The following is a 57,295-nucleotide window of genomic DNA, read 5'->3' as shown; positions in this document are numbered from 1 at the left end:
CCCGGTGAATGGGCACTCCAGGTGCCCAACGACTACCGGGAGGTCCTGCGCAGGGCTGTGCCCGCCGCGGTGGCGGACGCCGGGATCGACCCTGCCGCCGTCGTCGGCATTGCCACGGACTTCACCGCCTGCACCATGGTGCCCGTCAAGGCCGACGGCACCCCCCTGAACGAACTGCCCGGCTTCGCCAACCGGCCGCATGCCTATGTGAAGCTCTGGCGCCACCACGCAGCGCAGGGGCAGGCTGACCGGATCAACCGCCTCGCCGCCGACCGGGGTGAGGACTGGCTTCCGCGTTATGGGGGACTGATCTCCTCCGAATGGGAGTTCGCCAAGGGCCTGCAACTGCTGGAAGAGGACCCGGAAGCCTACGCCGCCATGGACCACTGGGTGGAGGCGGCGGACTGGATCGTCTGGCAGCTGTGCGGCCGGTACGTCCGCAATGCCTGCACGGCCGGTTACAAGGGGATTTACCAGGATGGCCGCTATCCGTCGGAGGACTTCCTTGCTGCCCTGAACCCGGACTTCAAAGACTTCGTCAGCTCCAAGCTGGAGCACACCATCGGGCGGCTGGGGGATGCCGCAGGCACCCTTACCGCCGAGGCTGCTGCCTGGACCGGACTGCCGGAAGGCATCGCCGTGGCCGTGGGAAACGTCGACGCGCATGTCACTGCCCCGGCTGCCAAGGCCGTGGACTCCGGCCAGCTGGTGGCCATCATGGGCACCTCCACCTGCCATGTCATGAACGGCACGGAACTGCGCGAGGTGCCCGGGATGTGCGGAGCCGTGGACGGCGGCATCGTACCCGGCCTCTGGGGCTACGAGGCCGGCCAATCCGGCGTGGGGGACATCTTTGGCTGGTTCACCAAGTACGGCGTCCCGCCCGAATACCACCAGGCTGCGAAGGATGCGGGCCTGGGCATCCACGAGTACCTCACCGAACTCGCCTCGCGGCAGGCCATCGGGGAACACGGCCTGATCGCCCTCGACTGGCACTCGGGCAACCGCTCAGTCCTGGTGGACCACGAGCTCTCCGGGATTGTGGTGGGCCAGACCCTGGCCACCAGACCGGAAGACACGTACCGCGCGCTGCTTGAAGCCACGGCTTTCGGGACCCGCACCATCGTGGACGCCTTCCGCGACGCCGGCGTCCCCGTCAAGGAATTCATCGTGGCCGGCGGCCTGCTCAAGAACAAACTCCTCATGCAGATCTACGCGGACGCCACCGGCCTGCAGCTGTCCACCATCGGCTCGGAACAGGGCCCGGCGCTGGGCTCGGCCATCCACGCTGCCGTGGCCGCGGGCGCCTACGCGGACATCCGCGAGGCTGCGGCTGCGATGGGCGCCGAACCCGGGGAGGTGTACACACCGATACCGGAAAACGTGGCCGCCTACGACGAATTGTTCCAGGAGTACAGGACGCTGCACGACTACTTCGGCCGCGGCAGCAGTGACGTCATGCACCGGCTCAAGGTCATCCAGCGCAAAGCGGCGCAGGCTGATTTGCCGGGCACCGGCAACCTGCCGGCAACCGCTGTGGAGGTGTCCGCATGACCGCCGGTACCGGTGTAACCCCGGCGATCCTGCAGACCATTGCCCGGATCCGTAAGGAAGTGTGTGCGCTGCACGCCGAGCTGACCCGGTACGAACTGGTGGTGTGGACCGCGGGCAACGTCTCTGCCCGGGTGCCGGGCACCGACCTCATGGTCATCAAGCCCTCCGGAGTCTCCTATCAGGACCTGACTGCGGAGCAGATGATCGTGACCGACCTGCACGGCACCCCCGTCCGGGGCACCAACCTTGGTGGAGGCGGGACCGTCGACTGGGGCAATCCGCCGCTGTCGCCGTCGTCCGATACCGCCGCACACGCCTACGTCTACCGGCACATGCCCGAGGTGGGCGGGGTGGTGCACACGCATTCCACCTATGCCACGGCGTGGGCGGCCCGGGGGGAGGCGATCCCTTGCGTGCTGACCATGATGGGGGACGAGTTCGGCGGCGAGATTCCGGTGGGCCCTTTCGCGCTGATCGGCGACGACTCGATTGGGCACGGGATCGTGGAGACGCTGAAGAACTCCAATTCGCCAGCGGTCCTGATGCAGAACCACGGTCCGTTCACCATCGGCAAGGACGCCCGGTCCGCGGTGAAAGCCGCCGTGATGTGCGAGGAAGTGGCGCGCACCGTCCATATTTCCCGGCAACTGGGCGAACCCCTGCCCATCGACCCGAGCCACATTGATTCGCTCTACTCCCGCTACCAGAACGTCTACGGCCAGTAATTCAACGCCGTCCCCCTTATAACTTTTCAGGAGAACCCATGAGTACCGCAGCAAACACCTCCCTCGACGGCTACGAGGTCTGGTTCCTTACCGGCAGCCAGCACCTTTACGGCGAGGAAGTCCTGAAGCAGGTGGCCGCGCAGTCACAGGAGATCGCGAACCAGCTGAACGCCTCCTCCGCCGTGCCGGTGCGGATTGTGTGGAAGCCGGTCTTGACCGACTCGGACGCCATCCGCCGCACCGCGCTGGAGGCCAACGCGGATGACTCGGTCATCGGCGTCACCGCGTGGATGCACACGTTCAGCCCGGCCAAGATGTGGATCTCGGGCCTGGACCTGCTGCGCAAGCCGTTGCTGCACCTGCACACCCAGGCCAACCGGGACCTGCCCTGGGCGGACATCGACTTCGATTTCATGAACCTGAACCAGGCCGCGCACGGTGACCGCGAGTTCGGATACATCCAGTCCCGCCTCGGCATCGCCCGGAAGACCGTCGTCGGGCACGTCTCCAACCCCGAGGTCGCACGCCAGGTCGGGTCCTGGCAGCGGGCCGCCGCAGGGTGGGCCGCCATCCGCACCCTGAAGCTGACCCGCTTCGGCGACAACATGCGCAACGTGGCCGTCACCGAAGGCGACAAGACAGAGGCCGAGCTGCGCTTCGGCGTCGCGGTCAACACCTGGTCCGTCAACGAGCTCGCCGACGCCGTGCACGGCGCCGCGGAGTCCGACGTCGACGCCCTGGTGGCGGAGTATGAGGACCTTTATGACGTGGTGCCGGAGCTCCGCGCAGGCGCGGCCAGGCACGATTCGCTGCGGTATGGGGCCCGGATCGAACTGGGCCTGCGCAGCTTCCTGGAGGGCAATGGGTCCGCGGCGTTCACCACTTCGTTCGAGGACCTCGGCGCCCTGCGCCAGTTGCCCGGCCTGGCGGTGCAACGGCTCATGGCCGCAGGCTACGGGTTCGGCGCTGAGGGTGACTGGAAGACCGCCATCCTGGTCCGGGCCGCCAAGGTGATGGGCGCTGGCCTGCCCGGTGGCGCCTCGCTGATGGAGGACTACACCTACCACCTGGAGCCGGGGTCCGAGAAGATCCTCGGGGCCCACATGCTGGAGGTCTGCCCCTCCCTGACCGCGCAGAAGCCGCGGCTGGAGATCCACCCGCTGGGCATCGGCGGCAAGGAAGACCCCGTCCGCCTGGTGTTCGACGCCGATGCCTCGCCGGGCGTCGTCGTCGCCCTGTCCGACATGCGGGACCGCTTCCGCCTGGTGGCCAACGCCGTCGATGTCGTCCCCCTGGACCAGCCGTTGCCCAACCTGCCCGTGGCCCGCGCCCTCTGGCAGCCCAAGCCCGACTTCGCCACCTCCGCCGCCGCTTGGCTCACCGCCGGGGCCGCGCACCACACCGTGCTCTCCACCCAGGTGGGCATGGACGTGTTTGAGGACTTCGCCGAAATTGCCAAGACGGAGCTGCTCACCATCGACGAAGGCACCACCATCCGCCAGTTCAAGAAGGACCTGAACTGGAATGCCGCCTACTACAAGCTGGCCGGGGGGATCTGACCAAAGATGGTGCGGCGGCCGAGGCTTGAGGATGTGGCGGAGCTGGTTGGGGTCTCGCACCAGACCGTGTCCCGGGTGGTCAACTGCCACCCGAACGTGAGTATGGGGACGCGGGAGAAAGTGGAGGCGGCGATTGCCCAGCTGGGGTACCGCCGCAACTCCGCTGCCCGGAGCCTGGTCACCCGGCGCTCGCAGACCATCGGCGTCCTGGCCAGTGAACTCTCGCAGTACGGGCCTGCCAACACTTTGCTGGGTGTTGAACGCGCCGCCCGGGACGCGGGGTACTTCGTCAGCGTCGCTGCCCTGCGGGAGGTCAACCGCGATGCCATCCTGGCTGCCGCCCGGCACTTCCTGGACCAGTCGGTGGAAGGCATCGTGGTGATTGTTCCGCACCTTGAGATGCCGGCCGCCCTCGCGGAACTGCCTATTGGGGTGCCTGTGGTGGCCGTGGGAACCACCGGAAACGAAACCGTTGGCGGCGTCAAGGTGGACCAGCGCCGCGGGGCCGAACTGGCAGTGCGGCATCTCATCGGACAGGGCCACGTCCGCATCGGGCACGTGGCCGGCCCGCAGGACTGGATTGACGCGGTGGCCCGCGCCGACGGCTGGCGGTGTGCCCTGGACGCGGCCGGGCTCGATGCCGACCTTCTAATCGAGGGTGACTGGAGCGCCGGCAGCGGTTATGACATCGGCCGTAAAGTGGCAGCCTCCCGCCGTGCCACTGCACTGTTTGTAGGCAACGACCAGATGGCCCTGGGCGTCCTGCGGGCGCTGAACGAGGCAGGCATCAAGGTGCCGGAGGACGTATCCGTGGTGGGCTTTGACGACCAGCCCGAAGCCGGCTACTTCAGCCCGCCGCTGACCGTGGTCCGGCAGGACTTCGAAGAACTGGGCCGGCGGTGCATGGACATGATGCTCCGGGCGCTGGACGGTACGGAAGGACCGCGGACGCTGGTGGTGGAGCCCGAACTCGTCCTGCGCAGCAGCACCGCCCCGCCAGCCTGAAACTGCAGGCAGCCGAGTTAATCCGGGGGAGACCCCCGCGAAACGTGGCCACAACAATCGCTGCGTACCTTGGCAGGCATGACGGCTACCCTGCTCATCCGGCTCCGCGAATGGCTGCTGGACACGTTCACGTATGACTCCGAGTCCCAGGCCGCCGGCGCCATGGCTGACGCCACCCGCTGGGGCTGGCTCCCGGCCTTGAGCGGGGTGTCCGCAGGCGCGGAGCAGGCCCGCTCCGAGCATGCGCTGGCAGCAGCCGAAACCAGCACGATGTCTGGTTAAGCACACTATTGCGCCACTGACGTGGTAATGCCCTAAACTGCTTCACTGAGGTGCCTGAAATGGCGCTGCGCAGCAACGAAAGTGAACACGCTATGGCTACCGATTACGATGCTCCACGCAAGCAGGAAGAAGAGTCGCCCGCTGACTCTCTCGAGGCCCTCCAGGCGTCACGGAGCGGCAACGCGCAGACCGCGGTTATCGATGTCGACGAAAACGACACCGCTGAAGGTATCGACCTGCCCGGAGCCGACCTGTCCAACGAGGAACTGACTGTCATTGTGGTTCCCGAGCAGTCCGACGAGTTCACCTGCTCGTCGTGCTTCCTGGTCCGCCACCGGTCACAGGTTGCCCGTGAAAAGAACGGCCTGAAGTACTGCCGCGACTGCGAAGGCTAAAAACTCTTCCTGATTTTCCCGGCGCCGGCCACCCTTCGGGTGGGCGGCGCTTTCTTGTCCCGGGCTGTTGATCTCCGGCCGCCGTCGTTATCAAAATGACCCCTCGTCTCCGGCAAGGAACACTCCTACGCTGGAATCATCCAATGGCTTTGAATCCTGGATGGCACAGCAATGAAAAAGTTCTCCATCTGGCTCGCAGCGGTCCTGCTGGCTGTAGGGCTGGGAATCGTGGTCCAGGGACCTGCCTCGGCGGCTCCCTACTGCGGGCTCACCTGGGGCTCGCTGGCGAAGTCCGGGCAGGACACCGGTACCGCATCCGTTACCAATGTCCGCACGGGGCAGCACTACTGTTTCGACCGGCTGGTGGTGGACCTCAACGGCCCTGCGGTCGCCTATACCGTGCAGTATGTGCCGCGGATCGAGCAGGAGGGCTCGGGGCTTCCCATTCCGGTGCGGGGCGGTGCGCGCCTGCACATCAGCATCAAGGCGCCCTCCTATGACGAGAACGGCAACGCCACCTACAACCCTGCCGACAAGAATGAGCTCAGCAACGTTTCCGGCTACCAGACGTTCCGCCAGGTGGTTTCGGCCGGCAGCTTCGAGGGATACACAAGCCTTGGCCTGGGCGTCCGGGCACGCCTTCCGTTCCGGGTCTTCACCCTGGACGGTCCCGGCTCCGGCTCCCGGCTGGTGATCGATGTGGCGCACTACTGGTGACCCATCCGTCGTCGTAAACAAAAAGGTGCCGCGCCCTGGAAGGGGCACGGCACCTTTTGTGTTGGAGTCTATTCCGGAACCACCAGGGCGGGGGTGTCCCGCTTCAGGGTTTCACCGCGGAAGAAGCCGGGGTGGGTGCGGGACATGACCAGCATGACGACGGCGCCCAGGGCCAGGATGCCGACGCCCAGGATGAACACCAGGCCCACGCCGAAGACTTCCGAACCGCTGCCGAATTCCGGGGCCAGGCTGTCCATGGCGGTCTGGAAGAACACCACGAACAGGCCCACGCCACCCACCACCGGGCACACCAGCCGGAACAGGAAGTGGCGTGCGCTGTTGAAGAGGCTGTGGCGGAAGTACCAGGTGCAGGCGAGTGCGGTCAGGCCGTAGTAGAAGCAGATCATCAGGCCCAGGGCCAGGATGGTGTCGTTCAGGACGTTCTCGCTGACCACGTGCATTACGGCGTAGAACCCCGCGGAGATGATGCCGGCCGCGATAGTGGCGAAGCCCGGCGTCGCGAACTTCCTGCTGATCCGGCTGAACGGCTCCGGCAGTGCACCGTAGTGCGCCATGGCCAGCAGGCTCCGGGACGGTGACATGAACGTGGACTGCAGGGATGCAGCCGAGCTGGAGAGCACGGCGAGGGACATCAGGATGGCGAAGGGGCCCATGATGGGGGAGGCCAGCGCGGTGAAGATGTTCTCATGGTTCTCCGCGTTGTTCAGGCCGTTGCCGGTATCTCCGACGCCGGCGAACATCATGGTGGCGATGCTGACCAGAAGGTAGATGGCAAGGACGATGACGGCGGTCAGGGTGCCTGCCACGCCGGCGGTCTTCTTGCCGTTGGCAGTTTCCTCATTGACGGTGAGGCAGACGTCCCAGCCCCAGTACACGAAGATGGACAGGGAGATGCCGGCGGCAACCTGGCCGAACGTCTCGATCTTGGTGACGTCGAACCAGTCCCAGCTGAACGGGATGGCCGTCTCCGACGTGGACCAGTTGGCAAACGCCATGACCACGAACAGGCCCAGGACCAGCAGCTGGAAGCCCACCAGGCTGTACTGCACCAATTTGGTGGTGTGCAGCCCGCGGTAGCTGACCCAGACGGCCAGCGCCACGAAGACGAAGCAGGTGATGACGTTCAGGGCTTTGTTGTCGGCCAGGTCGGCCAGCTCAGGTGAGCCGGTGAGCTGGGACAGGAAAAGGTAGAAGAAGTCGACGGCGACGCCGGCGAGGTTGGACAGCACGATGATGTTGGCCGCCAGCAGGCCCCAGCCGCCCATCCAGCCGATCCACGGCCCGAAGGCCTTGGTCACCCAGGTGAAGGTGGTGCCGCTGTCCGGGGAGTCGGCGTTGAGCTCCCGGTAGGCGAGCGAGACCAGGATCATGGGGATGAACCCGATCAGGAAGATGACGGGCAGCTGGAGTCCGGCTTCGTTGACGGTGGGTCCAAGTGCGCTGGTGAGGGTGTAGGCGGGGGCAATAGTCGAAATGCCCAGGACGACGACGGCCAGGAGGCCGAGCTGCCCGCCTTTGAGTCCTTTGGCGCTAACGCCGTCTACGGAGGGGGCGTGGACGTGCGGACCGGGTTTGGCCGTACTGGTGCGGATTGTCTCTGTCATGGCACCACTTTCTGGAAGGCTGTGAGACGGGGGTCACTATATGAATGGCGTTCATTTAGTATGGGGGTGCCCGGCGTGTGATGCAAGACGCAATATGAATCACGTTCGTTTGTGACTCCTTTTCGAAATTAGTAAGCTCACTGATAAATCGCCCGAAGCCCTGCCACCGCACTCTCCGTGGCTGGTAGCGTCTGGCGTATTGGACCACTTGAGGAGGATGCATGAAAGCTTCACCCACACTGACCAACAACCTGCAGGCTGTCCTTGCGGACCTGATCGAGCTCCACGTCCAGGGCAAGCAGGCGCACTGGAACATCGTGGGCACCAACTTCCGCGACCTCCACCTGCAGTTGGACGAGATCGTGGACGCCGCCCGCCAGTTCGCCGACGATACCGCTGAGCGGATGCGCGCCCTGCATGCGCTTCCGGACGGCCGCAGCTCCACTGTCGCCGAAACCACCAGCCTGGCCCAGTTCCCGGAAGGGCTGATCAGCACCGAGGATGCCATCGAGCGGATCGTCGCCGCCATGGAAGCTGCCGTGGGCACCATGCGCAAGGTCCATGACGAAGTGGACGAGGAGGACCCAACCTCCGCGGACCTCCTGCACGAGTTCATCGCAAGGCTGGAGCAGTTCGCCTGGATGGTGCAGGCGGAGAACATGAAGCCCACTGCCAAGGTCACGGCTGCCGACTCAAAGTAGCGGGTATTTCACGGGGCGCTCGGCGCTGAGGCATTCCTCCTCAGTGCCGGGCGCTTTTGCATGCCCGGCCGTCCGTTTCTGGACTCCCGTGGGCGTCCGCTACGCCGCTTTTGGCACTTTGCGAAGCACGACGGCGGCGAGGACTGCCGCCGCCGCCATCAGTACCAGCCCAATTGCCGCGGTCACGTGCACACCCGAGTCGAACGCTGCTGCGGCGGCATCCAGGACCATTCCACCGAGCGATGCGGGCAGGAGGTTGGCCGCCTCCACGGCGCCCGCCAGTGTCTCCCCGGCGTTGTGCAGGGTGGGCCCGGGCAGTATGCCCTCCAGCCCCGCGGGCAGCCGAAGGTTCTGCTGGTAGGAGGCGGTCAGGATGGATCCCAGGACGGCTGTCCCCAGCAGCGAACCCACCTCATAGCCCGTCTCGGAAATTGCCGCGGCCGCCCCCGACTTGGCCGGCGGGGCGGCACCCAGGATGAGGTCGTTGGAGATGGTCTCCGCCGTGCCCACGCCCAGCGCCAGCACCAGGAGGGCTGCCAGCAGCAGCGAAGGGCCGCCGTCGTGGTCTCCGAACGTCACCATGCTGTAGCCAGCGGCGCTGAACGCCAGCCCGGCAGCCACCACGTACCCGGGCCGGACCTTGCGGACCAGCGGCACCACCACCAGGCCGGCCACCACCGTGGCCGCCAGTGCGGGGACCATGGCAACGCCTGCCGCGGAGGGACTCATTCCTTCGAGGAGCTGCAGGTGCTGGGCAAGGAACAGGATGAACCCGTTGAAGGAAAACAGTGCCAGGATGTTGGCGCTGATGGCCATGCTGAAGACCCTGTTGCGGAACAGGGACATGTCCAGCAGTGGATGCTCCAGGCGCAGCTGGCGCTGCACGAACATCACTCCCATGGCCAGGCCAAAGGCGATCGCGCCCAGTCCTGCTGCCTCCGGCCCCTCCGTGGCAACGGCCTTGATGCCGTACACCACGGGCACCATGACCAGCATGGAGAGCAGGATGCTGGGGATGTCCACCTTTCCCGGTGCGGGATCCTTCGACTCCGGGATCAGGGCCGGCCCCAATACCAGCAGCGGAACCATCAGGGGCACCGCTGCCAGGAAGACTGCGCCCCACCAGTAGTGCTCCACCAGCCAGCCGCCGACAATGGGCCCCAGGGCCGCACCGCCGCAGAACCCCGCAGCCCAGATGGCGACGGCGAGCCTCCGGCGGTTGGGCTCCGGAAAGATGTTGCGGATCAGCGACAGTGTGGACGGCATCAGCATGGCCCCGAAGAAGCCCAGGGCCGCGCGGCCGGCGATCAGCCACTGCGGCGTTGGGGCAAAGGCGGTCGCGGCAGAGACGGCGGCGAAGCCAATGCTGCCGACAACCAGGAGCCGCCGCCGGCCAATCCGGTCGCCCAGGCTTCCCATGGATACCAGCAGGCCGGCCAGCACCAGGGGATAGGCGTCCACAATCCACAGCAGCTGCACGCCGGACGGCTCCAGCGCGCGGGCGATGGCCGGCAGTGCAAATGTCAGCGCCGTATTGTCCACGGCCACCAGCAGTACGGGAAACATCAGCAGCCCCAGCGCCAGCCAATCGCGCCACGGCTGCCGCGGGGCGTTCTTGTCCGTGCGTGCGGGCACAGGGCTGGTGGAAGTCGTCATGAAATAACTATACCGTCCAGACGGTATAGTTTGAAACTCCTGCCGGTTCCGCCTTCCCGCCCGGGGAAGGGCATGATGGGAGGCATGCCCCGGAAGCCTGTAGCCCGCGACGCGGTCCTTGATGCCTTCGAATCCCTGCTGATCGAAGTGGGGGAGCGCGCCGCCACCCTTGACGCAGTCGCCCGGAAGGCCGGCGTGTCCAAGGGCGGCCTGCTCTACCACTTTCCCAACAAGGAAGCGCTCATTGCCGTACTGCTGGACCGGCTGGAGGGCCTGGCCCGGGAGGATGCCGATGCCATGGCCTCGGCCGGCGAAGGTGCCGCCGCGTACTTCATCCGTTCCTCGGTGTGGGCCGACACTCCACTGGACCGGGCCATCGTTGCCGCCACCAGGCTTGCCGAGGTGGCGCATGAGGAGACGCGGCGCCGGTTCGCGGCCATCCAGCAGCGCTGGCTGGACGAGATTGCCGCGGATGTTGGTCCGGGACTGGCGAAGGCGGTCCTCTATATGGGCGACGGCCTGTACTTCAACGCCATGCTGTCAGTGGCGCCTGCGCCGGCGGGGGGAGCGGCCGCTGACGTGGAGGAACTCCTTGCTGCCCTGGAGCGGCTCCGCCGGTAGGATTTGCCATTTGCCGGGAGGGGCGGGGCGTAGGACAATGGAGAGTTGTGAGGGCTGCCACCGGCCGTCATGACCCAACAAATGAATAGCCTTTGATCTGCGGCGGGAGAGTTCTGCCGAAAGTACAGGCAGGCGCCGTAGGAGCAAATCCTCCCCAGGAATCTCGCAGGCCCCTGTACCGCCGCGGCGAGGCGCCTCTGGAAAGCAGCAGGCAGTTGCCCTTCCTCCCTTGGGGAGCCGAAGAACTGTTGTGCTCACCGACGGTGCAAGCGGATCCTGCCAGGCAGGCACCGCGGAAACTCTCAGGTCCAATACAGAGCGGGGAGGAACCCGAATAGCTGTGGCGTACCCTGCGCCGCCTGAGTAAATGGAGTTCCTTCGTGCCGGTTACCCCAGCCTCCACCACCTTCGTAGACCGCCATATCGGTGCGCGCCGCCAGGCCGACGTCGACACCATGCTCAAAGCCGTGGGCTACGACACCCTCGACTCCCTGGTGGACACGGCCGTTCCCAAGGTCATCCGCCAGGAAACCGCCCTCCGGCTTCAGGACGCCCTCAGCGAGGTCGAGGTCCTCACGGAGCTGCGGAAGCTTGCCGGGAAGAACAAGACCGCCGTCCAGCTGATCGGCCAAGGGTACTACGACACGGTCACACCGCCTGTGATCCGCCGCAACATCCTTGAATCCCCGGCCTGGTACACCGCCTACACCCCGTACCAGCCGGAGATTTCCCAGGGCCGGCTCGAGGCCCTGCTGAACTTCCAGACCATGGTCCAGGACCTGGTTGGCCTGCCCATCGCCAACGCCTCGCTGCTGGATGAAGCAACCGCCGTCGCCGAAGCCGTCCTGCTGATGCGCCGCGCCAACAAAGCCAAGCCCGCTGCGGACGGCAAGACCGTCCTGGACATCGACGTCCTGCCGCAGACCATCGCCATCGTCAAGGGCCGCGCCGAGGCGCTGGGTTTCGAGGTTGAAGTGGCAGACCTGTCCCAGGGCCTGCCCGAGGGCGACATCAACGGCATCGTGCTCCAGCAGCCCGGCGCCTCCGGCCGGGTATGGGACCAGTCCGCCGTGATCGCCAACGCCAAGGAACGCGGCGCCCTGGTCACCGTCGCCGCCGACCTGCTGGCCCTGACCCTAATCACCCCTCCCGGTGAGCAGGGCGCGGACATTGCCGTCGGCTCCGCCCAGCGCTTTGGTGTCCCGCTGTTCTTCGGCGGCCCGCACGCCGCCTACATGGCTGTCCGCAAGGGGCTGGAGCGCTCGCTGCCCGGCCGCCTGGTTGGCGTCTCCAAGGACGACGCCGGTGTTCCCGCCTACCGCCTGGCGCTGCAAACGCGAGAGCAGCACATCCGCCGTGAAAAGGCCACGTCCAACATCTGCACCGCGCAGGCGCTGCTGGCCATCGTCGCTTCCATGTACGCCGTGTACCACGGCCCGGACGGGCTGAAGGCGATCGCCGCAACCGCCCACGGCCATGCCCGCACCCTCGCGGCCTCGCTTGCCGCTGCCGGCGTGGAGGTCCTGCATGCGAGCTTCTTCGACACCCTGACGGTCCGCGTCCCCGGGCGCGCCGCCGGCATCGTCGCCGACGCTGAAGCGCGCGGCATCAACCTGCGCAGCATCGACGCGGACACCATCGGCATCTCCCTGGATGAAACCACGACGCCGGCCATCGTCGCCCAGGTTGCCGACATCTTCGGGGCCACCGTTGCTGGAGATGCCGTTGCCGGCGGCGGGGGATTCGGGCTGGAGGCCGCCGTCGAGCGTTCCTCCGACTATCTGCAGCATCCGGTGTTCAACACGCACCGGTCCGAAACGCAGCTGCTGCGTTATATCCGGAAGCTCTCGGACCGGGACCTGGCGCTGGACCGGACCATGATCCCGCTGGGTTCCTGCACCATGAAGCTGAACGCCACCGCCGAGATGGAAGCCATCTCCTGGCCGGAGTTCGCCTCCATCCACCCGTTCGCCCCGGACTCCCAGACCGAAGGCTGGCGCGAACTGATCGCGGACCTGGAAGCGGACCTCACCGCCATCACCGGCTACGACCAGGTCTCGATCCAGCCCAACGCCGGGTCCCAGGGCGAATTGGCGGGGCTGCTGGCGATCCGCGGTTACCACCACTCCCGCGGCGAGCAGCAGCGCAATGTCTGCCTGATCCCGGCCTCGGCCCACGGCACGAATGCTGCTTCCGCGGTGTTGGCCGGCATGAAGGTGGTCGTCGTGGCTACTGCGTCCGACGGCACCATCGACCACGCTGACCTGGAAGCCAAGATCGAGGCCAACAAGGACGCCCTGTCCTGCATCATGATCACCTACCCCTCCACCCACGGCGTCTACGACGGCGACGTCCGCGAAGTCTGCGACGCAGTCCACGCCGCCGGCGGACAGGTCTACATCGACGGTGCCAACCTCAACGCGCTCGTTGGGCTGGCGCAGCCCGGCAAGTTCGGCGGCGACGTGTCCCACCTGAACCTGCACAAGACCTTCTGCATCCCGCACGGCGGCGGCGGCCCCGGCGTGGGCCCGGTCGCAGCCAAGGCACACCTGGCACCGTTCATGCCCGGCGACGCCACCACCTGGAATGCCGGCACCGGAGCCACCGACGTGCCGATTTCCGCCTCCCGGTTCGGTTCGGCCGGCGTGCTGCCGATCTCCTGGGCGTACGTGAAGCTGATGGGCGGCGAGGGCCTGACCGAGGCCACCAAGTCCGCACTGCTGGCTGCCAACTACGTCGCCTCGCGGCTGAACGAGTACTTCCCGGTCCTCTACACCGGTGAAGGCGGCCTCGTTGCCCACGAGTGCATCCTGGACCTGCGCGAGCTCACGGCGAAGACCGGTGTGACCGCCGAGGACGTGGCCAAGCGGCTGATCGACTTCGGCTTCCACGCCCCCACCCTGGCGTTCCCTGTGGCCGGCACCCTGATGGTGGAGCCCACCGAGTCCGAGGACCTGGCCGAGATCGATCGCTTCATCGAGGCCATGATCACCATCCGCAAGGAAATTGACCAGGTGGCCAACGGCGACTTTGCCGTTGCAGACTCACCGCTGCGCCGCGCACCCCACACGGCAGCCGCCGTCGTCAGCTCCGACTGGGACCGCGCCTACACCCGCGAGCAGGCCGCCTTCCCCGCCCACCACAAGCAGGACAAGTACTTCCCGCCGGTGGGCCGCATCGACGGCGCGGCAGGGGACCGGAACCTGATCTGCTCCTGCCCGCCGCTCTCCGAGTTCGAGAACTGAGGCCTGCCACCATGACCGAGAAATACACAGCGTTGTACGACGAGCACAAGAAGCTGGGCGCGTCCTTCACCGATTTTGGCGGCTGGCAGATGCCGCTGAAGTACAGCTCCGAACTGGCAGAACACCACGCGGTCCGCAAGGCTGCCGGCCTGTTCGACCTCTCCCACATGGGCGAGGTCTGGGTGACCGGCCCGGACGCTGCCGCGTTCCTGGACTACGCCCTGGTGGGGAAAATCTCTGCCATGGCCGTGGGCAAGGCCAAGTACTCCCTGATTTGCAATGAAGACGGCGGGATCATCGACGACCTCATCACCTACCGGCGTCCCGCCGCGCAGGATGGCACCGACGTCTTCCTGGTGGTGCCCAATGCCGGCAATGCCGCCGTGGTGGCTGCAGCACTGCAGGAGCGTGCCGCAGGATTCGATGTGGTGGTGGATGATGCCTCGGCCCGCACCTCCCTGGTAGCGGTGCAGGGGCCCAAGGCCCAGGAACTCCTGCTGCGCCTGGTTCCGGCCGCCCAGCATTCCCTGGTGAGCGAACTGAAGTACTACGCCGCCGTCGAGGTTCCCTTCCTGGTGGGCGGCACAGGCAAGGAACTCCTGCTGGCCCGTACCGGATACACCGGTGAGGACGGGTTCGAGATCTTCGTGGACAACCACGATGCCGCCGCGCTGTGGCAGGCACTGATCGCCATCGCCGACGACGGGGAACTGGTTCCGGCCGGCCTCGCCTCCCGCGACTCCCTCCGCCTCGAGGCGGGGATGCCCCTGTACGGCAACGAACTGTCGCTGCAGGGCGACCCGTTCGCCGCTGGCCTTGGTCCCGTCGTCGCACTCTCCAAGGAAGGCGACTTCGTGGGCAAAGCCGCCCTGGCAGCCAAGAAGGAGGCCGGCGCCGGCAGCACCTCCGGCCGCCGCCTCGTGGGGCTCAAAGGCCAGGGCCGCCGCGCCGGCCGCGCGCACTATCCCGTCCTCAAGGACGGCGCCACCGTCGGCGAAGTCACCTCCGGCCAGCCCTCGCCCACCCTCGGCTACCCGATCGCCATGGCCTACGTCGACGTCGAATACTCGGCACCCGGCACGGCCCTGGAAATTGATCTCCGCGGCAAGGCAGAACCGTTCGAAGTCGTCGACCTCCCGTTCTACAAGCGGGTCAAGTAGGGCGCCTCGCGGTGGTCCGTGGCTGGCTTTGGGACCACCGGACCGGACATTTTCACGCGTGCGTTGGGCCCACGCCGTCAGGGTTCCCTGGCCGAGCTTGCGAGGTTAGGGAGACGGTGGGGAGCACGCTTTCGAAAAGTCCGGCTCCGCCGGCCCCTCCTGCGGAGGTTTCAGTTGTGCGAGGAGTTGGCCAGCGGCCAGGGCTGAGGAAGTAGGCGGACAAGGTGCGTGAACTTCCCTTGGGCGGCCGAATCTATGCCCGGTGCATCGTTTCCTGCCGCCGCGTCGCTTTGGTGACGTCCGTTGGCGACTGGGCGGGTTCCGGAGCCGTGCGTCTAAGGGAGCGTCACGTCCGCTTAGCGGGCGTCTACGCGACCGAGCACGCGGAGGAATTCGGCCAGGTGCATCCAACCCGGCCACCCCAACCGAACCAGATTCTTAGTTAGGAACCAGCATGGCTGTTGGCGTTTTTGATCTTTTTTCGATCGGTATTGGCCCGTCGTCGTCTCATACTGTGGGGCCGATGCGGGCTGCTGCTGTTTTTGCGGAGGAGTTGGTGGGGGCCGGGGTGTTGGGTGCTGTGGCTTCGTTGCGGGTGGATTTGTATGGGTCCCTGGCGGCGACGGGGCATGGCCACGGGACGATGACGGCGATCCTGTTGGGGTTGGAGGGGTTTCATCCTGAGCTGATCCTGCCGGATGAGGTGGAGGAGCGGCTGGCGTCGATCGCGGAGACCGGGATGTTGAACCTGGCTGCCGTGGTGGAGGGTTCCGGTGGCGGGGTGGCGTTGCCGTACGGGGTGGGCGATATGGTGCTGCGCCCGTTGACGGTGCTGCCGCGGCACACGAACGGGATGACCTTCACCGTGGCGGATGCGGGCGGGGAGGTCCTGCATGCGGCGACGTTCTTCTCGGTCGGTGGCGGGTTCATCGTCCGTGAGGGTGAGGAGGACGCGGCGCAGCAGGAACTGGACGCGTCCAAGGAGGAGTTGCCGTTGCCGTTCCGGACCGCGGCGGAGCTGCTGGAGCACTGCCTGAACACCGGGTTGGGCATCGCGGACGTGATGCTCCTCAATGAGAAGGCCTCCCGGGATGAGGGGGAGATCCGGGCGGGCCTGCTGCATATCTGGTCCGTGATGGAAAACTGCGTGGCCACCTCGTTGAAGCGGGACGGGGTGCTGCCGGGCGGGTTGAAGGTCCGCCGCCGGGCCCCGGACTGGTACGAACGGCTGAAAAAGGAATGCGCCGACGGCCGGGAGGAGGACCAGGACGCGGCGTGGGACGCGGGCCCGCACGATGCCCGGTATTGGCAGGAGTGGGTTAACTTGGTGGCGTTGGCGGTGAACGAGGAGAACGCTTCCGGCGGCCGGGTGGTCACCGCGCCCACGAACGGGGCGGCCGGGATCATCCCTGCGGTGCTGTATTACGCGCTGCACTTCGCCCCCGGCATGGACACCGCCACGCAACAGGACCGGGACGGTGTGGTGGTGCGGTTCCTGCTGGCCGCCGGCGCCGTCGGGGTGCTCTACAAGGAACAGGCCTCGATCTCCGGGGCCGAGGTCGGCTGCCAGGGCGAGGTGGGGTCCGCGTCCTCGATGGCCGCCGCCGGCCTGGCCGAGGTCATGGGCGGCACCCCGGCCCAGGTGGAGAACGCGGCCGAGATCGCGATGGAACACAACCTGGGCCTGACCTGCGACCCGATCGGCGGGCTGGTCCAGGTCCCCTGCATCGAACGGAACGCGATCGCCGCCGCCAAAGCGATCAACGCCGCGAAAATGGCGCTCTGGGGCGACGGCACCCACCGGGTCTCCCTCGACGAAGTCATCATCACCATGCGCGAAACCGGCAAAGACATGAGCGACAAATACAAAGAAACCGCCATGGGCGGCCTCGCCGTCAACGTCGTCGAATGCTGACACCCGGCTACAGCCCGGAGTGGAAGAAGCCGGAGTGGAAGAACAGGCTGACGGATGCAGCCGGTGTTCGCCCCGCGGCTAGTTGTGCGCTGCCGCCCACCAGTTCAGGCTCGCGGCGAACACCAGCCATGAGATGTAGGGGAGCAGGAGCAGCCCGGCGGTGCGGCTAATGGGACCGAAATACAAAACCGTGAAGGCGACGGCGGCGATCAGGGCAAGGATGATCGCCAGACCCAGCCACAGGGCTGCCGTGCCGAGGGCGGGGTACAGGGCAAAAAATGCAGGGGTCCAGGCGAGGTTAAGGACCAGCTGGAGGACATAGACCGTCATGGCCGGCCGGGTCCGGTTGGTCCGTTTCCGCCAGACCAGCCAGGCAGCGACAGCCATCGCCGTGTAGAGGACAGTCCAGACCGGACCGAACACGCCGTTCGGCGGGGACCAGGGAGCCTTGTCCGCCGTGGCATACCAGCCGGTGACATTGGCCGCCGACGCCAGCCCGCCCAACGCCGCCACAACCAGGGACGCCACCAGGAACCCGATAAGCGCAGCGACCTGAACCCCGGCGCTGTACGGCTGCCTGCCGGTGCCCGCAGGAGCGGCTGTCTCTTCCCCATCCGGCCTCATACCCCCACCCTTGTTGAACGCCCCAAGCCCCGTCAAGACGGCGTCCAGCAGCGTGAGACGGGCCATTCCGACCGGGTCGGGGAAAGGCCGGGAGCGCATCAGGCTTTAGACTTGAGGCTGCATGTCCGCACGCATCCAGAAGTACCGAAACCGCGCACAAACCCGATTGGACACGGCCCCCTTGCGAGAATTCACCGCACGTTTTGCCACAGCCGAGGAAATTGAGAACTGGGACAAGCACGTCACGGCCAACCCGAACGGCGGCAACATGCTGCAGTCGGCCGCCTACGCATCAGTCAAGAACGGCAGTGGCTGGAAAGTCCGGTTCCTGGTGATGGAAGGCGGCGGAAACCCCAGCTACAACCTGGTGCTGGAAAAGCGCTTCCCTGTCCTGGGACGGCTTTGGTACCTCATCAAGGGTCCTGACCTGGCGGACGCTGCGGACCTGCGGCCCGCCCTCGAAGCGTGCGCGGCTTTCGTCCGCAGCAGCAAACTGAACGTCTTCACCATCAAGGTGGAGCCGGACATCGTCGACTCCGCGGACGCGCAGCGGGAACTGCAGGCGGCCAAGCTGGTCAAAGCCCCCAACATCCAGTCCAACGACTCCACCGCCCTGCTGGACATCTCCGGCACTGGGGAGGAAGTGTTTAAAGCCATCTCCTCCCGCGCCAGAAATGCAGTCCGGCGCGCTGAGAAGGAGGGCTGCCAGGTGGTCCGGCAGGAGCAGGGACCCGAAACTTACCGGGCGCTGTACGACCTGATGGCCAACACCGTCAACGCCAAGGGTTCCATGCCCCTGCGCAGCTACGACTACTACGCACAGTTCTGGGACGAGTTCTGCAACCGCGGCCAGGGCAACTTCTTCTTCACGTATGAGGACGGGAAGCCCAGCGTGGGCGCCTTCGTCATCAACTACGGTGCCAAGGCCACCTACAAGGACGGTGGTTCCACCCAGAACCGCAAGCAGTACGGGGATTCGCACCTGGTGCAGTGGACTGCCATTAAACGGATGCAGGAACTCGGCTGCACGGAATACGACTTCTGCGGGACGCCGCCGGCTGCACGCATCAAGGACAAAACCCACAACCTTTACGGCATGGGGATGTTCAAAACCAGCTTCACCAAGACGGTGACCGACTTTGTGGGCTGCCATGACTACGTGCTGTCCCCGCTCCGGCACCGGCTGTGGGTCAACGGCGGAGAAAAGGTGCTCCGCAGGATCGAAACCGCACGCACCGGCCAACAGTTCTACTGAGCTGCAGCCGGCAGGGCTGCAAATCCAGCGCAGCCAAGCCGGGCAAGCCGGCCCTGCCGCGAACACAGCCAGCCTAAACATCCTCCGCCTAACAACCCTCCATACAGTGCGTGCCCAAAGGCCGCGAAGAGTCGAGAAGAAGGTCACCCCTTGAATACAGTTTCCGCCGCTACCGGGCTTGAATACGCCAACCTCAGCGACGCCGACTTCGAGGCCTTCGCCCTGAAGCATCCGCAGAACAGCTTCCTGCAGTCCATCGACTTTGCCCGCTTCCAGCGTGCCCGTGGCCAGCAGGTGGAGCTCTTCGGGGTCCGCCGCGATGGCGAACTCGTCGCCGCCGGAAAGCTGAACTACACCACCACCCGCCTGGGCTACACCGTCTGCGAATGCGCCAAGGGCCCCCTCATGGACTACACGGACCGGGAGCTGGTGCGTGCCGTCGTCGAACTTCTCCGCAAGCATGCGGCAGGGCGCAAAGCTGCCGAGCTGCGGATCTCGCCCAACATCCGGTACATCGCCCGGGACGCCGACGGCGCCGAGCACCCGGAAATCGAGGACAACCGCCCGCTGGTGGCCCACCTGGAGCGGCTGGGGTTCCAGCACCAGGGGCTGGACATGAACTTCGTCAACGTCAACTGGATGTTCATCAAGAACCTCGTGGGCATCCAGGACGCCGAGGAATTGATCATGGGCACCAGCTACCGCACCCGGAAAGCCATCCGGAAAGCCGAAAAGAACGGCGTCTTCCTGGAGCAGGCCACCCTGGAAACCCTGGACGATTTTTACGGCGCCCTGAGCCGCGCCGGTGACGAAAAGGGCTTTGTCTACCGCGAACGCGCCTACTACGAGCACCTGCTCCGCACCACGTCGCCGGAGTTCACCAAGCTGATGATGGCCAAGATCGACATCCCGGCCTACCGCAAATCCATCACGGAGCGCCTGGCCGAGGAATCAGCCACCGCAGCGGACCTCCGCCGGGAGGTGGAGGAAACCGGCAGCAAGAAGAAAGCCAACCGGCTCAAAGTGGTCCAGGACCTGGTGGACAGCTACGAGCGGAGCCTGAAGGACATCGAACGGTTCCCCGATTCCGTGGGGACCGCCACCGTGGCCGCCATCCACTTTGTCTGCTACGGCGACGAGGTGGTGTGCGTCATCGGCGGCACCGTCCAGGACTACATCTACTTCAACGGCGCAACCTCCCTTTACTGGGGCATGATGCTGCACGCGCTGGAGAAGGGGTACCCGCGTTACAACTTCTACGGCACCTTCGGCATTTCCGGGCAGGACGAGGAAGGCCACGGCGGCTACGAATTCAAGAAGGGATTCGGTGGGGAAGTGGTCCAGCTGGTGGGCGACTTCGTCCTGCCGGTGCGGCCCGCCGTCTTCCACGCCAACCGGCTGGCCCGCTCCGCCGTGGCAGCAGCCCGTACCGTGTTGGGCAAGCTGCCGCTGAAGCGCGCAGCCTGACCATAGCCAACCGCGCACTATCGACCAGCGCGTCATCAAGCGACCAGCGCACCACTATCCAATGCGCACAGGGAGGAAGCGGGCATGAACGACCGGCCCGAACAGCCAGGGTACCGGCCCAAAACTGACGGCCTGCCCAAAACCCAACCGCTGACTCCTGCGCAGCTCCGCCAGGATGCCGCGGCCCGGCGGATGATCCGCCGCCTGGTGCAGGGCGAGAATCCGCCCACGGCCCCCCTGAGTATCGTTGACCGCCTGGCCGGCAGCCCGTACGCCAACCCCACCATCCAGGTGGGCGGCGTGGATCAGTCCGCGCGCAAAACCCTCGACTTTGCGCTGCACCTGGCCGAGACCATGTTCCGCTACGGGGCTGGTGCCCTGGAAGTGGAAACCAGCATCATTGCCGTCACTGCCGCCCTGGGGCTGAAGAACATCGAGGTGGACATCACCAACCAGTCCGTCGGCATCAACTACGCGCCCAAGGACCAGACCCCCATCGCGTTGCTGCGCGTGGTGCGCTCCTGGACCAACAACTATGCGGGCCTGGCCAAGGTGCACCAGCTGGTCACAGACATCGTCGCCGGCGGCGTGGGCCGCGACGAGGCAATCCGCAGGCTCAATGAGGCCATCACCAGCCCCAAGCCATACCCCCGCTGGATGGTCACGGCTGCGTTCGGTGTTTTCGCTGCCGTGTTCGTAGGGGTGCTGGGCGGCGGCCCGGTGTCCTCGATTATCGCGTTCGTGGCCAACATCGGCATCAGCCTCCTTGCCAGGCAGCTGGGCCGGTGGCGGGTCCCGGACTTCTTCATCACCGCCAGTTGCTCGTTCGTGGTCACCATCCTTGCCCTCCTGCTGTGGCAGTTCGGGCTGACCGCATCGCCGTCCATCGTGGTGGTGGGCGGCATCCTGCTGCTCCTCCCCACCGGGCGCCTGGTGTCCTCCGTGCAGGACGCCATCAACGGCTTCCCCGTGACGGCGGCGGGACGGTTCCTGTCCACGCTGCTGACCTTCGGCGCCATCGTGGCGGGAATTGCCGTTGCCTTCGTGGTGGGGGAGTTGACCGGGCTGCAACGCATCGACGTCACGCAGACGTTCCCGCCCGCCTACGATCTCTGGGTCCTGGTCGTCTTCGTGGCCGCGGCGGTAATGGCCATCGGCATCACCGAACAGACCACGTGGAACCTGCTGCTGCCCACGGCGGCCGTTGGCGTTGCCGGCTACCTGGTGCTGCTCGGGTGCGGTTTGCTGGGGATCGGCGACAGGTTCTCACCGGCCATTGCCGCCGTCGTCATTGGCCTCCTGGCCAGGGTGGTGGCCCTGCGGATGGGTGCGCCGCAGCTTGTGGTTGCCGTACCCGCGGCACTGATCCTGCTGCCGGGCCTCACGATCTTCCGCTCCATGTACGTGCTCACTGTTGAAGAAGCCGAGATCCTGGCCGGCGCCGGAGGGATGCTCAGTGCCGGGGCCATTGTGCTGGGAACAGCAGGCGGCATCGTCCTGGGCGACGTCCTGGCCCGTCCACTCACCCGGAGCCTGGCCAGTAACGAGCGGCGCCGGGCCCGCCGCCGCTAGCCCGGGCAGGACGCCGCCAGCCCGGGCGCGACGCCGCCAAGCCGGCCGCGCCGTAGCAGGCGGAGCCTAGATCTGGCCGACCGGCAGTTTCTTCTCGGCCTGGAACACGTCCTCCACCCGGCCCTGCGCCCAGTACCCGGAAAGGGACACCTGCCGGCGCTCCAGGCCGCGCTGTTTGAAGAACACCTCGCGCAGGGCCTTCATGTACCCGCGTTCGCCGTGGGCAAAGACATCCACAGTACCTGCGGGCCACTCGGCCCCGGCCACAGCGTTCACCAGCAGGTCGCTGGAACCTGCCGGTGCCCCGTTGCGCGGCAGCCAGGAGATGTTCAGCCCGGCAGGGGCGGAGATGGGCTGAATATCGGCCTCGGAGCCGACCTCCAGGAAGGCCAGCCCCGTTGCCTCGGCCGGCAGCGACTCGATGCAGGCAGCGATGGCGGGCAGGGCTGCTTCGTCACCGGCAAACAGGTACCAGTCCGCGTCCGGGTTTGGGTTGTAGGCGCCACCGGGACCGGTGAAGGTGAGCAGGTCGCCCGCCTGGGCATTGGCCGCCCACGGTCCAGCCAGGCCCTCGTCGCCGTGGACCACGAAGTCGATGGCGAGCTCCCGGGCCTCCGGATCCACCCAGCGCAGGGTGTAGGTGCGGGTGAAGGGCCACTGCTCGCGCGGCATGGTCTCTCGGATGGCCCAGAGGTCAAGGGGGGAGGGGTACTGGACGCCGGGCTGTGGAAAGACGATTTTCACGTAGCGGTCCACAAACCCGTTGTTCGTGAAGTCGCTGAAGCCCTCGCCGCCGGCCACGATCCGGACCATGTGCGGCGACAACTGCTCCTTGCGCAGCACCCTCAGGTTTACCTGGGGGCGGCTCTTCTTGGTGGCGCTGGTGGCGGCAGGGACAGTGCTCATAAGGCAAGCCTAAGCTAGGGCGACGGCGGCAGTTCCCAGGTTACGTCCAGCGCACCTTGTTCCCGCAGCAGTTGGTTGACGCGGCTGAACGGCCGGGAGCCAAAGAACCCGCGCGAGGCGGACAACGGACTGGGATGGGCGCTGCTGACAGCGGGGGCTCCGGCCAGGAGCGGCCGGACGCCCTCGGCTTCCTTGCCCCACAGCACCGCCACCAGCGGCATCCTGGACCCGTCCGCAGCCTTGCGGTTCGCCAGCGCGGTGACTGCCGCCGTCGTAATTTCCTCCCAACCCTTGCCACGGTGCGAACCGGCCGCCCCCGCCCGGACAGTGAGCACCCGGTTTAGGAGCAGCACGCCCTGGTCCGCCCAAGCAGACAGGTCGCCATGGACGCGCGGCGGAACGCCCAGGTCCGATTCCAGCTCCCGGTAGATGTTCACCAGGCTGCGGGGAAGGGGCCGGACGTGCGGCTCGACGGAAAACGACAGCCCTACGGCGTGTCCCGGCGTGGGGTAGGGGTCCTGCCCCACGATGAGCACCTTCACGTCCGCCAAGGGCTGGCGGAAGGCGCGCAGGACGTTCGACGGCGGCGGGAGGATTTGGTGCCCGGCGGCCTCCTCTGCAGCAACGAAAGTAAGCACCTTCCGGAGTTGCCCTTCCACGCCGTGGAGGGCCGCGGCCCAATCGGCTGCCATGAGCTCCGCCAGCGGTAGCTCCGCCAGGTCCGCGAAGCTGATGGCGTCCGCCGGTTCCTGCTGCAGCTCGAACAGCGCATCCGATTCAAACATCGTTCCATTGTTGCAGGCACCGCAAATGACACCCCTGTTATTCGGCCGCTAGCATAGGGGTGATACATTGACCGTAACCAGCGAAGGAGTGCGCCGTGGCGGAACCGGCCCGGGAACACCTGCCGGAGCAGGATCCAGGGAAGTCCCTCCTGGCGGATTTCACCCTCCGTGAGTCCTCGCTCTCCGAGCGCGAACAGCAGATGCTGGCCCTGGAACGGCAGTGGTGGAAGTATGCGGGGGCCAAGGAGCAGGCCATCCGTGACCTGTTCGATCTTTCCGCGACGCATTACTACCAGCTCCTCAACGCACTGATCGACCGCGAGGACGCCCTGGCCCACGATCCCATGCTGGTGAAGAGATTGCGTAGACTACGTACGTCGCGCCACCGTGCACGCACCGCCCGGCGCCTGGGATCCGACGCTTAGACGCCCCAAGGCCGGGACAACAGCCGCAATCTACAAGGATGTCCTTCCACCATGACCAGATACGCCCGCGATGAATTCGACAAGGTCCCGGAGGCCGCGTCGCGACAAGGTGTCCACCGGACGGCATCGGCCCCGTCCCGTGTGCGGCTGTGGCCCATCCTTGCGGTGGGCGTTGCGGCCCTTGCCATTGGACTGGTCTCCTTCCTGATCCTTCCCAAGCTCGGCTTCAACTCCACCGCCAGCCAGGCGTCGGCAACCGTTGAATCAGCCCCGCTGGCCGGAACCGGATCCACCCCTTCGCCCACCCAGTCCTCGTCTGCACCGGCGTCCGTCCCGGCGCCGTCCGCGTCGGCCGCACCAACCCAAAGCAGCGAGCCCGAGCCCAGCGCTTCCGCCAACCAGCAGGCCGTCGTCGACAAGACCCAGCCAGTGGCCGTCTACAACGCCGCCGGCACGGCGGGGCTGGCCAGCCGCGTGGGGGGAACAGTCCAGGCTGACGGCTGGCGGCCCGGCCAGGTAGGCAACTGGTCCGGCGCCCCGCAGAAGTCGTCCGTGATCTTCTATGCCGGCCCGCAGCAACTGGCCAGTGCCCAGGAACTTGCCGGACTGTTGAACATCCCCACAGTGGTGAGCAGTACCGAATTCCAGGTACCGCTCGTGGTGGTGCTCGGCCCGGGCTACCGGTAGCCGCACATGGCACTGGGAACCGTGAAATGGTTCAACGCTGAGAAGGGCTATGGCTTCATCACCGTTGACGGCTCCGGTGACGACGTCTTTGTGCACTGGTCCGCGGTCCAGGGGGAGGGCTACCGCGCCCTGACCGAGGGGCAGCGGGTGCAGTTGGACCTCGGCGAGGGCGAAAAGGGCCCGCAGGCAGAAAACGTCCGGCCCGCGCAATGATGCCGGCTCACCGCTCCCCGGTCCGCGTCCGCACGGTGCTTGCCGCGTCCCTGGCGGGCCTCCTTTCCATGACGGCTTGCGCGGGCACCGGCGGCAACGCCAGGACGGAGCCCGCGGAGGCTTCGGGCGACGGCGTCCTCCGGGTGGGTTTGATCCTTGACAACACCGGCGACAATGCCTTCCTCAACGCACCCCAGCTGGCTGCCGCCAAGGCAGCCATCCAGGACATCAACGCCGCCGGTGGACACAAGGGCCGGCCCGTGGAACTGCTTCCGGTGCACCAGGACCAGGACACCGCAGCCCAGGCCAAGGATTTGGTGGCTGCCAAGGTGGACGTAGCGATCGGACCCACCGACTCCAGCCACGCAACCGCCGCCGTGGACATCCTGTCCCGGACCCACGTGCCGCTCATCTCCCCGGCCAACACCGCTGCCGCCCTCTCCACAAGCGCCAGCGGAGGCTACTATTTCCGGACGGCCGCAGCCGACGTCGCACAAGGTCCCGTGCTTGCCAAACTCGCCAAGGACGCCGGTGCCGCCAGCATCAGTGTGCTGTACCAGGAGGGTTCCTACGGCAAGGACCTGTCCGCCGCCGTCACCGAAGCTGCCCAACAGTCCGGAATCAAGGTCCTGCCCGGGGTGGGCTTCAAACCCGGGAATGCCGCCGAAGCCGCACGTTCTGCCGCCAAAGCCGCGCCGGACGCCGTCGTCCTGGTGGCCCGCGACGGCGCCCAGGGCGCATTGGCCGAACTCCACAATGCCGGCGTCAGCGGTTCGAAGGTCATCCTCAGCGACGGTGCCTTCGCCCGCTACGGATCCGTGCTGCCGTCCCGGGCCCTCGAAGGCGCCCGTGCTGTCGTCCCCGGCCAGCTCCCCACCGCGGGCTTCCAGGCCAAGCTGCTGGCGGTGGATCCCTCCTTGAAGGACGTCTCCTACGCTGCCGAAACGTATGACGCCGTGACGCTGGCGGCCCTCGCAGCTGCCCGGGCGCAGGATGACGCGGGCCGGTCCATTGCCGCGAACCTCATTCCCGTCTCCGGCGGAACGGCGGCCTCCGGAACGGGCGCGCCGCAGGCTCCCTGCCTGAGTTACAAGGAGTGCCTTGGCGGCCTCGCCGCGGGCCCGGACATAAATTACGACGGCGAATCCGGCCCGGTGGCCTTCGACGCCAAGGGGGACATCACCACAGCCGCCTTCTCCGTCTTCACCTACGGAGCGGACAACAACCCAAGCCCCACCGGGCACGAAACAGCTGGACACTCCGGCTGATCGCCCTGGGCGAAGGGGCTGCGGCCAGCGCCTTGTCCGGCGTCTTATCGCTTGCACTCTCACCTGGGGAGTGCTAATTATTGAGTTAGCACTCTGACGTACCGACTGCTAAAGCAACGCCTGGTTCCGGCCGGCGGCGCCCTGCACCGGTCGAGGAGCGAAAGAAACACCTCACTTCAGTGAGATCCCCAGGCGGAGGCATACAGAGGCCGCCGTCAAAGGATCGTCCGTCGCGGGCACTGCAGCGAAGGTTCATTCTTAACGACTGTCCCGAAAGGACTACTGCCGTTATGGCCAAGATCATTGCATTTGATGAAGAGGCACGCCGCGGCCTTGAGCGTGGCCTGAACACCCTCGCCGACGCCGTTAAGGTCACCCTCGGCCCGCGTGGACGCAACGTCGTCCTCGAAAAGAAGTGGGGCGCCCCCACGATCACCAACGATGGTGTTTCCATCGCCAAGGAGATCGAGCTGGACGATCCCTACGAGAAGATCGGCGCCGAGCTGGTCAAGGAAGTTGCCAAGAAGACCGACGATGTTGCCGGTGACGGCACCACCACCGCCACGGTCCTGGCGCAGGCACTGGTCAAGGAAGGCCTGCGCAACGTTGCCGCCGGCGCCGACCCGCTGTCCCTCAAGCGTGGCATCGAGAAGGCCGTTGACGCTGTCACCGCCGAACTGCTGAACTCCGCCAAGGAAATCGAAACCAAGGAAGAGATCGCGGCCACCGCCTCCATCTCCGCCGGTGACGACGAGATCGGTGCCCTCATCGCCGAAGCCCTGGACAAGGTGGGCAAGGAAGGCGTCATCACGGTCGAGGAGTCCAACACCTTCGGCCTGGAGCTCGAGCTCACCGAAGGCATGCGCTTCGACAAGGGCTACATCTCCGCCTACTTCGTCACCGACGCCGAGCGCCAGGAAACGGTCCTCGAGGACCCGTACATCCTGATCGTCAACTCCAAGATCTCCAACGTCAAGGAACTGGTTGCTGTCCTGGAAAAGGTCATGCAGTCCAACAAGCCGCTGCTGATCATTGCCGAAGACATCGAGGGCGAGGCCCTGGCCACCCTGATCGTCAACAAGATCCGTGGCACCTTCAAGTCCGTTGCCGTCAAGGCTCCGGGCTTCGGTGACCGCCGCAAGGCCCAGCTGGCCGACATCGCCGTCCTCACCGGCGGCCAGGTCATCTCCGAGGAGGTTGGCCTCAAGCTGGAGAACGCCGGCCTGGAGCTCCTGGGCCAGGCCCGCAAGGTTGTTGTCACCAAGGACGAGACCACCATCGTCGAAGGTGCCGGCGACGCCGACCAGATCGCCGGCCGCGTTTCCCAGATCCGCGCCGAGATCGAGAACTCCGACTCCGACTACGACCGCGAGAAGCTGCAGGAGCGCCTGGCCAAGCTGGCCGGCGGCGTTGCAGTCATCAAGGCCGGTGCCGCAACCGAGGTTGAGCTCAAGGAGCGCAAGCACCGCATCGAAGACGCAGTGCGCAACGCCAAGGCTGCAGTTGAAGAAGGCATCGTCGCCGGTGGCGGCGTGGCCCTGATCCAGGCCGGTGCCAAGGCGTTCGCCAACCTTCAGCTGTCCGGCGACGAAGCAACGGGCGCCAACATCGTCCGCGTTGCCATCGATGCCCCGCTGAAGCAGATCGCCTTCAACGCCGGCATGGAGCCCGGCGTAGTTGTCGACAAGGTCCGCGGCCTGCCCGCCGGCCACGGCCTGAACGCAGCAACCGGTGAGTACACCGACCTGCTGGCAGCGGGCGTCAACGACCCCGTCAAGGTGACCCGCTCTGCCCTGCAGAACGCGGCTTCCATCGCCGGCCTGTTCCTCACCACCGAAGCAGTGGTTGCTGACAAGCCGGAGAAGGCTGCTGCTCCTGCCGGCGGCGACGACATGGGTGGCATGGGCGGTATGGGCGGCTTCTAAGCCTCCCGGCCGGGATCGCCTCCCGCCAACAGAAAAATGCGGCTCCCTCCTGGTGAGGGGGCCGCATTTTTGCTGCGGATTACTTTCTGGCTGAATCCAGCATTCCCTGGACTTCCTTCGTGAAGGCTTCAGCGGCAGCCTGCGGGGTCAGCCGGTCATACAACACTTCATCCGTATAGCGCTTGATCACGTTCTGGACGCTGCCGGCACCCACCGGCGGCACCGGCGGCGCATCCTTGATATCCGGGGCGATGTCCTTGAGGAAGTTGACCACAGTGGTGTCAGCAGGCTTCAGCGAGGGCGTGATGGCGGCGACGATTTCGCTGTTGGTGGGCACGCCCCTGTCCGTCATGAGGATAGCGCCGGCCTCCGGGCTGTTGGTGAGGTAGTTGATGAACTCTGCTGCCTCCTTGGGATGCTTGGAACGGGAGGAAGCGGACCAGAACATGGTGGGCTTGTAGTACATGCCGTTTTTGGCCGAGGCGCCGTCCACGCTCGGGGCGCGCAGCATCTTGATGCTGCTTCCGGTGGTGGCTTCCAGCGAGCCCAGCTGGTTGGTCCACCACCATGCCATGCCCACCCGGTTGGTGCCAAAGAGGCTTTGCTCAAGGCTCGCTCCTGCGTCTTCCGTCGCGACGTTGGCCGGTGGACTGGCCTTTGAATCGCGCTGCTCCTTGAGCCGCTCCCAGAAGGAGGCAGCCGTGGCGGCCTGGAAGTCGAGCTTCCCGTCCCCTGAGTACAGGTTCTCGCCATGCTGGCGGAGCCAAATGATCAGGTCGGCCTCGTTGCTGCCGTACGCCGCTCCATAGTTTTTACCGTCGCCGGCGGCGCTGATCTTCGCCGCCGTGTCCGTGAAGTCCTTCCATGTCCAGGTCTTGTCGTTGGGAAGGGGAACGCCTGCTGCTTCAAACACCTTGGTGTTGGCCATGATGACATACGCGTTCTGGCCGGTGCTCAGTCCGTACTGCGCGCCACTGTACTGGCCTGATGCGAGTGCCTCCTTGTCCAGCTTCGACGTGTCGATGCCGTTCTGCTTGGACAGGTCCAGCAGCGCGCCGCGGCCGCCGTATTCGGCAATGTACTTCTGGTCCATCTGGATGACGTCGGGCGCATCGTTGGCGGCGGTCTTGGTTGCCAGTTTGTCCCAGTAGCTGGACCATTCGCCCGGCTCGGCCTTGATCTTGATGTTTGGATGGGATGCTTCGAACGCGGCGATGACTTTGTTTGTCTGTCCGTTCAGGTATTCGTTGCCCCACCAGGTGAACCGCAGGGTTACCTGACCGTTGTCGCCGGACCCGCCGGCGGCACCGCAGCCCGTGGCCAGGATGGATAGAGCCACGGCCGCAGCGCCAAGCTGAAACCTCCGGCGGCTTACTACTGGAATCGTCATTGATGTTCCTTCCGGTTGGTTTCGTCGCGCTGTGGCAGCCTTGGGGCCAAGGATGACAATTCGAGAAACCGCTTTCTGAGTTGGTGTGCTGCGATTCTTTCGCGGGACGGTAACCTCGTCAAGGCTTTCGGTAAGCGTTTTCCGAAAATCTCACCATGAAGGCCGGAGAAGCGGGACGCGCCTCGACGCTGCGGCAGGCGCAGAAGGACGGGGTGCAGCACGCCCGCGGCAGCTTATTGTCAGCTGCTTCTGGCAGGATGGATTGGTGACGATTACTGCAGCGGCTGATGGTTCGGCCTTGGGAAACCCCGGCCCGGCCGGCTGGGCCTGGTATGTGAATGACAATTGCTGGCGGGCAGGCGGCTGGCCGCACGGGACCAATAACCAGGGGGAGCTCATGGCTGTCCTTGACCTTCTGCGGGCGACGGCACACCTCCCCGGGGAGGACCTGCGCATTTTGTGTGACAGCCAGTACGTCATCAACTCCATTACCAAGTGGATGCCGGGATGGAAGCGGAAGGGCTGGCGCAAGGCTGACGGGAAACCTGTCCTGAATGTAGAGCTGCTGAAGGAACTCGACCGCGAACTGGCAGGGCGTACCTACACGTTCGAATGGGTCAAGGGCCACGCCGGGCATGACCTCAATGAGGCCGCCGACGAGCGGGCCAGGGCCGCGGCCACGGCCTACCAGCAGGGCGTGGCAGCACGGTCCGGCCCTGGGTTCCCCGGCGGACACCACCCGGGCGCGCACCAGGACCGTTCACACGGCCAGGATGGCCGCGGACGTGCCCCGGAAGCACCGGCGCCTTCCGGTATGGGACTCCCGCCGGCCACCCTGGACATTCCGGCTGCTGTCCCTGCACAAACGCAGGCAGAACGCAGGGAACCAGCGCGCCCGGGTACGGCAGGCGGGGGAGCGGGACGCCCGGCAGCATCCGGCGGTGGTGTTCCTGCATCCTCGGGCAACCAGCGCAGGCCAGCCCCCCAGCCTGTATCGGCTTTCGACGAACTGGACCTGTTCAGCGAGCTGGACGATGAAGCCCTTGAAGTGGCCGAGGCAACGCAGCAGGCGGGCTCCATCCCGCCCGAGGCACTGGTCGAGGAGCTCGAACGCGAACTCCTGGGACCGCTGGTGCGCGGGGACATTGGCCGGACCGCCATCCTTCTTCACCCGGACTTCGTGGAGATCGGCAGCTCGGGCCGGGTCTGGACCAGGGACGCCATGATGATGGCCCTTGAGGAGGACCCCGGCGAGCGGACCGACATTGAAATCCTGGGTGCGGACCGCATCGGCACCAGCGCGGTCCTGCTGACGTACCGAAGCTTTGCCCGCTCAGGCCCGACGCTCCGCAGTTCGCTGTGGGTCCTCGACGGCGGACGGTGGCGGCTGCGGTTCCACCAGGGAACCCCGGAGGCCTAGCGGGAAACCGGGCCACAGGCTGCTGAAGGGCCGCCTCAGCTGAACCGTTGAGTGTTTCCCTGCTCCGCCTGGGCGTACGTGGCGGCCGCCGACGCCAGGGCGGCATTGATGGACGCCAGCGATGCTTCCACGCGGCCCTGGGTGATGGTCCATTCGGTGATGAGTGCCTGGAAGTTGGTGGCTGCGGAACCCCGCCATGAGCCCTGCAGCTCATCCAGGCCCCGTTTCATGGTCTGCACGTCGGCGCTGATCCGGTCCACGGTGGCCTGGACGTTGGCCGACTTCAACTGCAGTAATTCGGTGTCGACGGAAATGATGCTCATGGCTGTGCCTTTCGCTAGGGCGGGTCCCCAAGGGTCCAGCGCCCGGGGATCCGGGCTGCTGGGACGAGCCTATGGAGCAGCACCAGGCGGAAGCCACGGCGGTGCGGCTATATGTGGATAATCGATCCGTCACTGGCCGCCGCACGGGCGGTACTGTCGTCAGCGGCGTCCTCCCCGCCGTCGCTGTTACTGCCCGGTGTGTCGTCCCGCCGCGGAAGGCTGACCACCAGGGTGGCGCCGCCGCCGTCGGTCTTCTGCACCCGCACCGTGCCGCCGTGGGAGCCGACGATTGCTGCCACGATGGCCAGCCCCAGGCCGCTGCCGCCTGTCTCCCTGGTCCGGGAGGTGTCCGCCCGGTAGAAGCGCTCAAAGACCTTGGCGGCGTCGTCTTCGGAGATGCCCGGCCCATGGTCCCGTACTTCGATGACGGAGCGTTCGCCGCCGTCGGTCCGGCGGACCCCGACGGCCAGTTCGATGGGGCTGCCCTCCGGGGTGTAGCGCAAGGCATTTCCCACCAGGTTGCCCACTACCTGGCGCAGCTTGGCCTCGTCGCCAAGGACGGGGGCCGGGGCCGCTGCTCCGCCGTCGAGTCCCGTGAGCGTAATCGCCCTGGAACGGTCGCTGGCCTGGGTGTCCACAACCGCGTCATGGGCAACCAGCTGCAGGTCCACCGGCTTTTGCTGCAGCGGCCGCTGCTCATCCAGGCGGGCCAGCAGCAGCAGGTCCTCCACCATGGAACCCATGCGCTTGGCTTCGCTTTCAATGCGGCCCATTGCGGTTGCCACGTCCTCGTCCGTGGCCAGCGCGCCGTGGCGGTAGAGCTCGGAGAACCCGCGGATGGTCACCAGGGGAGTGCGCAGCTCGTGGGACGCATCAGCGGCAAAGCGGCGCATCCTTGCTTCAGATGCCGTCCGCGCCGCGAAGGCGGTCTCGATGTGTGCCAGCATGGCGTTCAGGGAACTGCTCAGCCGGCCCAGCTCGGTGGCAGGGTTTTCGACTTCCACACGCCGGGAAAGGTCGCCGGCGGCAATGGCGGCGGCTGTCTTTTCCACCCTGGCCAGCGGCCGGAAGGCGCGCGACACGGTCCAGCTGGCTATGAGCGAGGCGAGCAGCAGGGTCAGCAGGCCGACGCCGGTGACCACCAGGGTGGCATGCTTGAGGACGTCGTCGACGCTCTCCAGGGGCAGCCCGATCACCACGACGGATGTGGTGGGGCCGTTCTGGACCGTCACCGCCACCACCCGCCAGTTTTCGCCGTCCGTCCCGCGGACCTGGAAGGGAGCCAGCTGGAGTGCCTGGGCTTGTTCCACGGAGATGCTGCTGATGTCCGGGTGGTCGTCCGGGTCCCCGCCAAAGGTGTACGGCTGCTCACCCGGGGTGAAGAGCATCAGGGAATAGTCGGTGGGGATGGGGTTGGGTGCCTGCAGCTGGGTGAATGAGCGCTGTTTCCGGGCAGAGTCGACGGCGGCGTTCAGTTTGTCGTCCACCTGGCCCTGGAGGTAGCTGTGGAGCAGGGTCAGGGTCACCGCTCCGGTCACCGTCAGGGCCACGATCAGCAGGGCCATGATCATGGCCACCAGCTGCGACCTGAGCGAGGCCGACTTCCACCGCTTCAGCAAGGTCAGCGCTTTTCAGCCGTCCGCAGCACGTAGCCCACGCCGCGCTTGGTCTGGATCAGTGCCGGTGCGTCGGGGTCGATGTCGACCTTCCGCCGCAAGTAGGAGATGTAGGACTCCACGATCGAGGCGTCCCCGTTGAAGTTGTACTCCCAGACGTGGTCCAGGATCTGCGACTTGGAAAGCACCCGGTTGGGATTGAGCATGAGGTAGCGCAGCAGCTTGAACTCGGTGGGGGAGAGCTCGATGACAGTGCCGCCGCGCCGCACCTCGTGGGCGTCGTCGTCGAGTTCCAGGTCGTCAACGCGGATCACCGCGTCGTCGTCCAACAGGGGCTGCGTCCGGCGAAGCACCGCCCGGATACGGGCCACCACCTCGTCGAGGCTGAAGGGCTTGGTGACGTAGTCGTCCCCGCCCACGGTCAGGCCGGTCACCTTGTCCTCGGTATCGTCCTTTGCCGTGAGGAAGAGGACGGGGAAGTGTTTCCCGGAGGCCCGGAGCCGGCGGGTCACGGTGAACCCGTCCATGTCCGGGAGCATGACGTCCAGGACGGCCAGATCAGGGGCGTGGGTGTCGGCCGCTGCCAGGGCATCACGCCCGTTGGCTGCGGAGACCACTTCAAAGCCGGCGAACCGCAGTGACGTGGAGAGGAGCTCGCGGATGTTGGGTTCATCATCAACGACGAGCAGCCTGGCTTCTGGACCGTTCTTGTTCATGCTCCCATCATGCTCCCAGTCTCTGGGAGTTGTCTGGATATTCGTTGTGAGGATGATGGTGCTCCGCTCGGGCCTACCAGTCCATCGTCCCGGGCTCGCCCTTGAAGGGGCCCACTACCCGGCTGGTTATCCAGCCTCCGTAGAAGCGGCCAGGTTGGGCAGTGACCCGCTCACCATCAACCTCGCAGTAATCCATGCGGCCTGGGTATACCGCCACCCGGCCGGCAAGCGCCTCAAAACCCGACGCCGGATCCGGGTAGGACCACGCGGCGCTGTCCGCTTCCTTCCCGCCGCCGCGGACTGTCAGGTACTTCGCCGCGCCCTTGAACTCGCAAAAGCTGCTGCCCGAGGATGGCTCCAGCGCACCGGCGGCAAATGCTGACTCGAGGACGTAGTACACCGGCGGATGGCTGGTCTCGAGGACCCGCAGCGAGTCCGTGGTGTCAAGGATGACCTCGCCGCCCAGGACGATGCGGATGCGCTCGCTGCTGGCTTCGATCCGGGGCGGACGGGGATATTCCCACACCGATTCCTGCCCGGGTCCGGGCGCCACCGGGACGATTCGTGTTCTCATGCCTCCAGTGTGCGCGCCGAAGCCGCAACTTGGCACGCTGGATTCCTAGTCCGCTGCGGCCACGTCCTTGGCGTCCATGATCCGGTAGGCATACCCCTGCTCTGCCAGGAACCTCTGGCGTTTGGCCGCGAAGTCCTGGTCCAGGGTGTCCCGCGCCACGAGGGAGTAGAAGCGGGCTGCCCGACCGTCCTTCTTGGGCCGCAGCAGCCGGCCCAGCCTCTGGGCTTCCTCCTGCCGGGACCCAAAAGAGCCCGAGACCTGGATGGCCACCGAGGCCTCCGGCAGGTCGATGGAGAAGTTGGCCACCTTGGACACCACCAGGGTCTGCAGCTCCCCGGCGCGGAATGCATCAAAGAGCTTCTGCCGTACCTTGACGGACGTGTCGCCCTTGATGACGGGTGCCTGCAGGCGCTCGCCGAGCTCATCCAGCTGGTCGATGTACTGGCCGATCACCAGCAGCTGTTCACCCGCATGCCGGGCCACCAGTTCCTCCACCACCTGGGTCTTCGACTCGGAGGTGGCGCACAGCCGGTATTTGTCCGCGTCGTCAGCCATGGCGTAGGCAACGCGTTCGTCCTTGGGCAGATCCACGCGGACCTCGACGCAGTCCGCCGGCGCGATGTAGCCCTGGGACTCAATGTCCTTCCAGGGTGCGTCGTACCGTTTTGGCCCGATCAGGCTGAAGACCTCGCCCTCGCGGCCGTCCTCCCGGACCAGGGTGGCAGTCAGCCCGAGGCGCCGCCGGGCCTGCAGGTCCGCGGTCATCCTGAAGATCGGTGCCGGAAGGAGGTGGACCTCGTCATAGATGATCAGCCCCCAGTCGTGGCCGTCCACCAGTTCCAGGTGCGGGTAGATGCCGCCCCGCTTGGTGGTGAGCACCTGGTAGGTGGCAATGGTCACCGGCCTCACCTCCTTAAGGGCACCCGAGTATTCCCCCACCTCGTCCTCGGTAAGGGACGTGCGCTTGAGCAGTTCGTCCTTCCACTGCCGGGCGGCGACGGTGTTGGTGACCAGGATCAACGTGGTGGTGGAACCGGTGGCCATGGCCGCGGCCCCCACCAGGGTTTTGCCGGCGCCGCAGGGCAGGACCACCACTCCGCTGCCGCCCGCCCAGAAGTTTTCGCTGGCCAGGCGCTGGTACGGCCGCAGCTGCCAGCCGTCCTCATTGAGCGAAATCAGGTGCGGGGTGCCGTCCACGTAACCTGCCAGGTCCTCCGCCGGCCAGCCGAGCTTCAGCAGCAGCTGCTTGAGCTGGCCGCGCTGCGAGGCGTGCACCACGACAGTCTCGCCGTCGATCCGTGGCCCGAGCAGTGGGGCGATCTTCTTGGCCCGGATCACTTCCTCCAGGACGGGGTAGTCGTCGGTCCGCATGACCAATCCGTGGCGAGGGTCCTTTTCGAGGCGCAGCCGGCCGTACCGGGACATCGTTTCCTCGATGTCGATCAGCAGCGAATGCGGAACCGGGAAACGGGAGTACTTCAGCAGCGCGTCCAGCACCTTTTCGGCGTCCAGCCCGGCGGCCCGGGCGTTCCACAGCCCCAGCGGGGTGAGCCGGTAGCTGTGCATGTGCTCGGGCGCACGTTCCAGCTCGGCGAAGGGTGCAATGGCGTGCCGGGCCTCGGTGGCCAGCTCGTGGTCCACCTCGAGGAGGATGGTCTTGTCGCTTTGGACGATCAGGGGTCCGTCGGTCACGCGGGAAATCCTTTACTGGCGCAGTTCCTCTGCGGCCTCGATGTCGATGATGCGGTGGACGGAGAGGACCCGTTCGGTGTCCTTGGCGGGATCGAACACACGGACCCTGCCCCCGCTCACAGATAGCGGAACAACAACTTCCAGGCTGGCATTCCCCAGGTTGTCCACCACGTTCATGTTGATCCGCTGCTTCAGTCGGATGGCCTTTTGCAGCGCCTCCAGCCCCAGTTGCGTGGCAACCTCGCTGCCGGGCGTGGCACCGGAGTGGTGCCCGACGACGGCGCCGGCCTGCCGCAGGACGTCCAGTTGGGCTTCCACCTCCTCCGCCGCGGGAGCCATTCCCGGGGCGGTGTACACCGGGCGCAGGTTCTCCTGCGGGGCGGCAGGCCGGCGGAGGTGCGCGGCGGCTTCGGCGCCGTCCACGGACGGCGAAAGGCCCAGGCTGCGGAGGACGGCGGCAAGCTCACGGGGTGGCGCCGACGACGCCACAACCGTGGGGGCCAGCCTGACCAGGCCCAGCTGGGCAGCCTTCGGTCCCGACATCAGGTCGGTGAGCGCCGTTTCATCCTCGCTTTGGATGAAGCTCGCAGCCTGGCCCACGTGCAGCCTGCCGTGCCGGGAAGCGGTGTCCTCCACCAGATACTCCAGCGGCTGGGGAACCGTCGTGGCCGAATGCTCCCGGAGGAACGCCAGCAGGCCCGCGGCGTCATAGCCGCGGTCCAGTGCGCGCTTAACCGACTCCGCGGAGAACCTGTAGATGGTGGCAGGACCCTGCCCCTCGGCGTCGGCCATCAGCAGGAGCTGTTCCGTCAGCGCAGGGGAAAGGTAGCCGGGAGCAACAGCGGTCAGGTCAGCCTGCAGCAGCACGTGGTTGAGGGCCGCGGGCAGGTGTTCGCCCAGGATGGCAAGCGCGGCGTCGGGGCGGTCCTCCGCAAAGGCGCTCCCCAATTGGCTCAGGGCCCCAGAGCCCACCAGGCCCAGCATCTCAGCCTCGGCGAGGACGCCCCGGATGAGGGAACTGAACCGCCGGGCCATCCGCGGCTGGGACCATTCGGCGCGCTGCAGCACCGCAGCGGCATCAAGGACCGGCGCGCCTCCGTCGCCATCGTCGGCTTCCCGCGTCAGCTCAAGCAGGATTTCCAGGATGCGCTTGCGGACCACCGGGGCATCGGGGCGCTGCGCCCCGCCAGACAAGGCAGCAATGGTGGTGCCGGAGGCAGACTGGGCGGACGCTGCTCCCGGCGCTGAATTGACGGGCTGGCCCACCATGGATGGCACGCGCTCGCTGGCCAGCCAGGCGTTCACCAGCCACAGCCATTGTTCCTGCCGCGGAAGGACCAGCCACTCCAGCTCCGGGGGCTGGACCCATGATGAGGAATCGACGTCCAGGCGGATCAGGCCGGCCAGGCCGCACAGCTCCAGCAGCCGGCCCACCGCGCCCTGGTCGACGCGCAGCTGTTCGGAGAGCCGTCGCAGCTCGCGGACCCCCACGCCCCCGCTCCGCAATGTGGCCAGCGGCTGCGCCCCAACCGCATGCAACAGTTCGGAGACCAGCCGGAGGGTTTCGGAAATTGCGCTCAGGGCTGCGTTCCTCCGCAGCGCAGCGGTGGTGCGGCCGAGCTCGGCAACCGGCGGGGCAAGGGTGAAGTCGTTGATGATCGCCCCTCCCCGCAGGGCCACCCCTACGCTGTGCGGCAGCTCCACGTGCGCCGCGTCCAGCGGTACCAGCAGCCCGCGTGCAAGAAGCCAGTCAACAGGCCCGACGTCGGCCCCCTCCGTAGCGACCGAGGCTTTCCGTTGCGCCTGGGGGACGGCACCCATGGCCCAGTTCCGGAACTTGGCGAGCAGCGCCGTCGTCCGTTCCGGCGCCTTGGCCAGGATGTCCCGCAGGGCATCCGGGGACGTTGTCCAGTGCTGAAGCGCCAGGGCCGCCTCCATGGGAGTGGTGGCGGCGTGGATCGGGAACCCGCTGCGGTGCAGTTCGGAGACCAGCTGCACCGCCCGCTGTGCGAAGGCCGGCTGGAGCCGGACCAGCTCCGTGTAGCTCCGGCCCAGCCCCGCCGGGTAGATGCCCACCACGTCCTTGAGCGAGCCCACCGGCAGGAAGAAGTGCTGGCCGGCGGCCGGGGCAGGGGTGCCGTGCGGGGGAGCGGCCGGGTGGACCAAGGCAAGCTCCTGCAGGGTGCCGATGATCTGCTCAACAACTGCCAGCGAGGAACCGCTGATCAGCTGGTGCAGGCCTTCTGCCGAGGCGCTGTGCCCTGTGTCGGTGTTGGTGCAGAGATGCAGGGTCTCCAGGACCTGCATCTGGGGCCGGTTCAGCCGCTCGAGGGCGCGCTGAACGCTGACACGGGAACTGGCGCGCGCCGCCAACGCCGCGAAGTCCGGAACAGAGGGGGAAATGAGGTCCGGCCGCGCGGCGAACAACGCCCGCAGCGAATCATTGCTGCGTGCCTCCAGTTCCATGCCGAGCGCGCGAATGAGGGACATCAGTCCAACGTTACCGCCGCCCGGCCTTTCCCGCGCGCCGGCGGGCGACAACGCCGTCGAGGACCACCAGGAGCATCAGGATGAAGGCCGCCGGGAGGCCGTACAACGCAGAGTAGGTGACCCAGGTGGGCGCCACCGACCCGGCGAAGGCAAGCGCCATGACCGTCCCCACAGCGATGAGGGACAGCACGGCAATAACAGCGGCGAGGACCATCAACGGCCGCCGGTAACGCGAGGGAGTCATGGACGCAACGCTACAGCGGCTCCCTTGGTGCGGTTAAACGCTCCCGCCGCCCTTGCGCCCGGGGCGGAACAGTGCTGCAGGAAGCGTAATCAGGCATTCGGCAGGATAACCTTGAAGGATACAGACCAACGCGGTTTGCGCATGCCATACCTTGAACCCGCACAACAATGCGGACGCGGTGGCAGGCGGCCGCGTCTCATGACAGCAGAACGAAGAAGGTTGATTACGTGCCTACCGGCAAGGTCAAGTGGTATGACAAGGACAAGGGCTTTGGGTTCCTCGCGGGCGAAGACGGCCAGGAGGTCTTCCTGCCCAAGTCGTCGCTGCCCGAAGGGGTAACGGAGCTGAAAGCGGGCACGCGGGTGGAGTTCGGCGTGGCGGACGGCCGCAAGGGTGCACAGGCCCTGGGCCTGCGGGTGCTGGACAAGACCCCGTCCATTGCCAAGGCCAAGCGTCCCAGTGCCAAGGACCTCGCCCCGCTGGTGCAGGACCTGGTGACCGTCCTGGACAACCTGTCCGGGACCCTGTCCAAGGGCAAGTACCCGGAGGGCAACAAAGGCAAGGCCATTGCCGCCGCCCTGCGCAAGGTTGCCGACGAGCTGGACGTTTAGGCGCCCATGGATCCCCAACCTGAACAGCCGGGCGCGCCAGTGCAGGAGCAGGCTGCCAAGACTCCGCCAAAGCGCAAGGCAGGCTTGCCCGTATGGCGTACGGGCAAGCCTGACGCTTTCCTGGCCGCGGCTGTTGATGCGGCCCGCACAGCGGTGGAGAGCATCACGCCGGCCGCCACCATCGGGGCGCACCTTGCGGCCAAGAGCGAGGGCGACCGGTTGGTGACGCACCTGTTCGAGTCCCGCCTGGCGGGTTATGCAGGCTGGCAGTGGTACGCGGTGCTGACCCGCAACTCGCGTTCCAAGGTGGTCACCGTAAACGAGCTGGGCCTGCTGCCGTCCGAGGATTCCATCCTCGCGCCGGAGTGGGTGCCGTGGGCCGAACGAGTCCGCCCCGAGGACGAACGGCCCCAGGAGCCCGAGGTTAATGGGCACGAAGCAGAGGCCCGCGAGCCGGAAGCGCAGGAGCCGGAACCCCAGGAGACAGCGGCAAGGGATGCAGGAACGCAGGAACCAGGGCAGCCAGGGGAACCGACGGACGACGACGGAGCGCAGGCAGGAGCCTAGCCGCACCTTCGCCGGGAAACCGGCCCCTCCCTCTGCCGGGCACAACGAAAACGGCGCCGTTCGGGACAAACCCGGGCGGCGCCGTCGTACGTTAAGCGTGCCTGCCGATGGGCAGGCACGAGCTGCCGTTAGGACCTACTTGCGAAGCTCGCCCACCACGTAGTCGATGCTGGAGAGCAGGGCCGAGACATCGCTCGGCTCGATGGCCACGAAGGTGGCGATGCGCAACTGGTTGCGGCCCAGCTTCCGGTAGGGCTCGGTGTCCACGATGCCATTGGCGCGCAGGATCTTGGCTACTGCGGCGGCGTCCACAGACTCGTCGAAGTCGATGGTGGCGATGACGTTGGAACGCTCCTCCGGCTTGGCCACGAACGGGGTGGCGAAATCGGATGCCTCGGCCCAGCTGTAAATGCGTCCGGCGGAGTCGGCAGTGCGTCCGGCAGCGAAGTCCAGGCCGCCATTGGAGTTCAGCCACTGGACCTGCGCGTTCAGGGTCACCAGCGTGGACAGCGACGGCGTGTTGTAGGTCTGGTTCAGGCGGGAGTTGTCGATGGCGGTCTGAAGATCCAGGAAGTCCGGGATCCAACGTCCACTTTCCTTGACGCGGGCGGCCCGCTCCAGCGCGGCGGGGGAGAACAGGCCAAGCCAGAGCCCGCCGTCGGAGGCAAAGTTCTTTTGGGGCGCGAAGTAGTAGACGTCGCTCTGGGCAACGTCCACGTCCAGGCCACCGGCGGCCGAGGTAGCGTCCACCAAAACCAGGGATCCCTCGTCGGCTCCGGAGACCCGCTGGACCGGGGCTGCCACGCCGGTGGACGTTTCATTCTGCGGCCACGCGTAAACGTCCACCCCGGCCTCGGCCTGTGCCGCGGGACGCGTGCCGGGCTCGGACTTGATGATCGAGGAAGCTTCCAGGAACGGGGCCTTGTTGGTGGCCGCAGCGAACTTGGATCCAAACTCGCCGAAGGAGAGGTGCTGGGCCTTCTTCTCCACCAGGCCGAAGCTGGCGACATCCCAGAAAGCAGTGGAGCCGCCAACGCCAAGGACAACCTCATAGCCCTCAGGGGCACGGAAGAACTGGCTCAGTCCTTCACGGACAGACCCCACCAGGTTCTTGACGGGAGCCTGGCGGTGCGAGGTGCCCAGAATGGTTTTGGATGCTGCGGCGAGGGCATCGATCTGTTCCTGCCGGACCTTTGACGGGCCGGCCCCGAACCGTCCGTCCTTGGGCAGGAGGTCGGCGGGAATCGTGATGCTGGTGTCGCTCACAGGTGCTCCAATTCGGCGGGGACGAACGCTTTGGTCCGGACGGGCGGGTTGTGGTGGCCGGCAGCCGGGCAGCGGCTGTGCCATAGGCCTTTTCCATTCTGCCTGAACAGCAGCGGCGGGCGGGAACCGGCAGCGGCAAAGTCCAGACACTGAGACGATGTGCCGCGGGTGCAAGTGTTCCGCGCATGCGGCTTGTTGTGTGCCCCTTGGGCCGGCGGCTATTCGGACAAAGTCAAAATAGGCTAAGCTTTCCCCCGGACTACCTCGCGGGAAGAGGCGATACGGTGGGACAACGCAAGGTAATGCGCCCGAGGAGCTGAGCTGGATGACGGATCTGATCGACACTACGGAGATGTACCTCAGGACCATCCTGGAGCTTGAGGAAGAAAACATCGTTGCCCTCCGGGCCCGTATTGCCGAGCGCCTGCGCCACTCCGGCCCCACCGTCTCCCAGACCATCGGAAGGATGGAGCGCGACGGGCTCGTTGTGGTCTCCGGCGACAGGCATCTGGAACTCACGGACACCGGCCGCAAGCGGGCCACCGAAGTGATGCGCAAGCATCGGCTGGCCGAACGCCTGCTGGCGGACGTCATCGGGCTGGATTGGGCCTACGTCCACGACGAAGCCTGCCGCTGGGAACATGTGATGAGTGAGCGGGTGGAGCGGCGCATCTACGAGATGCTGGACCACCCCACCGAGTCCCCGTACGGCAACCCCATTCCCGGCCTTGCCGCGCTGGGCGGCCAGCCGGCCCCCGGCTTCGGTGACGGCGCCATCAGCCTGGTGGAGGCGATGAAGAGCTATGCGCCGGCGTCGGGCGTGACCATCAGCCGCCTCGCGGAACCGATCCAGGTGGAGCCGGAGCTGCTGGCGCAGCTGGACGAAGGCGGAATCCGGCCCGGGGCTGCCGTGGCGCTGGAACGCGTGGGCGATTACATCTCGGTGCGGGTGGCCGGGATTGAAGGAGCGCTGGAGCTTCCGCCCGAGGTGGCCGCACATGTCTTTGTGGCCATCGAACAGGGCTAAAGCCGGGCTGCCATACCCCGCGCCTGCCCTTCAACGCAAAGATAACGGAATTGTTACCAAGGGTCTTAAGCCCCTATAGTAGAACCAGTCGTTGAAACTTAAGCGTTACCTGATCCGGAGCCGAGCTCTGCCAGCGGGTCAGGTGCACGAGTCGTTACTGGCAGAGGCGGGGGAACCACAATCGGCAGCGGGGGACTGCCTTGGGGTGAAGTCCGTCAGCAGCAAGCCTCTCCAGTGAAGGATTCTTCCGGGAATACCCCTGCGCAGAAGCTTGCCCCTGGCGGGCCGGGTCTTTGATCTCTCTGACCCGAATCCGACAGCTAACTCCGCAGGCTTCTCCAGAGAGGAACCCTTCTTGACCATGCAGACCCCCCGGGGACGCCGCCGTGCTGCCGGCCCCCCTTCGGCGCCGCGGGTTGTCGAAGCTGCCGCAGCGGAGCGTCCCCGCGACCTCCATCGCGACGCCCGCCGCCGCCGGGGTCCGTTCCGCCAGATGACGGAGTTTGCCGCTGCCAGCGGCATAGGTCAGAAGGCCGGCATTGCCCTTGCGGCCACCGGCCTGGTGCTGACCGTAACCGTGCCTGCCACGAGTCCCGTCATGGCCACTGACACCGCCGGTAGCTCCCCGGTGGCAGCCTCTTCCGTAACGCCCCAGCCCCAAATCTCCGCCGATATCGGTGCCCAGATCGACTTCAGCCGCTCGGCAGTGGTGACCCAGGCGGACCCGGACGGAAAGCTGAAGCAACTCCTGAGTGCCCAGTCGGCCGGCTCCGTAACGCGCGCCGCGTCAGCCGGCACCCTGGCCGCACCGCTGGCCTCGCTTGTCACCGCTTCCCCCTTCGGCTACCGGGTCAGTCCCATCACCGGTGGTTCGGGCGACTTCCACCGGGGCCAGGACTTCGTGGCGCAGTGCGGGACCTCCGTCCTGGCCGCTGCCACCGGGACCGTGACCTTCGCGGGCTGGCATCAGTTCGGCGGCGGAAACCGGGTTGTCATTGACCACGGAAACGGGCTGGAAACCACGTACAACCACCTGTCATCCTTCAACGTCAAGGTGGGGCAGACCGTGTCCCGTGGGGACGTTGTGGCGCTGAGCGGCACAACCGGCGCGTCCACCGGCTGCCACCTGCACTTCGAGGTCCAGGTCAACGGCGAAGTGGTCGATCCCATGGGCTGGTTGTAACCGAATGATTGTCCACTCTCAGATCGCTGTGACCCGCCGTGACCTGAATGTGACATTGAAACAAAACTGCTGTACCGTCTAACTCGCGTCAACTTTTCCGAAGTTGACGCTCTTGAGTGGATTGCCTAACTCTGCCACCGCTCAAGGTCCGTTCGCATTTCATCGTCTGGCAGGGGCGGGGGAACCAATTTTGGCCTTCATCCAGAAGGCCTTGGGGTTAAGTCACAAGCTTCCCAGGAAGCAGCGTGGCCGGGTGACTCCCATCCGAATCCGACAGCTCACCTCGCAGGCATTGGGAGAGGCTACCTTCGTGTCTTCACGCCATAATTCTGCGCGCCACCGTGCGCAAACGGTTCGCACCAACCCCTTGGATGCCGTGTCCAAGGCCGTGAGTGCAAATGCCGGGACCGTAGGCCGCCAGGCTGCCGTTGTGGCAGCCGCATCGGGCCTCATCCTGAGCATGGGCCTGCCGGCCACCGCTGCAGACACCACTGCCGGTGTCTCAGCTTCCACCGAATCCGGTTCGGCCCAGACGGCCCTCGCCGTCACCGCTGCCCCCACGGCCACAGTTTCCTTCGAGCGTCCCGTGGTCAAGACCACTGCTGCTCCAAAGGTGGAAGCTGTGCGTACGCAGTCCACCGACACGGCAAACCGCACCGCTACTGCTGCCGCCGCCGCCGGCCAGGACGCCTCCCCGGTCACCAAGACCGCCGAGACCGTGTCCTCCGCAGCCACCTCAGGCATCGCAGCCATCGCCTACACCGGCATCGGCCACTCGTACGTGTGGGGCGGCACCAGCCCCGTCACCGGCTGGGACTGCTCCGGTTTCGTGCAGTGGGTTTACGCCCAGGCCGGCATCAGCATTCCCCGCACCAACGCGTGGAGCATCATGACCCCCACCTCCGCACCGCAGCCCGGTGACCTGGTTGTCCAGAACGGCGGCGCGCACGTTGGCATCTACGTCGGCAACGGCATGATGATCAGCGCACTCAACCCCTCGCAGGGCACGCTGCTCCACTCGCCTGCAGCCACCGGTACCTCGTCGTACTACCACCTCAACAAGTAGTTCTTGGGCTCCATGCTCCAAGGGCTATTTCTTTGCCCAAAGCTTTTTCGCTAGAAACCACATCCCCGTTCGGGACGCGCCGGCGTACCCCCAAGATGCCGGCGCGTCTATGACCCTTTGCCTGCCTACACGCGGTCGCAAGGAAAACGAAAGAGAGAACTGATGACGACTCGTGCTACCGCACGGCACCGCGCCGAGGTCACCAAGACCAACTCGATCGCTGTCATTGCCAAGGCTGTCAGCGACAACGCCGGCGGCATGGGCCGCCAGGCCGCGGTCATTGCCGCTGCTTCCGGTTTGGTCCTGACCAGCGGCATTGCGGCGAACGCCGCCGACGCAAACGTCAAGCGCGACTCCGCTCCCGCCTCCGCGCTGGAAGTTGAATCCGCGGTCGACGCCCCGATTTCCGCCGCTTCCACCATTGCCATCAGCTTTGAGAAGCCCGCTGTGACCACCACGCCGGCCCCGGTCGTCGAGCCGGAGCCCCAGGTTGAAGTGCAGGAAGCTGCCCCTGCTCCCGCCGCGGAGCCTGCTGCCCAGCCCGTTGCCGCTCCCAAGGTCACGGCCAAGGTTGCCACCGCCACTGCCCCGGCCGCTCCTGCAGCCCAGGCTTCCGCCAGCGGCAAGGGTGCCGCAATCCTCTCGGCCGCCTACGCCCAGCTCGGCGTCCACCAGGACTGCACCATGCTGGTGACCAACGCCTTGGCCGCCGTCGGCATCCACTTCCACGACTGGCCCGCCGGGTACCTGTCCCTCGGTGACACTGTGCCCGCCTCCCAGGCCCAGCCCGGTGACCTGATCTACTACGCCGATGGTGGCGGAGGAATGGCACACATCGCTGTCTACGCCGGAAACGGCATGGCCGTACATGGTGGCTTCAACGGCAACGACACCGTAGTCTTCAGTGCAAACGTGGGCTCCGGACCGGTGTTCATCCACGTCAGGTAAGCACCCCACGTCCGGCACAGGCGACAGCCCGTGCCTAATGTCCAAGGACCCCCGCCCTCGTGGCGGGGGTCCTGTGCTTTTTAAGGCAGTTCCCGCAGGCGGGGACGGCCTCCCGGCGTCGCCGTTTTCCGGGACGGTACCAGGGCGGCGATTACCTGATTTTGCACTTCTCTGTTTACTCTTGTGATGTCGATCCATAGCCCGGACATGCCGAGGGCAGCCGGCCCTCGTGCCCCTGACGGGTGCGGCCGTGAAGAGGTAAGTGCATGCGCACTCTCGTTCTGAATGCTGGATATGAACCGCTGGCGGTTATTACTTTCCGCCGGGCGCTGGTGCTTGTGCTCACGGGCAAGGCGAGCGTCGTGGCCGAGGGGGACGACCCCGTGGTGGGGCCCACCGACGTCCTGGGCCGTCCGTCCGTGATCCTCCTCAACCGGTACATCCGGCCCCGATACAACCATTCCACGGCTGTCAGCCGCAGGGGTGTGCTCAGACGCGACGGCCATAAGTGCGCGTACTGCGGCAAAGCGGCGCACACCATCGATCATGTCCACCCTAAATCCCGGGGCGGGGCTGACTCGTGGGAGAACCTGGTGGCCGCCTGCCTCCGCTGCAACAACGTCAAGGGCGACCACACGCCGGCCGAGATGGGCTGGACGCTTCGGTTCGTGCCCGAGCCTCCGCGCGGCACCATCTGGCAGATCAAGGAACTGGAGAAGCCTACCCCCGCGTGGGATCCGTTCCTTCTTCCCGAACGCGCTGCCTGACCCCGGTCCTGGGGAAACGGCGTGATTCCTGCGCCGGCCGGTGGTTAGGCTGGGGGAGTGCAAGAGAAGAGCCTGGCTTTTGATGCCTTGATTCTGGCCGGTGGAAGGTCATCGCGGCTGGGCGGCGTACCCAAGCAGTCCCTTGTCTTCCGCGGCCAGACGCTTCTGGAACGGGCGCTGGATGCTGCAGCCGGTGCCCGTCGGACTGTCGTCGTCGGCGACAGCGGCTTCCTGCCATCCCAGGGCACTGCATCACACCCGGTATCCCCATCACTCCCGGTATCCCCGGCCAACTGGCCGCCCGGCGTGCTCAGGTGCCGGGAGGAGCCGCCCTTGGCAGGGCCCGCGGCTGCCATCGCGGCCGGCCTGGACGCCCTGGCGAGAAATGGCGGAGATGCACCCTTTACCTTGGTGCTGGCCTGCGACATGCCGCTGGCGTCCGAAGCTGTGGCTGTGTTGTGGGAGGCGCTTTCTGCGTCTGCCGCCCGCCCCCAGGGAGGCGGTGGAGGCGGCATGATGGCCCGGTCCGGCGACGGGAGGGCACAGCCCCTGGCGGCTTTTTACAGCACGCCTGGGTTAAAACAAGCGTGTGCGGAGTTGGCCGCCCGCAACGGGTTGGTGAACGGCTCTGTGCGGGCTCTCCTTGCTAGTCTGGACGTGCAGCTTGTCACAGTCCCCGCCGGGTCCACCTCCGATGTGGATACCTGGGACGATGCTGCCGCGCTGGGGATTGCCGCCGGGACCCAGCGTGAAAGCACGGATCCAAGCGCGGGCGGAACTAACGTGGGAGGCAAGTCGTGAAAAGCCAGGACGAAACGCTGGAAGAATGGTGCAGGTCCCTTCTCCAGGCGTACAAGCTTGAGGACGTCCAGGTAGACATCAACGCAGTGCTGGCACTCGCCGGCGTTGCCGCCCATGCCGTTGTCCGGCCGGCCGCTCCGCTTACCACCTTCATTGCCGGCTTTGCCGCAGGCCTGGCTGCCGCTCCCGGCAGGGAGCTGGACGCGGCCTCCATGGACGCGGCGTTGGCCGTTGCCCGTTCCCTGGCAGCTGACTACGACGCTGAAGCCGCCGGGACTCCCGGCGAATGACTGCAGAAACCCGGAGCGATCCGGCGGAGCCGCCCGGTCCTGGCCCGGAGGACGCCGGCCCGGGAGAAACCGCCCCGGAGGAAAGCGGTACGGCTGACGCCGGATCCGGCAACAGGGAGCCGGGCGAAGCCGAACCCGGGCGCCCCCACCACCACCACCTGGCACACACGTGGGAAGAGGCCAGGCAGGCTGCCTACGATGCGGCCACCCCGATTCCTCCCGGCCCCGTGGCCCTGAACATTGCCCTGGGCCGGAAACTTGACCAGGACATCGTGGCACTCCAGGACATGCCGCACTATGCGTCCTCGGCCATGGACGGATGGGCAGTCAATGGAAGCGGCCCATGGATCCCGGTGGAGCCGGGCACCCGGCTGGCGCCGCACCAGGCCAGTCCCATTGCCACCGGTGGCCTCATCCCCGCAGGCGGCAAAGCGGTCCTCCGTACCGAGAGCGCAGTCCTCGGCCAGGACGATGAAGGCCCGGTGGTGATGTTGGGAGGCAAGGCCCGGCCGGGCGAACCCCGCGCGGGTGAACACGTCAGAAAGGCAGGGGAGGAAGCCCTTGAAGGAGACATCCTGGTCAAGGCCGGGGTGGAACTGAACCCGGCACACCTGGCCCTTGCGGCGCTGGCAGGCTACGACGAAGTGCAAGTTGAGGGCAAGCCGGTGGTGCGTCTGGTGCTGACCGGATCCGAGGTTGTGGAACGCGGTACCCCGGTTCCCGGCCAGGTGCGCGATACGTTCGGCCCGCAACTGCCGGCGGTGGTTGCCATGCTCGGAGGTATCCATGCCGGGCAGCAGCGGATCGGCGACTCGTATGCGGAATGGCTTGCTGCGCTCGAAGACGTGCTGCCGGAGGTGCCGGACGCGCCCGACCTGCCGGCCGACGTCGTTATTACCACCGGGGGCACCGGGCGCTCAGGCACAGACCACCTCCGGCGGGCCGTTGCAGAACTCGGCGGGCGGCTCATCATCGACGGCGTGGCAATGCGGCCCGGCCACCCCGCCGTCCTGGCCGAACTGCCGGACGGCCGCTTTGTCCTTGGGCTCCCCGGCAACCCGCTCGCAGCCATGATGGCCCTTTCCACCGTCGGTGCCCCCTTGTTCGCCGCCTTGGGGCACCGGGCCATGCCCACCGTGCAGGAAGTACCGTGCGGAACCATGATCGAAGCTGATCCTGGACGCACCCGCCTGATGCCCTTCCGGCTGCTATACGGAATGGCTTCCCCTGCGCAGCACACAGGCCCCGGCATGATGCGCGGCCTGGCCGCTGCCGACGGTGTGCTGGTGGTGCCGCCGCACGGCGTGCAGCTGGGCGAGTTGGTGCCGGCATTCGCGCTGCCTTGGGGGCCGCCCATCGCGCCGCCAAAAGAAGGGGCGGCCAAAGCCAAACCGAGAAACAACGCCCGGGCCGGGCAGGCCAAGGGTAAACCGGCATCCAACGGGCCCGTGGACTGGAGCGCGCTGCTGGGTTGAAGCTGAAACTCCCGTTCCGGCCTGTTGCGTTGGGCCTCTGCGCTGTGCGCCTCGGGACTGAGGGAGGTCCCGTTGGTGCCATGATGGAGTAATGAACAGGCAGGGTGGAATATGGGACGCCTAACCCAGCGCCGCAAGGTGCACAAGTATGTCCTGGACGGTTCGCCGGCCGCCCTGGAGTACCCGGTCCGGCACCGCGAAGACGTCCTGGCTGTGGAGGAACCGCTCGAGATCCGGTTGGGCAGTCTTTCCTACTCAGTCACCATGCGCACCCCGGGGGACGACTTTGACCTGGTGGCAGGGTTCCTGGTGTCCGAGGGCGTCATCTGGGCGCCTGAACAGCTGGTATCGCTGCGGTTCTGCGCCGGCGAGGACGAGAACGGGGTCCAGACGTTCAACGTGGTGGAGGCGCAGCTGCGGCCGGATGTCCCACTTCCCGATACCGGCCGCAAGGTCTACACGTCCAGTTCCTGCGGAATCTGCGGCACGGATTCCATCGAGGCGGTCCAGAAATCGTCCCACTTCAGCCCGCAGGCGGATCCGTTGACGGTGGACGCAAAAGTCCTGGCATCCCTGCCGGCGCTGCTGCGGAAGTCCCAGCGCGTCTTTGACGATACCGGGGGCGTTCACGCGGCAGGCCTTTTCACAATTGAGGACGACGGCGGGCCGCGGCTCCTGTGCCTGCGCGAGGACGTCGGGCGGCACAACGCCGTGGACAAAGTGGTGGGTTGGGCACTGCGCGAAGGCCTCCTGCCGCTGGCCGGAACGGTCCTCCAAGTGTCTGGACGGGCCTCCTTCGAACTGGTACAGAAAGCCGCCCTCGCAGGAATTCCAGTCCTGTCCGCCGTCAGCGCCCCCTCAAGCCTGGCTGTGGAACTGGCCGAGGCCAACGGGCTGACGGTGGCCGGATTCAGCCGGGGCACCAGTTTCAACGTCTACACCGGTGACGTGCGGATCCTGCGGCCCGAACCGGCCCTGCCCGCAGCGCAGGGGCCCGCTGCATAGGGCCGCCTGCACTGCCGGGACAGCCGGCGGATAACTGCAAAAGGGGTTGGTTGCAGTGCCGCCAGCGGGTAGATTTGTCCATCGAATGGACACGATGATCCAGTCACAAGCCTAAAGAGGACATATATTGCATGACGACCGCAGGATCACGGAAGTCCGCCTGGCAAGGTTTGTGCGTGAGCGCATCGGCCCCGCTGTCTACGGCAGGTCGGTCCCGCTTGCCCTAAGCAGCTGGGAAGTTCCGGACGAACCTGTCCCCGCACTCGAGGCGATGCGGCAGGAGTTCCAGCCCCAGGAGCAGGGCGCCTCGTGGGGCAGGCCCTGGGGCACCACGTGGCTGCGGCTGCAGGGGGAGGTCCCCGAATCCTGGGGCGGCGGCCCGGACACCGCTGTGGAGGTGGTGGTGGACCTGGGGTTCACTACCGAAGCGCCCGGCTTCCAGTGCGAGGGCATTGCCTGGCGGTCCGACGGCAGTATCATCAAGGCCATCTCCCCCCGCAACCAGTACATCCCCCTGAAGCTGCTGGGCAGTGGCATGGCGGTGGACTTCTACGTGGAGGCGGCCGCGAACCCGGACATGGCACAGGGCTGGACCTTCGCCGCCACTCCTCTGGGCGACAAGGCCACTGCAGGGGGAGCGCCCCAGTACCGGCTGGGCAACATCGCCATCGCTGAACTCAACCAGTGCGTGTGGGAACTCCAGCAGGACGTCTGGACGCTGTCCGGTCTCATGGAACAACTCCCCCTTGAGCTTCCACGGCGCCATGAGATCCTCCGGGCCCTCGAACGCATGATGGACGTGATGGACCCCGACGACGTTGCCGGGACCGCTGCGGCGGGGCGGCAGGCCCTCGCCGACGTCCTGACCAGGCCCGCTTACGCATCGGCACACGAGCTGGTTGTCACGGGTCATGCGCATATTGACTCTGCATGGCTGTGGCCGGTCCGGGAAACCATCCGCAAATGCGCCAGGACCTTTTCCAATGTGGTGGCCCTGATGGACGAAGACCCCAACTTTGTCTTCTCCTGTTCATCCGCGCAGCAGTTGGCCTGGATCAAGGAACTGTACCCGGAGCTGTTCAGCCGCATCCGGGAAAAGGTGCAGGCTGGACAGTTCGTCCCCGTGGGCGGCATGTGGGTGGAGTCGGACACCAACATGCCTGGTGGCGAAGCCATGGCCAGGCAGTTCGTGGAGGGCAAAAGCTTCTTCCTGGCGGAGTTTGGCGTCGAGTGCCGGGAGGCCTGGCTGCCGGACTCGTTCGGATACAGTGCCGCCCTGCCCCAAATCGTCAAAGCTGCCGGCAGCAGCTGGTTCCTTACCCAGAAGATCTCCTGGAACCAGACCAACAGGATGCCGCACCACACCTTCAACTGGGAGGGGATCGACGGCACCCGGCTGTTCACGCACTTCCCGCCGGTGGACACCTACAACTCGGACCTCAGCGGCCGGGACCTGGCGCACGCCGAGCGCAACTACCGGGACCACGGCCGCGGCTCCGTCTCTTTGGTGCCGTTCGGTTACGGCGACGGGGGTGGCGGCCCCACCCGGGAGATGCTCGCCGCTGCCGCCCGCACCGCGGACCTGGAAGGATCACCGAAGGTCAGGATCGGTTCGGCCGAGAGCTTCTTCCGTCAGGCCGAGGCAGAGTACCAGGCCCTGCCCGTCTGGGTGGGGGAGATGTACCTGGAGCTGCACCGCGGCACGTACACCAGCCAGGCCCGCACCAAGAAGGGCAACAGGCGCAGCGAGCACCTGCTGCGGGAAGCGGAACTGTGGTGCGCCACCGCCGCGGTCCGGAGCGGGGGTACTTTCGAGTATCCGGCCGCCGAACTCAAGCGCCTCTGGCAGCTGGTGCTGCTGCAGCAGTTCCATGACATCCTTCCCGGGAGCTCCATCGCCTGGGTCCACCAGGACGCCGAGCGGAACTACCAGGCGATCGAAACTGCCCTTGAGGCACTGATCGGCCAGGCCGCTGCCGCGATGCTGGGTTCCGGTGACCGGCAGTTCCTGCTGAACGCAGCTCCGCACACCCGCAACGGGGTCCCCGCGCTGGCCGCGGCTGAAACCGTGGCGTTCCAGGAACCGGCACAGGCCACGCCGAAGGACGGCGGCTACATCCTGGACAACGGGATCATCCGGGCGGTGGTGGATTCCGACGGGCTCCTGTCCTCCCTGCAGGACCATGCCAGTGGCCGCGAAGCGATCGCTCCCGGCCAGCGCGGCAACCTGCTGGAGCTGCACCGGGACACTCCCAATGAGTGGGATGCCTGGGATATCGACGAGTTCTATCGGCGCAACGTCACGCCGCTGGTCAAGGCAGAGTCGGTCCGTCTTGCGAGTGAAGGCGGCAGTGCGGTGGTGGTCGTGGAGCGGGCGGCAGGCATGTCGAAGCTGACGCAGCGCATCACATTGGCGCCTGGCAGTCCGTCACTGGAAATCATCACGACGGTGGACTGGCAGGAGCGCGAAAAGCTGCTGAAACTTGGCTTCGCCCTGGACGTGCGGGCAGACCGGTCGGCTGCCGAAACGCAGTTCGGCCACGTTTTCCGGCCCACCCATACCAACACGTCCTGGGAGGCGGCGAAGTTCGAAATCTGCGCCCACCGGTGGATCCATGTGGGCGAACCCGGCTACGGCGTGGCGGTCTCCAACTCAAGCACATACGGCCACGATGTTGGCAGGAGCGTCAGGGAATCCGACGGCGGCACCACCACCACGGTGCGGCTCTCCCTGCTGCGGGCGCCGAAGTTTCCCGACCCGGAGGCCGACCGCGGCCGCCACGAGCTGACCGTGGCCATCCGGCCTGGTGCCGGTATTGCGGACGCTGTCCAGGAGGGGTACCGCGTCAACCTGCAGCCGAGGCTGGTCCGGGGTGCCTTTCCGGTGGAGCCGCTCTTCAGCGTCAGCAATCCGGCCTTGGTGATCGAAGCCGCGAAGCTGGCCCAGGACGGTTCGGGAGACGTGGTGGTGCGGCTTTACGAGTCTTTGGGGCAGCGCTCTGCGGGAAGCATTACGGCCAATTTCCCAGTGCGGAACGTTCTTGCCACGGACCTCCTGGAACGCGTCACTGAAGCCCCCGGCGTCGCAACAGCCGACGGCGGGGCCGAGCTGAGGCTGCGGCCGTTCCAGTTGGTGACATTGAGGTTCGCCCGGAAGTAGGGGCCCTGGAAGGTTCTTGGGCAGGTACGAGGATATTTCGAGCGTGGAAGTCCTTGTATCTGCCCGGGACCTCATAGAGCCGGTGGGGGTATGCTTTCGCGAAAGAGCCGTTAAACAGGCTGAGTGGGGGCGGTCCCCAACGATCCGCCACCACTCATCCCCCCAATGTGCGCAAAGGCCCCCGGGGCGGCCGGCATTTCAGAATTTATCCCCGTTCGAAAATGCCAGGCGGCCCCGCCTTCACACATTCATGATTGTTTCACATTCTAATGATTTTGTGAAAGCCGCAGAAGGTTACGTTTCGGTAGATGTCTTTTGACGGGCCGCGCCCCGCCCGTTGACCACGCGTGCAGCCCAGATGAGGGCCAGTCCGATGACAAAACACAGGATGGCGGTGTAGTTGATGATGAACTCAATCTGGCCGAGTTCGGGCGGAATCACCGGGAACAGCAGCGTCAGGGCGACCGCTACGCCGCCCAGGGCCAGCAACGCTGCGCCGATGCGCACCAGTACCGGAAGGCGGTCCTGCGCAGCCCGGACCAAGGCCGGAACCAATGCCAGGGCCACGTAGGCGGGGTAGGCCCGGCCGGCTGCACCGTAGTACTCAACCAGCGCAAAGTGGCGGGCATCCTTGGCGGAGACGGCTTTCAGGCCTGCCGAGGAGCCGGCAGTGTCCATGGAGAAAAACAGTGCCACCATCACAACTGAGATAACGAGGAGGACCAGCATGCCGGTCCTTCCGGTGATGTACCGGTGGGCGCTCTCCGCGCTGAACCCCCGGGAAATGCGGATGCCCATGAAGAAGATGACGCCGAAAATCACGAACCGCAGCAGCAGGTTGGCCAGGTTGATGCCGCCCAGTGCCTGGTCGATCACAAGGTAGGGTCCATTGATGCTCAGCAGGATGGCCAGCGTCATCGAGGCGAAGATGCCGAACAGAGAGCGGTTCTCGCCGCGGAGGGTGCTGGGGATGCGGGCCACCGAGACGAGGGCGCAAACCGCCAGCGTGGTCCATTGAAGTGTTTCGATCATCCCAGGTTCTCCCATATCTTTTCTGTCTGCGCTTGGTCCTGCTCCTGCCGGCGCAGCACTTTCCCCAATGCCTGAAGCCGTTCCCCGGCCAGTACGGTGAGCTCCCCGTCCGAGAGGCTCTCCAGGGCCGCCTGCCGCGCCCCGGGTGGCCAGCCCGCCTCTTCCTCGGTGATGATGCCCGTGGCCACCAGGCCGCCGGCCGGTCCAACCCCGGCGGCCAGTGCCGTGGCCACGGCGAGCTCGGGGGACAGCCGGTTTGCCGTCAACTGGGCGGAGTAGTTTTGCGGGGCCACCCCGGTGGCAGCCGAAACGCGGTGCCTGACCTCGCCGTCGTCAATTGCATCAACCCAGTTCTTCACTGAGGTGGCGTGCGGAGTGGGACCCAGTGCGGGGGTGGATGCTCCCCTTGCAGGCTCCATGGCCGGCCGCGCCAGGAGCGCGCGCAGAAGGTCCGCCGTGGAGATCTGGCTTACCAGCTCGCTGCGCATAGGCGGGCGCTGCGGGCCCGAAAGGACGCTGTATGCGTCGAAACCGGCCAACCCTGCAACAGGATTGATGTTGTAGGCGCGGCTGACGCTGACCACGGTGCTCACGGAGACCTTGCCCCGGACCAGTTGCTGGGCGAGGGTGGTCCGCTTGATCCCCGAGACCCGGCAGACGTCAGCGGTGCTGGCATCGGGTGCGATGCTTTGCAGCCAGCGCTGGAACGCCTTGGCGGAAAGGGTCATGGAGGACTCTCTGCAGAATGGGTGGTCCGGACGATTTTACCGTGCCGCCACGGACAAACGCCCTGCCGGCGTCGCGCGGGCGCCGTACGGCCGATTTTGCCCTTGGCCCAGATTCGTCTATAGTTGATGGTCGAGCCCGCTGGTCCGTACACCCCCCAAGTCCGGACCAGCGGGTTCTTCTATGTCCAGCAGCCCCAGCGGCGCCGCGGCCCTGTTTTTGCCGCCTCTGCCGGCCGTCAATGGCTGCCCGGGCAGCGGCGAAAGGACGAATCGATGACTGCAACCCTTGTTGCCAAGGATGTCTCGGGAGGCCATGGGCACCGCGTGCTCTTTTCAGGGCTCTCGCTGACGGTGGCCCCCGGCGACGTGGTGGGTGTCGTGGGCGCCAACGGTGCTGGAAAATCGACGCTGCTGCGACTCCTTGCCGGAGTCGACCAGCCGCAGGAAGGCTCAGTGAGCCTTGCGCCCTCTGATGCCTTTGTCGGCTGGCTGCCCCAGGAACATGAGCGGATCCCCGGTGAAACGGTGGCCGCCTACATCGCCCGGCGGACAGGCTGCGCCGACGCGACCCGTGAGATGGAATCCACGGCGGAAGCCCTGGGCTCAGGCGCTCCCGGAACCGATGATGCCTACTCCCGTGCCTTCGACCGGTGGATGGCCTCCGGGGCCGCGGATTTGGACGACCGCATCCCGGCGGTGCTCGCGGACCTGGGCCTGGATGCGGGTCCCGGTGCCCTGATGACGGGGCTTTCCGGCGGCCAAGCGGCACGCGTGGCCCTGGCCGCCCTCCTGCTGAGCCGCTTCGATGTGGTGCTGCTCGACGAGCCCACCAACGACCTTGACCTCGCCGGCCTGGCCACCCTTGAAAACTTCGTGACCGGTTTGCGCGGGGGAGTGGTGCTGGTCAGCCATGACCGCGAGTTCCTGGCCCGATGCGTCACCCGGGTGGTGGAGCTGGACCTGGCACAGAACAGCGTGGCCGTCTACGACGGCGGCTACGACGCCTTCCTTGAGGAACGGGCCGTCGCACGCCGGCATGCCCGCGAAAAGTATGAGGAGTTTGCCTCCACCAAGGCGGACCTGGTGTCCCGTGCGCGGACACAGCGCGAGTGGAGCTCGCAGGGCGTCCGGAACGCGATGAAGAAGAACCCGGACAACGACAAGATCCGGCGCGCTGCCAGTACCGAGTCTGCGGAGAAGCAGGCGCAGAAGGTCCGGCAGATGGAGTCGCGCATCGCCCGCCTGGACGTGGTGGAGGAGCCCCGGAAGGAATGGCAGCTCCAGTTCAGCATCGGCCAGGCACCCCGCTCCAGCGCCGTCGTCGCCACCCTCCGCAACGCAGTGGCACGGCAAGGCGACTTCACCCTGGGGCCGGTCAACCTCCAGCTCAACGGCGGGGAGCGCGTGGGCATCACCGGCCCCAACGGGGCGGGCAAGTCCACCCTCCTGCGCCTCCTGCTGGGAACCCAGGCACCGGACGACGGCGACGCCTCCATGGGTGCCTCCGTCGCCGTCGGCGAAATTGACCAGGCCCGCGGGCTGCTGGACGGCCGGCTGCCGCTGGGCGACGCCGTCGAAGCGGTGTTGAACGACTGGACGGGCGCCGACGTCCGCACGCTCCTGGCCAAGTTCGGCCTCAAGGCGGACCACACCGCACGGACCGTGGATTCCCTGTCGCCGGGGGAACGGACGCGGGCAGCGCTGGCGCTGCTCCAGGCGCGCGGCGTAAACCTGCTGGTGCTGGACGAACCCACCAACCACCTTGACCTGCCGGCCATCGAGCAGCTGGAAGAGGCCCTTGAAAGCTACGACGGGGCACTGCTGCTGGTCACCCACGACCGCCGCCTGCTGGAAAACGTTCGACTCGACTACCGGTGGCACCTGGACAACGGAAAAGTCCAGGAACTCCACCACACTGCAAGCCAGGAGAAGTAACCATGAGCATGGACCGCGTGGCCTGGAGCTCGCTCTACAACATCAGCACCGCAAAGAGCGCTTCCAAGCCGTTCTCGAAGGAAACCCTGAAGCGGGTGCTGGGCTTCGCTGCCCCGCACAAGGGCAAGCTCATCGCTTTCGTGCTCTCCTCCATCGCGGCGGCCGTTTTGGCCGTCGCCACCCCGGTGCTCGCCGGCCAGGTGGTTGACGCCATCATCGCCAAGACCGATGCCGGTACCGTGATCTGGCTGGCCGTGCTGATCGCCATCGTGGCCGTGGGCGAAGCGGGAGTGGGACTGCTGACCCGCTGGCTGTCCTCGACCATCGGCGAAGGCGTCATCGTGGACCTGCGCACCAGGGTGTTCGACCACGTGCAGCGCATGCCCATCGCCTTCTTCACCCGCACCCGGACAGGAGCACTGGTCAGCCGCCTCAACAACGACGTCATTGGGGCACAGTCCGCTTTTGCCGGTACCCTGTCCGGCGTCGTGAGCAACTCCGTGGCGTTGATTCTGACCCTGGTCGTGATGCTCAACAAGTCCTGGCTCGTGACTGTCCTCGCCATGGTGCTGCTGCCGATCTTCCTGATCCCGGCCCGGCGGATGGGCTCCAAGCTGGCGGACCTGCGCCGGGAAGCAGCAGCGCACAACGCCGCCATGGGCACCCAGATGACGGAACGGTT

Annotated in this window: 51 protein-coding genes and 3 riboswitches (2 of these 54 only partly in view); of the genes, 35 read left to right on the top strand and 16 right to left on the bottom strand. The window is 66.4% G+C overall.

Annotated features, from left to right (window positions below):
- The 7 genes from araB to FBY30_RS02500 all read left to right on the top strand — a co-directional run.
- Window positions 1–1,554: the 3' portion of a ribulokinase gene (araB, locus tag FBY30_RS02530; RefSeq protein ID WP_200830621.1), read on the top strand. 219 nt of this gene lie to the left of the window's left edge; only the last 1,554 of its 1,773 coding nucleotides appear in the window; its start codon lies off the left edge, out of view; its stop codon occupies window positions 1,552–1,554.
- Window positions 1,551–2,279 carry an L-ribulose-5-phosphate 4-epimerase gene (locus tag FBY30_RS02525; protein WP_142131101.1) on the top strand — a complete coding sequence of 243 codons (729 nt, stop codon included), beginning with the start codon at window positions 1,551–1,553 and terminating at the stop codon, window positions 2,277–2,279. Before araB ends, FBY30_RS02525 begins: the two co-directional genes overlap by 4 nt.
- Window positions 2,280–2,317: 38 nt before the next feature.
- On the top strand, window positions 2,318–3,838 hold the full coding sequence (araA, locus tag FBY30_RS02520; protein WP_142131100.1) for an L-arabinose isomerase: 1,521 nt from the start codon (window positions 2,318–2,320) through the stop codon (window positions 3,836–3,838).
- Between the two features lie 6 nt (window positions 3,839–3,844).
- A complete protein-coding gene (locus FBY30_RS02515) occupies window positions 3,845–4,843 on the top strand; it encodes a LacI family DNA-binding transcriptional regulator (protein WP_142131099.1) in 999 nt (332 codons plus the stop codon).
- Between the two features lie 78 nt (window positions 4,844–4,921).
- Entirely contained in the window at window positions 4,922–5,125 is a 204-nt protein-coding gene (locus FBY30_RS02510) for a hypothetical protein (protein WP_142131098.1), read from the top strand.
- 92 nt (window positions 5,126–5,217) lie between these two features.
- A complete protein-coding gene (locus tag FBY30_RS02505) occupies window positions 5,218–5,520 on the top strand; it encodes a DUF4193 domain-containing protein (RefSeq protein ID WP_142131097.1) in 303 nt (100 codons plus the stop codon).
- Window positions 5,521–5,691: 171 nt separating this feature from the next.
- Window positions 5,692–6,237 carry an AMIN-like domain-containing (lipo)protein gene (locus FBY30_RS02500; RefSeq protein ID WP_142131096.1) on the top strand — a complete coding sequence of 182 codons (546 nt, stop codon included), beginning with the start codon at window positions 5,692–5,694 and terminating at the stop codon, window positions 6,235–6,237.
- A 68-nt stretch (window positions 6,238–6,305) separates the two neighbouring features.
- On the opposite strand, the gene FBY30_RS02495 is transcribed toward FBY30_RS02500, so the two are convergent.
- Complete coding sequence (locus tag FBY30_RS02495) at window positions 6,306–7,862, bottom strand: APC family permease (RefSeq protein ID WP_142131095.1); 1,557 nt, start codon at window positions 7,860–7,862, stop codon at window positions 6,306–6,308.
- Between the two features lie 221 nt (window positions 7,863–8,083).
- Here FBY30_RS02495 and FBY30_RS02490 point away from each other — a divergent pair, with 221 nt between their 5' ends.
- A complete protein-coding gene (locus tag FBY30_RS02490; RefSeq protein ID WP_142131093.1) occupies window positions 8,084–8,563 on the top strand; it encodes a Dps family protein in 480 nt (159 codons plus the stop codon).
- 99 nt (window positions 8,564–8,662) lie between these two features.
- Here FBY30_RS02490 and FBY30_RS02485 read toward each other — a convergent pair whose 3' ends face one another.
- A complete protein-coding gene (locus FBY30_RS02485; protein WP_142131091.1) occupies window positions 8,663–10,219 on the bottom strand; it encodes an MFS transporter in 1,557 nt (518 codons plus the stop codon).
- An 84-nt stretch (window positions 10,220–10,303) separates the two neighbouring features.
- Here FBY30_RS02485 and FBY30_RS02480 point away from each other — a divergent pair, with 84 nt between their 5' ends.
- From FBY30_RS02480 to FBY30_RS02465, 4 genes are all read left to right on the top strand, one after another.
- A complete protein-coding gene (locus tag FBY30_RS02480) occupies window positions 10,304–10,840 on the top strand; it encodes a TetR/AcrR family transcriptional regulator (protein WP_142131089.1) in 537 nt (178 codons plus the stop codon).
- Between the two features lie 93 nt (window positions 10,841–10,933).
- Window positions 10,934–11,031, top strand: a riboswitch (glycine riboswitch).
- Window positions 11,032–11,220: 189 nt separating this feature from the next.
- Window positions 11,221–14,085 (top strand): aminomethyl-transferring glycine dehydrogenase, encoded by a 2,865-nt coding sequence (gcvP, locus tag FBY30_RS02475; protein ID WP_142131088.1) that lies wholly within the window; start codon window positions 11,221–11,223, stop codon window positions 14,083–14,085.
- Window positions 14,086–14,096: 11 nt separating this feature from the next.
- Entirely contained in the window at window positions 14,097–15,245 is a 1,149-nt protein-coding gene (gene gcvT / locus FBY30_RS02470) for a glycine cleavage system aminomethyltransferase GcvT (RefSeq protein WP_142131086.1), read from the top strand.
- 454 nt (window positions 15,246–15,699) lie between these two features.
- Window positions 15,700–17,160, top strand: coding sequence for an L-serine ammonia-lyase (locus FBY30_RS02465; protein ID WP_142131084.1), 1,461 nt, complete (start codon window positions 15,700–15,702; stop codon window positions 17,158–17,160).
- A 78-nt stretch (window positions 17,161–17,238) separates the two neighbouring features.
- Here the strand turns inward: FBY30_RS02465 and FBY30_RS02460 are convergent, their stop codons facing one another.
- Window positions 17,239–17,784 carry a TspO/MBR family protein gene (locus tag FBY30_RS02460; protein WP_142131082.1) on the bottom strand — a complete coding sequence of 182 codons (546 nt, stop codon included), beginning with the start codon at window positions 17,782–17,784 and terminating at the stop codon, window positions 17,239–17,241.
- 121 nt (window positions 17,785–17,905) lie between these two features.
- Between FBY30_RS02460 and FBY30_RS02455 the strand changes: the two genes are divergently transcribed.
- From FBY30_RS02455 to FBY30_RS02445, 3 genes are all read left to right on the top strand, one after another.
- Window positions 17,906–19,039, top strand: a complete 1,134-nt coding sequence (locus tag FBY30_RS02455) for a lipid II:glycine glycyltransferase FemX (RefSeq protein WP_142131080.1) — start codon at window positions 17,906–17,908, stop codon at window positions 19,037–19,039.
- A gap of 150 nt (window positions 19,040–19,189) precedes the next feature.
- Window positions 19,190–20,506, top strand: a complete 1,317-nt coding sequence (locus FBY30_RS02450) for a peptidoglycan bridge formation glycyltransferase FemA/FemB family protein (protein WP_142131078.1) — start codon at window positions 19,190–19,192, stop codon at window positions 20,504–20,506.
- A gap of 84 nt (window positions 20,507–20,590) precedes the next feature.
- Window positions 20,591–22,078, top strand: coding sequence for a threonine/serine ThrE exporter family protein (locus FBY30_RS02445; RefSeq protein WP_142131076.1), 1,488 nt, complete (start codon window positions 20,591–20,593; stop codon window positions 22,076–22,078).
- Window positions 22,079–22,144: 66 nt separating this feature from the next.
- Here FBY30_RS02445 and FBY30_RS02440 read toward each other — a convergent pair whose 3' ends face one another.
- Together FBY30_RS02440 and FBY30_RS02435 are read right to left on the bottom strand one after the other, a co-directional pair.
- On the bottom strand, window positions 22,145–22,984 hold the full coding sequence (locus FBY30_RS02440) for a siderophore-interacting protein (RefSeq protein ID WP_142131075.1): 840 nt from the start codon (window positions 22,982–22,984) through the stop codon (window positions 22,145–22,147).
- 14 nt (window positions 22,985–22,998) lie between these two features.
- Window positions 22,999–23,769 carry a uracil-DNA glycosylase gene (locus tag FBY30_RS02435; protein ID WP_142131073.1) on the bottom strand — a complete coding sequence of 257 codons (771 nt, stop codon included), beginning with the start codon at window positions 23,767–23,769 and terminating at the stop codon, window positions 22,999–23,001.
- Window positions 23,770–23,864: 95 nt separating this feature from the next.
- Between FBY30_RS02435 and FBY30_RS02430 the strand changes: the two genes are divergently transcribed.
- From FBY30_RS02430 to groL, 5 genes are all read left to right on the top strand, one after another.
- Entirely contained in the window at window positions 23,865–24,194 is a 330-nt protein-coding gene (locus tag FBY30_RS02430) for a DUF3263 domain-containing protein (protein WP_142131071.1), read from the top strand.
- Window positions 24,195–24,245: 51 nt separating this feature from the next.
- On the top strand, window positions 24,246–24,881 hold the full coding sequence (locus FBY30_RS02425; protein ID WP_142131069.1) for a LytR C-terminal domain-containing protein: 636 nt from the start codon (window positions 24,246–24,248) through the stop codon (window positions 24,879–24,881).
- 6 nt (window positions 24,882–24,887) lie between these two features.
- On the top strand, window positions 24,888–25,094 hold the full coding sequence (locus FBY30_RS02420) for a cold-shock protein (RefSeq protein ID WP_142131067.1): 207 nt from the start codon (window positions 24,888–24,890) through the stop codon (window positions 25,092–25,094).
- Window positions 25,094–26,362 carry an ABC transporter substrate-binding protein gene (locus tag FBY30_RS02415; RefSeq protein ID WP_142134834.1) on the top strand — a complete coding sequence of 423 codons (1,269 nt, stop codon included), beginning with the start codon at window positions 25,094–25,096 and terminating at the stop codon, window positions 26,360–26,362. Before FBY30_RS02420 ends, FBY30_RS02415 begins: the two co-directional genes overlap by 1 nt.
- A gap of 290 nt (window positions 26,363–26,652) precedes the next feature.
- Complete coding sequence (gene groL / locus FBY30_RS02410; protein ID WP_142131065.1) at window positions 26,653–28,287, top strand: chaperonin GroEL; 1,635 nt, start codon at window positions 26,653–26,655, stop codon at window positions 28,285–28,287.
- A gap of 79 nt (window positions 28,288–28,366) precedes the next feature.
- Here the strand turns inward: groL and FBY30_RS02405 are convergent, their stop codons facing one another.
- Complete coding sequence (locus FBY30_RS02405; RefSeq protein WP_142131063.1) at window positions 28,367–29,677, bottom strand: ABC transporter substrate-binding protein; 1,311 nt, start codon at window positions 29,675–29,677, stop codon at window positions 28,367–28,369.
- Between the two features lie 265 nt (window positions 29,678–29,942).
- Between FBY30_RS02405 and FBY30_RS02400 the strand changes: the two genes are divergently transcribed.
- Window positions 29,943–31,097 carry a ribonuclease HI family protein gene (locus tag FBY30_RS02400; RefSeq protein ID WP_142131061.1) on the top strand — a complete coding sequence of 385 codons (1,155 nt, stop codon included), beginning with the start codon at window positions 29,943–29,945 and terminating at the stop codon, window positions 31,095–31,097.
- A 35-nt stretch (window positions 31,098–31,132) separates the two neighbouring features.
- On the opposite strand, the gene FBY30_RS02395 is transcribed toward FBY30_RS02400, so the two are convergent.
- The 7 genes from FBY30_RS02395 to FBY30_RS02365 form a co-directional block, all read right to left on the bottom strand.
- The gene (locus FBY30_RS02395) at window positions 31,133–31,420 is read right to left on the bottom strand and encodes a WXG100 family type VII secretion target (protein WP_142131059.1); all 288 of its coding nucleotides are present in this window, start codon (window positions 31,418–31,420) and stop codon (window positions 31,133–31,135) included.
- Window positions 31,421–31,527: 107 nt separating this feature from the next.
- A complete protein-coding gene (locus FBY30_RS02390; RefSeq protein WP_142131057.1) occupies window positions 31,528–33,039 on the bottom strand; it encodes a sensor histidine kinase in 1,512 nt (503 codons plus the stop codon).
- A 2-nt stretch (window positions 33,040–33,041) separates the two neighbouring features.
- A complete protein-coding gene (locus FBY30_RS02385; RefSeq protein WP_142131055.1) occupies window positions 33,042–33,752 on the bottom strand; it encodes a response regulator transcription factor in 711 nt (236 codons plus the stop codon).
- 73 nt (window positions 33,753–33,825) lie between these two features.
- Entirely contained in the window at window positions 33,826–34,326 is a 501-nt protein-coding gene (locus tag FBY30_RS02380) for a DUF427 domain-containing protein (protein WP_142131053.1), read from the bottom strand.
- A gap of 45 nt (window positions 34,327–34,371) precedes the next feature.
- Entirely contained in the window at window positions 34,372–36,018 is a 1,647-nt protein-coding gene (locus tag FBY30_RS02375) for a DNA repair helicase XPB (protein WP_142131051.1), read from the bottom strand.
- Between the two features lie 12 nt (window positions 36,019–36,030).
- Window positions 36,031–38,508 (bottom strand): helicase-associated domain-containing protein, encoded by a 2,478-nt coding sequence (locus tag FBY30_RS02370; RefSeq protein WP_142131049.1) that lies wholly within the window; start codon window positions 38,506–38,508, stop codon window positions 36,031–36,033.
- Window positions 38,509–38,518: 10 nt separating this feature from the next.
- Window positions 38,519–38,752: a hypothetical protein gene (locus FBY30_RS02365; RefSeq protein WP_142131047.1), complete on the bottom strand. Its 234-nt coding sequence runs from the start codon at window positions 38,750–38,752 to the stop codon at window positions 38,519–38,521.
- 227 nt (window positions 38,753–38,979) lie between these two features.
- Here FBY30_RS02365 and FBY30_RS02360 point away from each other — a divergent pair, with 227 nt between their 5' ends.
- Entirely contained in the window at window positions 38,980–39,363 is a 384-nt protein-coding gene (locus tag FBY30_RS02360; protein WP_142131045.1) for a cold-shock protein, read from the top strand.
- A gap of 6 nt (window positions 39,364–39,369) precedes the next feature.
- The gene (locus FBY30_RS02355; protein ID WP_142131044.1) at window positions 39,370–39,930 is read left to right on the top strand and encodes a DUF3027 domain-containing protein; all 561 of its coding nucleotides are present in this window, start codon (window positions 39,370–39,372) and stop codon (window positions 39,928–39,930) included.
- Between the two features lie 135 nt (window positions 39,931–40,065).
- Here FBY30_RS02355 and serC read toward each other — a convergent pair whose 3' ends face one another.
- Window positions 40,066–41,196, bottom strand: coding sequence for a phosphoserine transaminase (gene serC, locus FBY30_RS02350; protein ID WP_142131042.1), 1,131 nt, complete (start codon window positions 41,194–41,196; stop codon window positions 40,066–40,068).
- Window positions 41,197–41,521: 325 nt separating this feature from the next.
- Between serC and FBY30_RS02345 the strand changes: the two genes are divergently transcribed.
- The 10 genes from FBY30_RS02345 (at window position 41,522) to FBY30_RS02305 (ending at window position 52,918) form a co-directional block, all read left to right on the top strand.
- Window positions 41,522–42,223 carry a metal-dependent transcriptional regulator gene (locus FBY30_RS02345; RefSeq protein ID WP_142131040.1) on the top strand — a complete coding sequence of 234 codons (702 nt, stop codon included), beginning with the start codon at window positions 41,522–41,524 and terminating at the stop codon, window positions 42,221–42,223.
- Between the two features lie 139 nt (window positions 42,224–42,362).
- A riboswitch (cyclic di-AMP (ydaO/yuaA leader) is annotated at window positions 42,363–42,574 on the top strand.
- 10 nt (window positions 42,575–42,584) lie between these two features.
- Window positions 42,585–43,406 carry a M23 family metallopeptidase gene (locus tag FBY30_RS02340; protein ID WP_142134831.1) on the top strand — a complete coding sequence of 274 codons (822 nt, stop codon included), beginning with the start codon at window positions 42,585–42,587 and terminating at the stop codon, window positions 43,404–43,406.
- Between the two features lie 128 nt (window positions 43,407–43,534).
- Window positions 43,535–43,712, top strand: a riboswitch (cyclic di-AMP (ydaO/yuaA leader).
- A 70-nt stretch (window positions 43,713–43,782) separates the two neighbouring features.
- Window positions 43,783–44,472: a C40 family peptidase gene (locus tag FBY30_RS02335; protein ID WP_142134829.1), complete on the top strand. Its 690-nt coding sequence runs from the start codon at window positions 43,783–43,785 to the stop codon at window positions 44,470–44,472.
- Window positions 44,473–44,634: 162 nt separating this feature from the next.
- Window positions 44,635–45,420, top strand: a complete 786-nt coding sequence (locus FBY30_RS02330; protein WP_142131038.1) for an NlpC/P60 family protein — start codon at window positions 44,635–44,637, stop codon at window positions 45,418–45,420.
- 266 nt (window positions 45,421–45,686) lie between these two features.
- Entirely contained in the window at window positions 45,687–46,187 is a 501-nt protein-coding gene (locus FBY30_RS02325; protein WP_141943486.1) for an HNH endonuclease, read from the top strand.
- Window positions 46,188–46,244: 57 nt separating this feature from the next.
- The gene (gene mobA, locus FBY30_RS02320) at window positions 46,245–46,988 is read left to right on the top strand and encodes a molybdenum cofactor guanylyltransferase (RefSeq protein WP_235009308.1); all 744 of its coding nucleotides are present in this window, start codon (window positions 46,245–46,247) and stop codon (window positions 46,986–46,988) included.
- Complete coding sequence (locus FBY30_RS20915; protein WP_235009307.1) at window positions 46,985–47,278, top strand: DUF6457 domain-containing protein; 294 nt, start codon at window positions 46,985–46,987, stop codon at window positions 47,276–47,278. The genes mobA and FBY30_RS20915 overlap by 4 nt, the downstream gene beginning before the upstream one ends.
- Window positions 47,275–48,753: a molybdopterin molybdotransferase MoeA gene (locus FBY30_RS02315; RefSeq protein ID WP_142131036.1), complete on the top strand. Its 1,479-nt coding sequence runs from the start codon at window positions 47,275–47,277 to the stop codon at window positions 48,751–48,753. Before FBY30_RS20915 ends, FBY30_RS02315 begins: the two co-directional genes overlap by 4 nt.
- 111 nt (window positions 48,754–48,864) lie before the next feature.
- Window positions 48,865–49,758 carry a formate dehydrogenase accessory sulfurtransferase FdhD gene (fdhD, locus tag FBY30_RS02310; RefSeq protein WP_142131035.1) on the top strand — a complete coding sequence of 298 codons (894 nt, stop codon included), beginning with the start codon at window positions 48,865–48,867 and terminating at the stop codon, window positions 49,756–49,758.
- A 127-nt stretch (window positions 49,759–49,885) separates the two neighbouring features.
- Window positions 49,886–52,918, top strand: coding sequence for an alpha-mannosidase (locus tag FBY30_RS02305; protein ID WP_142131033.1), 3,033 nt, complete (start codon window positions 49,886–49,888; stop codon window positions 52,916–52,918).
- A gap of 294 nt (window positions 52,919–53,212) precedes the next feature.
- On the opposite strand, the gene FBY30_RS02300 is transcribed toward FBY30_RS02305, so the two are convergent.
- Entirely contained in the window at window positions 53,213–53,950 is a 738-nt protein-coding gene (locus tag FBY30_RS02300; protein ID WP_142131031.1) for a hypothetical protein, read from the bottom strand.
- Window positions 53,947–54,678 (bottom strand): hypothetical protein, encoded by a 732-nt coding sequence (locus tag FBY30_RS02295; protein ID WP_142131030.1) that lies wholly within the window; start codon window positions 54,676–54,678, stop codon window positions 53,947–53,949. Before FBY30_RS02295 ends, FBY30_RS02300 begins: the two co-directional genes overlap by 4 nt.
- Window positions 54,679–54,951: 273 nt before the next feature.
- Between FBY30_RS02295 and FBY30_RS02290 the strand changes: the two genes are divergently transcribed.
- Both FBY30_RS02290 and FBY30_RS02285 read left to right on the top strand, forming a co-directional pair.
- Window positions 54,952–56,613, top strand: a complete 1,662-nt coding sequence (locus FBY30_RS02290) for an ABC-F family ATP-binding cassette domain-containing protein (RefSeq protein WP_142131028.1) — start codon at window positions 54,952–54,954, stop codon at window positions 56,611–56,613.
- A gap of 2 nt (window positions 56,614–56,615) precedes the next feature.
- A protein-coding gene (locus tag FBY30_RS02285) for an ABC transporter ATP-binding protein (protein ID WP_142131027.1) crosses the window boundary here: on the top strand, window positions 56,616–57,295 show its 5' end (the start). It continues 1,234 nt past the right edge of the window; 680 of the gene's 1,914 nt are visible here — the first part of the coding sequence; it begins with the start codon at window positions 56,616–56,618; the stop codon falls past the right edge of the window.

It is taken from the genome of Arthrobacter sp. SLBN-83, assembly GCF_006715285.1.
GTDB lineage: Bacteria > Actinomycetota > Actinomycetes > Actinomycetales > Micrococcaceae > Arthrobacter.
The sequence above is the reverse complement of the archived record's forward strand: the minus strand, read 5'-3'. Positions and strand labels throughout refer to the sequence as shown.

Excerpts from the sequence above, each read along its gene's own strand:
- FBY30_RS02295 (WP_142131030.1), bottom strand. The coding sequence starts at position 54,678 with ATGACCCTTTCCGCCAAGGCGTTCCAGCGCTGGCTGCAAAGCATCGCA.
- fdhD (WP_142131035.1), top strand. The coding sequence starts at position 48,865 with ATGGGACGCCTAACCCAGCGCCGCAAGGTGCACAAGTATGTCCTGGAC.
- FBY30_RS02385 (WP_142131055.1), bottom strand. The coding sequence starts at position 33,752 with ATGAACAAGAACGGTCCAGAAGCCAGGCTGCTCGTCGTTGATGATGAA.
- araA (WP_142131100.1), top strand. The coding sequence starts at position 2,318 with ATGAGTACCGCAGCAAACACCTCCCTCGACGGCTACGAGGTCTGGTTC.
- FBY30_RS02365 (WP_142131047.1), bottom strand. The coding sequence starts at position 38,752 with ATGACTCCCTCGCGTTACCGGCGGCCGTTGATGGTCCTCGCCGCTGTT.
- FBY30_RS02455 (WP_142131080.1), top strand. The coding sequence starts at position 17,906 with ATGTCCGCACGCATCCAGAAGTACCGAAACCGCGCACAAACCCGATTG.
- FBY30_RS02370 (WP_142131049.1), bottom strand. The coding sequence starts at position 38,508 with ATGTCCCTCATTCGCGCGCTCGGCATGGAACTGGAGGCACGCAGCAAT.
- FBY30_RS02315 (WP_142131036.1), top strand. The coding sequence starts at position 47,275 with ATGACTGCAGAAACCCGGAGCGATCCGGCGGAGCCGCCCGGTCCTGGC.
- FBY30_RS02500 (WP_142131096.1), top strand. The coding sequence starts at position 5,692 with ATGAAAAAGTTCTCCATCTGGCTCGCAGCGGTCCTGCTGGCTGTAGGG.
- groL (WP_142131065.1), top strand. The coding sequence starts at position 26,653 with ATGGCCAAGATCATTGCATTTGATGAAGAGGCACGCCGCGGCCTTGAG.
- FBY30_RS02515 (WP_142131099.1), top strand. The coding sequence starts at position 3,845 with ATGGTGCGGCGGCCGAGGCTTGAGGATGTGGCGGAGCTGGTTGGGGTC.
- FBY30_RS02525 (WP_142131101.1), top strand. The coding sequence starts at position 1,551 with ATGACCGCCGGTACCGGTGTAACCCCGGCGATCCTGCAGACCATTGCC.
- gcvT (WP_142131086.1), top strand. The coding sequence starts at position 14,097 with ATGACCGAGAAATACACAGCGTTGTACGACGAGCACAAGAAGCTGGGC.
- FBY30_RS02405 (WP_142131063.1), bottom strand. The coding sequence starts at position 29,677 with ATGACGATTCCAGTAGTAAGCCGCCGGAGGTTTCAGCTTGGCGCTGCG.
- FBY30_RS02460 (WP_142131082.1), bottom strand. The coding sequence starts at position 17,784 with ATGAGGCCGGATGGGGAAGAGACAGCCGCTCCTGCGGGCACCGGCAGG.
- FBY30_RS02485 (WP_142131091.1), bottom strand. The coding sequence starts at position 10,219 with ATGACGACTTCCACCAGCCCTGTGCCCGCACGCACGGACAAGAACGCC.
- FBY30_RS02445 (WP_142131076.1), top strand. The coding sequence starts at position 20,591 with ATGAACGACCGGCCCGAACAGCCAGGGTACCGGCCCAAAACTGACGGC.
- FBY30_RS02425 (WP_142131069.1), top strand. The coding sequence starts at position 24,246 with ATGACCAGATACGCCCGCGATGAATTCGACAAGGTCCCGGAGGCCGCG.
- FBY30_RS02510 (WP_142131098.1), top strand. The coding sequence starts at position 4,922 with ATGACGGCTACCCTGCTCATCCGGCTCCGCGAATGGCTGCTGGACACG.
- FBY30_RS02325 (WP_141943486.1), top strand. The coding sequence starts at position 45,687 with ATGCGCACTCTCGTTCTGAATGCTGGATATGAACCGCTGGCGGTTATT.
- FBY30_RS02395 (WP_142131059.1), bottom strand. The coding sequence starts at position 31,420 with ATGAGCATCATTTCCGTCGACACCGAATTACTGCAGTTGAAGTCGGCC.
- FBY30_RS02420 (WP_142131067.1), top strand. The coding sequence starts at position 24,888 with ATGGCACTGGGAACCGTGAAATGGTTCAACGCTGAGAAGGGCTATGGC.
- FBY30_RS02340 (WP_142134831.1), top strand. The coding sequence starts at position 42,585 with ATGCAGACCCCCCGGGGACGCCGCCGTGCTGCCGGCCCCCCTTCGGCG.
- FBY30_RS02345 (WP_142131040.1), top strand. The coding sequence starts at position 41,522 with ATGACGGATCTGATCGACACTACGGAGATGTACCTCAGGACCATCCTG.
- FBY30_RS02505 (WP_142131097.1), top strand. The coding sequence starts at position 5,218 with ATGGCTACCGATTACGATGCTCCACGCAAGCAGGAAGAAGAGTCGCCC.
- FBY30_RS02330 (WP_142131038.1), top strand. The coding sequence starts at position 44,635 with ATGACGACTCGTGCTACCGCACGGCACCGCGCCGAGGTCACCAAGACC.
- FBY30_RS02480 (WP_142131089.1), top strand. The coding sequence starts at position 10,304 with ATGCCCCGGAAGCCTGTAGCCCGCGACGCGGTCCTTGATGCCTTCGAA.
- FBY30_RS02290 (WP_142131028.1), top strand. The coding sequence starts at position 54,952 with ATGACTGCAACCCTTGTTGCCAAGGATGTCTCGGGAGGCCATGGGCAC.
- FBY30_RS02300 (WP_142131031.1), bottom strand. The coding sequence starts at position 53,950 with ATGATCGAAACACTTCAATGGACCACGCTGGCGGTTTGCGCCCTCGTC.
- FBY30_RS02380 (WP_142131053.1), bottom strand. The coding sequence starts at position 34,326 with ATGAGAACACGAATCGTCCCGGTGGCGCCCGGACCCGGGCAGGAATCG.
- FBY30_RS02415 (WP_142134834.1), top strand. The coding sequence starts at position 25,094 with ATGCCGGCTCACCGCTCCCCGGTCCGCGTCCGCACGGTGCTTGCCGCG.
- FBY30_RS02435 (WP_142131073.1), bottom strand. The coding sequence starts at position 23,769 with ATGTTTGAATCGGATGCGCTGTTCGAGCTGCAGCAGGAACCGGCGGAC.
- FBY30_RS02490 (WP_142131093.1), top strand. The coding sequence starts at position 8,084 with ATGAAAGCTTCACCCACACTGACCAACAACCTGCAGGCTGTCCTTGCG.
- FBY30_RS02355 (WP_142131044.1), top strand. The coding sequence starts at position 39,370 with ATGGATCCCCAACCTGAACAGCCGGGCGCGCCAGTGCAGGAGCAGGCT.
- FBY30_RS02495 (WP_142131095.1), bottom strand. The coding sequence starts at position 7,862 with ATGACAGAGACAATCCGCACCAGTACGGCCAAACCCGGTCCGCACGTC.
- FBY30_RS02440 (WP_142131075.1), bottom strand. The coding sequence starts at position 22,984 with ATGAGCACTGTCCCTGCCGCCACCAGCGCCACCAAGAAGAGCCGCCCC.
- FBY30_RS02465 (WP_142131084.1), top strand. The coding sequence starts at position 15,700 with ATGGCTGTTGGCGTTTTTGATCTTTTTTCGATCGGTATTGGCCCGTCG.